This window comes from Arthrobacter sp. STN4 (assembly GCF_024539665.1).
In the GTDB taxonomy this organism is placed as follows: Bacteria; Actinomycetota; Actinomycetes; order Actinomycetales; family Micrococcaceae; genus Specibacter.
Genome location: NZ_JAKZGX010000033.1, coordinates 1 through 43720 on the forward strand (window position 1 = coordinate 1; position 43720 = coordinate 43720).

40 protein-coding genes and 1 pseudogene are annotated in these 43720 nt (G+C 67.9%); 30 read left to right on the top strand and 11 right to left on the bottom strand.

Annotation, left to right across the window (positions count from 1 at the left end; all coding sequences use genetic code 11):
- Window positions 1-127: 127 nt before the first annotated feature.
- Window positions 128-925 (top strand): annotated as a pseudogene (locus MMF96_RS17235) (acyl-CoA dehydrogenase family protein); the annotation flags it as partial.
- Here the strand turns inward: MMF96_RS17235 and MMF96_RS17240 are convergent.
- Window positions 926-1165: a DUF5703 family protein gene (locus MMF96_RS17240; protein ID WP_176615986.1), complete on the bottom strand. Its 240-nt coding sequence runs from the start codon at window positions 1163-1165 to the stop codon at window positions 926-928.
- A gap of 115 nt (window positions 1166-1280) precedes the next feature.
- On the opposite strand from MMF96_RS17240, the gene MMF96_RS17245 reads away from it, so the two are divergent.
- Window positions 1281-1553, top strand: coding sequence for a hypothetical protein (locus MMF96_RS17245; RefSeq protein WP_176615985.1), 273 nt, complete (start codon window positions 1281-1283; stop codon window positions 1551-1553).
- Between the two features lie 24 nt (window positions 1554-1577).
- On the opposite strand, the gene MMF96_RS17250 is transcribed toward MMF96_RS17245, so the two are convergent.
- On the bottom strand, window positions 1578-2507 hold the full coding sequence (locus MMF96_RS17250) for an aldo/keto reductase (RefSeq protein WP_256884255.1): 930 nt from the start codon (window positions 2505-2507) through the stop codon (window positions 1578-1580).
- 84 nt (window positions 2508-2591) lie between these two features.
- Here MMF96_RS17250 and MMF96_RS17255 point away from each other — a divergent pair, with 84 nt between their 5' ends.
- Both MMF96_RS17255 and mshC read left to right on the top strand, forming a co-directional pair.
- Window positions 2592-3428 carry an undecaprenyl-diphosphate phosphatase gene (locus MMF96_RS17255; protein WP_176615983.1) on the top strand — a complete coding sequence of 279 codons (837 nt, stop codon included), beginning with the start codon at window positions 2592-2594 and terminating at the stop codon, window positions 3426-3428.
- 190 nt (window positions 3429-3618) lie between these two features.
- Window positions 3619-4905, top strand: coding sequence for a cysteine--1-D-myo-inosityl 2-amino-2-deoxy-alpha-D-glucopyranoside ligase (gene mshC, locus MMF96_RS17260; protein ID WP_256884256.1), 1287 nt, complete (start codon window positions 3619-3621; stop codon window positions 4903-4905).
- 42 nt (window positions 4906-4947) lie between these two features.
- Here the strand turns inward: mshC and MMF96_RS17265 are convergent, their stop codons facing one another.
- A complete protein-coding gene (locus tag MMF96_RS17265) occupies window positions 4948-5838 on the bottom strand; it encodes a PAC2 family protein (RefSeq protein ID WP_176615981.1) in 891 nt (296 codons plus the stop codon).
- A 98-nt stretch (window positions 5839-5936) separates the two neighbouring features.
- On the opposite strand from MMF96_RS17265, the gene MMF96_RS17270 reads away from it, so the two are divergent.
- From MMF96_RS17270 to MMF96_RS17355, 18 genes are all read left to right on the top strand, one after another.
- Window positions 5937-6686, top strand: coding sequence for an HAD family phosphatase (locus MMF96_RS17270; RefSeq protein ID WP_256884257.1), 750 nt, complete (start codon window positions 5937-5939; stop codon window positions 6684-6686).
- A complete protein-coding gene (locus tag MMF96_RS17275) occupies window positions 6683-7834 on the top strand; it encodes a site-2 protease family protein (protein ID WP_256884258.1) in 1152 nt (383 codons plus the stop codon). The genes MMF96_RS17270 and MMF96_RS17275 overlap by 4 nt, the downstream gene beginning before the upstream one ends.
- A 107-nt stretch (window positions 7835-7941) precedes the next feature.
- On the top strand, window positions 7942-9009 hold the full coding sequence (locus MMF96_RS17280; protein WP_256884259.1) for a tRNA (adenine-N1)-methyltransferase: 1068 nt from the start codon (window positions 7942-7944) through the stop codon (window positions 9007-9009).
- A 153-nt stretch (window positions 9010-9162) separates the two neighbouring features.
- Complete coding sequence (arc, locus tag MMF96_RS17285) at window positions 9163-10956, top strand: proteasome ATPase (RefSeq protein ID WP_256884260.1); 1794 nt, start codon at window positions 9163-9165, stop codon at window positions 10954-10956.
- Between the two features lie 14 nt (window positions 10957-10970).
- Window positions 10971-12551, top strand: a complete 1581-nt coding sequence (dop, locus tag MMF96_RS17290; RefSeq protein ID WP_176615976.1) for a depupylase/deamidase Dop — start codon at window positions 10971-10973, stop codon at window positions 12549-12551.
- 98 nt (window positions 12552-12649) lie between these two features.
- Window positions 12650-12856, top strand: coding sequence for a ubiquitin-like protein Pup (locus MMF96_RS17295; protein WP_176615975.1), 207 nt, complete (start codon window positions 12650-12652; stop codon window positions 12854-12856).
- Between the two features lie 5 nt (window positions 12857-12861).
- Window positions 12862-13683: a proteasome subunit beta gene (gene prcB, locus MMF96_RS17300; RefSeq protein ID WP_256884261.1), complete on the top strand. Its 822-nt coding sequence runs from the start codon at window positions 12862-12864 to the stop codon at window positions 13681-13683.
- A gap of 2 nt (window positions 13684-13685) precedes the next feature.
- On the top strand, window positions 13686-14420 hold the full coding sequence (prcA, locus tag MMF96_RS17305) for a proteasome subunit alpha (protein ID WP_176615973.1): 735 nt from the start codon (window positions 13686-13688) through the stop codon (window positions 14418-14420).
- Between the two features lie 2 nt (window positions 14421-14422).
- Window positions 14423-15796 carry a Pup--protein ligase gene (gene pafA, locus MMF96_RS17310; protein WP_176615972.1) on the top strand — a complete coding sequence of 458 codons (1374 nt, stop codon included), beginning with the start codon at window positions 14423-14425 and terminating at the stop codon, window positions 15794-15796.
- Window positions 15797-15942: 146 nt separating this feature from the next.
- On the top strand, window positions 15943-16917 hold the full coding sequence (locus MMF96_RS17315) for an FKBP-type peptidyl-prolyl cis-trans isomerase (protein WP_256884262.1): 975 nt from the start codon (window positions 15943-15945) through the stop codon (window positions 16915-16917).
- Window positions 16918-16940: 23 nt separating this feature from the next.
- Entirely contained in the window at window positions 16941-17336 is a 396-nt protein-coding gene (locus tag MMF96_RS17320) for an FKBP-type peptidyl-prolyl cis-trans isomerase (protein ID WP_256884263.1), read from the top strand.
- Window positions 17337-17453: 117 nt separating this feature from the next.
- Window positions 17454-19550 (top strand): YafY family protein, encoded by a 2097-nt coding sequence (locus tag MMF96_RS17325; RefSeq protein ID WP_256884264.1) that lies wholly within the window; start codon window positions 17454-17456, stop codon window positions 19548-19550.
- A 48-nt stretch (window positions 19551-19598) separates the two neighbouring features.
- The gene (locus MMF96_RS17330; RefSeq protein WP_256884265.1) at window positions 19599-19931 is read left to right on the top strand and encodes a hypothetical protein; all 333 of its coding nucleotides are present in this window, start codon (window positions 19599-19601) and stop codon (window positions 19929-19931) included.
- A 22-nt stretch (window positions 19932-19953) separates the two neighbouring features.
- Window positions 19954-20238 (top strand): Sec-independent protein translocase subunit TatA, encoded by a 285-nt coding sequence (gene tatA, locus MMF96_RS17335; protein WP_176615967.1) that lies wholly within the window; start codon window positions 19954-19956, stop codon window positions 20236-20238.
- Between the two features lie 59 nt (window positions 20239-20297).
- On the top strand, window positions 20298-21086 hold the full coding sequence (gene tatC, locus MMF96_RS17340) for a twin-arginine translocase subunit TatC (protein WP_176615966.1): 789 nt from the start codon (window positions 20298-20300) through the stop codon (window positions 21084-21086).
- Between the two features lie 96 nt (window positions 21087-21182).
- Window positions 21183-24047, top strand: coding sequence for an RNA helicase (locus MMF96_RS17345; RefSeq protein ID WP_256884266.1), 2865 nt, complete (start codon window positions 21183-21185; stop codon window positions 24045-24047).
- Between the two features lie 82 nt (window positions 24048-24129).
- Complete coding sequence (locus MMF96_RS17350) at window positions 24130-25767, top strand: amidohydrolase (protein ID WP_256884267.1); 1638 nt, start codon at window positions 24130-24132, stop codon at window positions 25765-25767.
- A 563-nt stretch (window positions 25768-26330) separates the two neighbouring features.
- On the top strand, window positions 26331-27059 hold the full coding sequence (locus tag MMF96_RS17355; RefSeq protein WP_176615963.1) for a polyprenol monophosphomannose synthase: 729 nt from the start codon (window positions 26331-26333) through the stop codon (window positions 27057-27059).
- Window positions 27060-27165: 106 nt separating this feature from the next.
- Here MMF96_RS17355 and MMF96_RS17360 read toward each other — a convergent pair whose 3' ends face one another.
- The 4 genes from MMF96_RS17360 to MMF96_RS17375 all read right to left on the bottom strand — a co-directional run bounded on the left by MMF96_RS17360 (window position 27166) and on the right by MMF96_RS17375 (window position 30730).
- Window positions 27166-27507 carry an RNA polymerase-binding protein RbpA gene (locus MMF96_RS17360; RefSeq protein ID WP_176615962.1) on the bottom strand — a complete coding sequence of 114 codons (342 nt, stop codon included), beginning with the start codon at window positions 27505-27507 and terminating at the stop codon, window positions 27166-27168.
- Between the two features lie 237 nt (window positions 27508-27744).
- Window positions 27745-28680, bottom strand: coding sequence for an SPFH domain-containing protein (locus tag MMF96_RS17365; RefSeq protein ID WP_176615961.1), 936 nt, complete (start codon window positions 28678-28680; stop codon window positions 27745-27747).
- 91 nt (window positions 28681-28771) lie between these two features.
- Entirely contained in the window at window positions 28772-29257 is a 486-nt protein-coding gene (locus MMF96_RS17370) for an NfeD family protein (protein WP_256884268.1), read from the bottom strand.
- A 63-nt stretch (window positions 29258-29320) separates the two neighbouring features.
- A complete protein-coding gene (locus MMF96_RS17375) occupies window positions 29321-30730 on the bottom strand; it encodes a PLP-dependent aminotransferase family protein (protein ID WP_176615959.1) in 1410 nt (469 codons plus the stop codon).
- Between the two features lie 59 nt (window positions 30731-30789).
- Here MMF96_RS17375 and MMF96_RS17380 point away from each other — a divergent pair, with 59 nt between their 5' ends.
- Entirely contained in the window at window positions 30790-31497 is a 708-nt protein-coding gene (locus MMF96_RS17380; RefSeq protein ID WP_218062958.1) for a YitT family protein, read from the top strand.
- Between the two features lie 26 nt (window positions 31498-31523).
- Here MMF96_RS17380 and MMF96_RS17385 read toward each other — a convergent pair whose 3' ends face one another.
- Window positions 31524-32402, bottom strand: coding sequence for a methyltransferase domain-containing protein (locus MMF96_RS17385; RefSeq protein ID WP_256884269.1), 879 nt, complete (start codon window positions 32400-32402; stop codon window positions 31524-31526).
- A 70-nt stretch (window positions 32403-32472) separates the two neighbouring features.
- Window positions 32473-33129 (bottom strand): peptide deformylase, encoded by a 657-nt coding sequence (locus tag MMF96_RS17390; protein WP_371130848.1) that lies wholly within the window; start codon window positions 33127-33129, stop codon window positions 32473-32475.
- A gap of 252 nt (window positions 33130-33381) precedes the next feature.
- On the opposite strand from MMF96_RS17390, the gene MMF96_RS17395 reads away from it, so the two are divergent.
- From MMF96_RS17395 to MMF96_RS17425, 7 genes are all read left to right on the top strand, one after another.
- Window positions 33382-36177 (top strand): aconitate hydratase, encoded by a 2796-nt coding sequence (locus MMF96_RS17395; protein ID WP_256884270.1) that lies wholly within the window; start codon window positions 33382-33384, stop codon window positions 36175-36177.
- A gap of 105 nt (window positions 36178-36282) precedes the next feature.
- Window positions 36283-36825, top strand: a complete 543-nt coding sequence (locus MMF96_RS17400) for a GNAT family N-acetyltransferase (RefSeq protein ID WP_176615956.1) — start codon at window positions 36283-36285, stop codon at window positions 36823-36825.
- A 135-nt stretch (window positions 36826-36960) separates the two neighbouring features.
- Entirely contained in the window at window positions 36961-37710 is a 750-nt protein-coding gene (locus MMF96_RS17405) for an aminoglycoside phosphotransferase family protein (RefSeq protein WP_256884271.1), read from the top strand.
- A gap of 138 nt (window positions 37711-37848) precedes the next feature.
- Window positions 37849-38145, top strand: coding sequence for a hypothetical protein (locus MMF96_RS17410; protein ID WP_256884272.1), 297 nt, complete (start codon window positions 37849-37851; stop codon window positions 38143-38145).
- On the top strand, window positions 38138-38665 hold the full coding sequence (locus tag MMF96_RS17415; RefSeq protein ID WP_256884273.1) for a GNAT family N-acetyltransferase: 528 nt from the start codon (window positions 38138-38140) through the stop codon (window positions 38663-38665). The genes MMF96_RS17410 and MMF96_RS17415 overlap by 8 nt, the downstream gene beginning before the upstream one ends.
- Before the next feature lie 99 nt (window positions 38666-38764).
- A complete protein-coding gene (locus MMF96_RS17420; RefSeq protein WP_176615952.1) occupies window positions 38765-39121 on the top strand; it encodes a VOC family protein in 357 nt (118 codons plus the stop codon).
- A gap of 68 nt (window positions 39122-39189) precedes the next feature.
- Window positions 39190-41580, top strand: coding sequence for an excinuclease ABC subunit UvrA (locus MMF96_RS17425; RefSeq protein ID WP_256884274.1), 2391 nt, complete (start codon window positions 39190-39192; stop codon window positions 41578-41580).
- A 37-nt stretch (window positions 41581-41617) separates the two neighbouring features.
- On the opposite strand, the gene MMF96_RS17430 is transcribed toward MMF96_RS17425, so the two are convergent.
- Together MMF96_RS17430 and MMF96_RS17435 are read right to left on the bottom strand one after the other, a co-directional pair.
- On the bottom strand, window positions 41618-42658 hold the full coding sequence (locus tag MMF96_RS17430) for a DUF6596 domain-containing protein (RefSeq protein WP_309145239.1): 1041 nt from the start codon (window positions 42656-42658) through the stop codon (window positions 41618-41620).
- A 112-nt stretch (window positions 42659-42770) separates the two neighbouring features.
- Window positions 42771-43175, bottom strand: a complete 405-nt coding sequence (locus tag MMF96_RS17435; protein WP_176615950.1) for a YciI family protein — start codon at window positions 43173-43175, stop codon at window positions 42771-42773.
- Window positions 43176-43720 lie beyond the last annotated feature (545 nt).

The following is a 43720-nucleotide window of genomic DNA, read 5'->3' on the forward strand; positions in this document are numbered from 1 at the left end:
GTGGGACAAGGAGGCGGAACGTTCCATACGGAATGGCCAACAAAATTGAGACAGTTCCTACCCCATCCGTCTCAATTTATCTGGCCTCTTCCCACGTCAACATGGCCAACTAAATTGAGACAGGACAGCGGGCAACGACTCGGTGCTGTTCGACTCCAACACGCTGGCGGCGCCCCTGGCTGATGGCGGCTATGCGTTCACCGGCACCAAGATCTTCACCTCCCTGTCACCGGCGTGGACCCGCCTGGGCATCTTTGGCAAGGACACCACGGGCGAGGAGCCGGTGCTGGTGCACGCCTTCATCACGCGGGACGCGCCCGGCTACACCATCAAGGATGACTGGGACACGCTGGGCATGCGGGCCAGCCAGTCCAACACCACGGTGCTTGACGGCGTGGTGGCGCCGGCGGAGCGCGTGTTCCGCAAGCTGCCTGTGGGGCCCAACGCCGACCCGCTGATTTTCGCCATTTTTGCGTGCTTCGAAACGCTTCTGGCGGCCGTGTACACGGGGGTGGGGGAGCGGGCCCTGCAGATCGGCGTGGCAGCAGTGCAGCGGCGGATGTCCAAGAAGACCGGAAAGCCCTATTCGCAGGATCCGGACATCCGCTGGCGCCTGGCCAGTGCCGCCATGGCCATGGACGGGCTGTACCCCCAGGTGGATTCCGTGGCGGGCGATGTCGATGCACTGGTCAACCACGGGGCCATGTGGTTCCCGAAACTGGTGGGCCTGAAGGTGCGTGCCACCGAAACGGCCCGCGATGTGGTGGACAGTGCGGTGCGGGTCAGCGGCGGCGGAACATACTTTTCCGGCAACGAACTGGGCCGCCTGTACCGGGACGTGCTGGCCGGGATCTTCCACCCCTCCGACGATGAGTCGGCCCACGGCACCATCGCCAACGCGTGGCTGGGGCCGCTTGAGGGGTAGTCAGTAGACGTCCAGCGTCCGCTCCACCCGCATGACCTTCCGGCGCAGCCAGTACCTGCGGCTGCCGCCAAAATACAGGCGGCTGCGCTCCAGTTCCCACTTGCCGTACTCGGCATGTTCGCGCAGCCGCTGGTAGGCCAGGGGCGCCGGCTCGTCGGGCCGCAGCGATATGATCAAGTACTCATACTGCCGGTTCGGCGCACCCTTTCCGGTACGCACCGGCTGCAACATTTCCTTCATGGCCATCCATCCGTCATCCGCTGCGGCTGCTTAGCCTGCTCTTGCTTAAAGCTACCTGTTCCCGGCCCCCAACGGGGTCTTTCAAGTTGGCAGACACACTGGTAGCGTCGAGCGCATGAGCATAGATCCGCGGGCGGCCCTGAACGCCTTGACCACCGCCCTGGAAGAACACCTGGTTGCCGCTTCCGCGCGCCGCGGGGAAGAGGACCCGGTCGTGGAAGCAACGTTCCTGGCCATCATTGATGCGTTTGAAGTCTACGAAGAGGCCTTGTTTGACGCCTTTGACGAGGTGACCCCGCTGGTCATCTACGGCGAGGACGATTCCGAGCTGGATGACGGCGATTCAGACGAACCGATCGACGACGACCTCGAGCCCATCGACGACTGAGCGCAGGCGCGCCGAAAGTCCCGCTTAGCCGGACACCTCATTCAGGACCGTGGCGATCTGGTCCGGCAGGGGTGCCAGGGACGAACCAAGGATTTGTTCCAGCTGGTCCGTCGTGCGCGGCCCCACCACGGCCCCGGCCACGGTGTGCTGGTCCAGCACCCAGCTCAGGGCCACGTCAAGCGGTGAGCGCCCCAACCCCTTCGCGGCGGTGAGCAGGGCTTCGGTCACCCTGGTGGGGCGCCCTTTAAGGTACGGCTCCACATAGGCGCCCATCGCTTCGCTGGCGCCGCGGGAATCGGCCGGGATCTGGCCGCGGTACTTGCCCGTCAGCACGCCACGGCCCAGTGGCGCCCAGCACAGGACGCCGGTGCCGACATGGTCGGCGGCAGGCTGCACCTCCCGTTCCATGCCGCGGGCCAGCAGGGAATACTCCACCTGGTTCGCCACCAGCGCCGTGTCGGAAAGTGTGGCGGCGCGCGCCAGCTGCCACCCGCTGTAGTTGGACACACCGGCGTACCGGGCGCGGCCCGTGGACACCGCCAGTTCCAAGGCGCTCAGCGTCTCCTCCAGTGGCACGTTTTCATCCCAGGTGTGCACCAGCCACAGGTCCAGGTGGTCGGTGCCAAGCCGCGCCAGGGTGGCGTCGAGGCTGGCCAGCATGGCCCGCCGCGAGGTATCCACCATGCGCTTGCCGCCGCGGTGGCTGATGCCGGCCTTGGACACGAGCACCACGTCGCTTCGCGGAACCACGTCGCCGATCAGCTCGCCCAGGATCGCCTCGCTGCGGCCCTCGCCATAGCTCATGGCCGTGTCAACGGTGGTGCCGCCGGCATCCATGAACGTGCGCAGCAGCTCTCGGGCGCAGTCGGCGTCGGTTTCGCTGCCCCAAGCCATGGTGCCCAGTGCCAGTGCCGACACGCGCAGTCCGCTGGTGCCCACGAATCGTTGTTCCATGGGGTCTAGCTTACGGGGAACACGGGGGTGCTTCGACGGCGCGGCCCGCCCGGGGCGCCGGCCGGCATGCCCTATGCTGAACGCGTGAACTGGTTTGAAGCGGCCTTCCTCGGCCTGGTCCAAGGCCTGACGGAATTCCTGCCGATTTCCTCCAGCGCCCATCTATTTGTCGTCGGAAAGTTCCTGCCCTCGGGCGAGGACCCCGGCGCTGCCTTTACCGCAGTCAGCCAGCTCGGCACGGAAGCTGCCGTGCTGGTTTTTTTCTGGCGCGACATAGTGCGCATCATCAAGGCCTGGCTTGGCTCCCTCCGCGGCTCCGTGCCGCGCGATGCCCCCGACGCCCGCATGGGCTGGCTCGTCATCATCGGCACCGTTCCGATTGCCGTCCTCGGCGTGGTGTTCCAGCACTATATTGAATCCACCCTGCGGAACCTGTGGATTGTGGCGGTGACCCTCATCGTGTTCGGCCTGATACTGGCCGTTGCCGACACCTACGCCAGCCAGCAGCGCGAACTCAAGGACCTCACGTACAGGCACGGCATCATCTATGGATTCGCACAGGCACTGGCCCTCATCCCCGGGGTGTCACGCTCGGGCGGCACCATCACGGCGGGGCTGTTCATGGGCTACACCCGCGAGGCAGCGGCCCGGTATTCCTTCCTCCTGGCCATCCCCGCCGTCTTCGGCAGCGGATTCTACGAACTGTACAAGGTGCTGGCCAAGCACGAAGGGGCCCAAGGACCCTTCAACATCGGCCAGATCGCGCTGGCCACGGTCATTGCGTTCGTTGTGGGATATCTCATCATCGGCTGGTTCCTCAAATTCATCTCCACCAAGAGTTTCCGCCCGTTCGTCTGGTACCGCATAGCGCTGGGACTCTTGCTGTTCATCCTGCTGGGCCTGGGCGTCATCACCGCCTGAGCTACCAGGCGGTAGCGCCTCCCGCCCTCCCCAAACACGCTTCGCGCGTTCGGGGGCAAGCGGGCAGTAGCGCCTCCCGCCCTCCCCAAACACGCTTCGCGCGTTCGGGGGCAAGCGGGCAGTAGCGCCTCCCGCCCTCCCCAAACACGCTTCGCGCGTTCGGGGCCCCTCGGGCAGTAGGCTGGAGCATGTGAAAACTTGGAAATCCCGTCCTGTTCCTGAACTTCCCGGCACCATGCCCGAGCTTTTTCTCCACGAAACAAGCGCCAACCGGGTCACTGCGCTGCCTTCCGGGGACCAGGCCAGCCTCTACGTCTGCGGCATCACCCCGTACGACGCAACCCACATGGGCCACGCAGCAACCTATGTGGCCTTCGACCTCCTCAACAGGGCCTGGCTCGACGCGGGCCGCTCCGTCAGCTACGTCCAAAACGTCACCGACGTGGACGACCCCCTGTTGGAACGGGCCACCCGCGACGGCGTTGACTGGCGCGACCTCGCGCTGGAACAGACCGCCCTGTTCCACGCGGACATGGAAGCGCTGAACGTGGTGGCCCCCAACCAGTACATCGGGGCCGTGGAGGCCATCGAGTGGATTGTGCCGCAGATCGAGGAACTCGTCGAAGACGGGCTGGCGTACCGGGTCGCCGGATCGGGCGGCGAGCCGGACGGGGACGTGTACTTCGACGTTGCTGCCGCCTCCGCCGCCACGGACCGTGGCGGGATTGACGGGCCCTGGTGGCTGGGCCAGGTGTCCGGGCTGACGGAGGAGGAAATGCTTCCCGTCTTTGCCGAACGCGGCGGCGACCCTCAACGGCCCGGCAAGAAGCATGCCCTTGACGCACTGCTGTGGCGCGTGGCCCGCGACGGCGAGCCCCAGTGGGACGGGGCAACCTTGGGCCCTGGCCGGCCGGGCTGGCACATCGAATGCACCGTCATTGCCCAACGCTTCCTGCCCGAGCCGTTCACGGTCCAGGGCGGCGGCTCCGACCTCGTCTTCCCGCACCATGAAATGGGCGCCGGCCACGCCTTCGCCCTCAGCCATGTGCCCATGGCCCGCCACTACGCCCACACCGGCATGGTGGGCCTGGACGGGGAAAAGATGAGCAAGTCCAAGGGCAACCTGGTGCTCGTCTCCAAGCTGCGGGAGCAGGGGGTCGAACCGGCAGCCATCCGCCTGGCGATCCTGGCCAACCACTACCGCTCGGACTGGTGCTGGACGGACGCATTGCTGGCCAACGCACAGCGGCAGCTCGCCACCTGGCGCAAGGCCCTGGAGGCCGCCCCGGAAGGCACGGCCACCGCACTGCTCGGCGAAATCAGGGCCGCCCTGGCAGCCGACCTCGACGCACCCCGGGCGCTGGCCGCCGTCGACCATTGGGCGGGCCAGGCACTCGCCGGGGAACAGCAGTGCTGCGAACGGGACGCGGCCCTGGTCTCCGACGCCGTGGAGGCCCTCCTCGGCGTGGAGCTCTAGAACGGTCGGGCCCCGCCCCGGCCCCACTGCGGGGCGGGGAAATCAGCCCTGGTCGCGCCCGCGCCGGCGCAGGTAGCGCTCAAACTCCTTGGCGATCGATTCACCGGTCGCCTCGGGCAGGTCCTCGGTATCCTTGGCGTCCTCAAGCTGGCGGACGTAGGCGGCGATTTCCGGGTCGCCGGCGGCCAGGTCGTTGACGCCGCGTTCCCAGGCCTGGGCGTCGTCCGCCAGTTCGGAGGTGGGCAGCGAGACCTGGAGGAAATCCTCAATTTTGTTCAGCAGGGCCAGTTCCGCCTTGGGGGAGGGCGCCTGGGCCACGTAGTGCGGCACGGCCGCCCACAGCGAAACCGTGGGGAGCCCGGCCAGCAGCGACACCTCGTTGAGCACCCCCACAATGCCCACGGGCCCCTCATACTGGCTCGCCTCCAGGCCCAGCCGCTCGCGCAGCTCGTCGTCGTCGCAGGTGGCCGTGACGGGAATGGGGCGCGAATGGGGGACATCGGCCAGGAGCGCCCCGACCAGGACCACATAGTCCACGCCCAGCTCCGAGGCCTTGGCCAGCAGCTCGGCCGTGTAGGCCCGCCAGCGGTAGGAGGGTTCCACGCCGTGCACGAAGATGACGTCGACATCCGTGCCGGGGATGGAGGCTTTGGCGATCTTGGTGACGGGCCACTTGATCCTGCGCGCCCCCGTTGAGGTGTGCCGCACCTCGGGCCGGGTGAACTGGAAATCGTAGTATTCATCCGGCTCGATGACAAAGACCCGCTTGGCGCCCCACAGCCGGTGCAGGTACTTGAGCGCGTCGCTGGCCGCCTCACCGGCGTCGTTCCAGCCCTCGAACGCGGCCAGGAGCACGGTGACCCGCCCGCCGTCGGCCGCGGGGCCAAGCAGGCGGTGGTTGTCTGCGGCTGGGGTGCTGTTCTCGCTACTCACGTCTCCAGCCTACGTCCCGCTGCGATTTCCGCCACCGGACACCGCGTGGCGGTGCGGACGCAAATATTAACCTTCGGCAACCCACGTAGACTGGAAGCATGTATTTACCCGTCGACTCCGCCCTGCAAGAACGCACCGTCCCGGCTCCCTCCGCGGCCCCTGCGCTGAAGGCCGTCCTCTGGGACATGGACGGCACGCTCGTTGACACCGAGCCCTATTGGATCGCGGCGGAGATCGAACTGGTGACCGCGCACGGCGGACATTGGGATGAAAAGCTTGCCACTTCCATGGTGGGCAACGCACTGGAAACCTCGGCCGCGATCTTCCAGGACATGGGCGTTGACCTGACCATCCGCGAGATCGTCGACCAGCTCTCCGGCAGCGTCTCGGCCGGCATCCGGAAGCAGGTGCCGTGGCGTCCCGGGGCCCGCCAATTGCTGGCCGGGCTGCATGGGCGCGGCGTGCGGTGCGTGCTCGTGACCATGAGCGAGCGCCCGCTCGCGCAGGAAATCGTCGACGCCCTCGACGCGCCCTACTTTGAATTCCTCGTCACGGGGGACCAGGTGACACACGGCAAGCCGCACCCCGAACCGTACCTGACCGCCGTCGAGCGGCTGCGTGCCGGCGATCCGGGGCTGACGGTGGAGAACTGTGTTGCGCTGGAAGACTCCATCCCCGGCACCGCCTCCGCCATGGCAGCGAACGTGCCCACCATTGCGATCCCGCACGTTGTCCCGCTGCCTGAGGACCCCCGGCGCACCACCTGGCAGACATTGGCCGGGAAGACCTGCGATGACGTCGCAGCAGTCCTGGCTGCCCATGCCGGCATGGCAGGGAGCGACGCATGAGCTCCCACGCCACGGCCAAAAAGCCCCGCCGCGAAGGCATAGTCCTGGGCTCAGTGGGCGGCACCCCCGTGATCCTTGCCAATTCCTGGTTCCTGATCGCCGCCTTCACGGTCATTGTCTTCGGCCCGCAGCTCTCGCACGGGTTTCCCACCCTCGGCGCCGGCGTCTACCTGGTGGCCTTTGCCTATGCCCTGTTGCTGCTGTTCTCGGTGTTCATCCACGAACTCAGCCACGCCCTCGCCGCCAAACTGTACGGCTGGCCCACCCACAAGATCGTGTTGAACCTGTGGGGCGGACACACCGAGTTCGACTTCACCAAGGCCACGCCCGGGCGTGCCCTTGTCGTGGCCTTCGCCGGCCCCGCCTCCAACTTTGTCCTGGCCGCCCTGGCATGGCCCCTGCAACTGGCTGCGTCCCACCCGACGTCCCTCACGGGAGCGGTGGTGCTGCTGCTGGCCAACATCTTCATCTGGGCGAACCTGCTGATCGGCATTTTCAACGTGCTGCCGGGCCTGCCGCTGGACGGCGGCCGGCTGGTGGAATCCATCGTCTGGAAGGCCACGGGCATCCAGGAAAAGGGCACCGTGGCCGCCGGCTGGGCCGGACGCATCATTGTGGTGCTCATCGTGGCCGGCGTCCTGGTGGTGCCGTACCTGCAGGGTTCGGCACCGGACCTGACCACCTCCTTCATCGTGGTCCTGCTGGCCGGGTTCCTGTGGATGGGGGCCTCCGCCGCCATCAAGGGCGCCGCCATCCGGCTCCGGCTGCCCGCCATCACCGCCGGAGCCCTTGCGGCCCCGGCCGTCAGCGCCGCCGAAAACTGCACCGTGGCCCAGCTGTGGACCCTGCGCGCGCGGTATCCGCAGGCACCGATCGTCCTGTGCGCCGCGGACGGCCGACCCTCCGGCGTCGTTGACGAACACGCCCTGGCCGCAGTGCCGCCCCATGCGGCAGTCCAGACACCCGCCCATGCGGTGGCCCGGACCATGACCCCAGGCGCCTACGTCCCCGAAACCGCTTCGGGAGCCGAGCTGGTCCAGTACCTTTCCCAGCTTCCGGACACCGAATACGCCGTCATTGACAGCCACGGCCGGGTGACAGGCCTGCTCAGCCAGACGAAGGTGGTTGCCGCCATCACCGGCAAATAGCCCGGCGGCCATATGAGGCTGCGCCGCCGCGGCCCGGCCGCCCCTGTCCCTCCCTGTTTGACACGACACCCACTGCCGCACGCAGACCCCGTTAGGAAACCCCACGCATGAGCCAGAGCGACACCTCGTACAGCCCCGCAGCCCCCGCCGCCACGGCACTGTCCCACCAGCCCCACGGTGCGTCCTCACGCCGGGGCCCGTTCCGGGCCGGTGAGCGGGTGCAGCTGACCGACGAGCGCGGCCGCATGAACACCATCACCCTGACCCCCGGCACGGCGTACCACACGCACAAGGGCTTCCTGAACCACGACTCCCTCATCGGCCAGGTGGAAGGCTCCGTGGTGGAAAACAACGTGGGGCAGCAGTACCAGGCCCTGCGCCCGCTGCTCTCCGACTTTGTCCTGTCCATGCCGCGGGGGGCCGCCGTGGTCTACCCCAAGGACGCCGGCCAGATCATCACCATGGGCGACATCTTCCCCGGAGCACGGGTGGTCGAGGCGGGCGTCGGTTCCGGCGCGCTGTCCATTTCGCTGCTGCGCGCCGTGGGCGATGCCGGCTACCTGCACTCCTTTGAACGCCGCGAGGAATTTGCCGACATTGCCCGCGGAAACGTGGAAACCATCTTCGACGGGCCGCACCCGGCGTGGAAAATCTCCCTCGGCGACTTCCAGGACCAGGTGGTGGCCCAGGAAGCCCCCGGCAGCATCGACCGCGTGGTCCTGGACATGCTGGCACCCTGGGAGTGCCTGGACGCCGTGGCCACGGTGTTGGCACCGGGCGGCGTCTGGGTGAACTACGTCGCCACCGTCACGCAGCTCTCCCGCACCGCCGAGGCCATCCGCGCCGACGGCCGGTTCACCGAACCCGACGCATGGGAATCCATGGTCCGCGGCTGGCACCTGGAAGGCCTGGCGGTGCGCCCGGACCACCGCATGGTGGCACACACCGGCTTCCTGATGGTCACCCGTAGGCTCGCCGACGGCGTCACCGGGCTGAACCTGAAGAAGAAGACCAAGGCCGAATTCAGCGAGGAGGACCTCAGCCACTGGACGCCCGAGGCCGTGGGGGAACGGGCCGTCTCCGACCGCAAGCTCCGCCGCGCCGCCCGCGATGCCGCCTCCACCGTGCAGACCAAGCGCACCAAGAGCAGGACCGGTACGGGCGAAACTGACTGAAACCGGCACAAACACCGGTGCCGACGCTGCAGCCGGCGCCCGGTGCCACTAAGGTCGGTAGTAGAAGTATTGGGCGAACTGCAGTACGTAGCGGCGGTGCGCCGGCCCTTCGGCCGCACCGCCACCAGTTCCTTGCGGAAGGACCAGACCACCATGAGCGACGCAACAAACTCCCCGGCCGGCCCCGGCGGGACGGAACAGCCGGCACCTTCGACGTTCCCGGCGTCGTACACGGCGGGCCCAGGCCAGCTGGCAGTGCTGGAACGCCAGCTCAACGTGCTCCGGGACAAGGCCCGCAACCTTGACCGGCAGCTCTCCGCCGCCACGCAAAACAACACCAAGCTGGTCGCCATGCTTGAGACCGCCAAGACCGAGATCCAGAAACTTCGCAGTGCCCTCGAGAACGACGGCCAGCCCCCCTACGGTTTTGGCACCATCATGGCCCTGCACCCCCGCAGCGGCAGGGGCCTCGCCGACACGGCGGCCGGCGTGGCGGTCACCGAGGAAAGCGTTGACGTGTACGCGTCCGGGCGCAAGATGCGCGTCGGGATCAGCCCCCTGGTCCGCCTGGCGCAACTGCGCGTCGGCCAGGAAGTGCTGCTCAACGAAGCTTTCACGGTCATCGCCGGCCTGGGGTTTGAGCGCGTGGGCGAGGTGGTCACGGTCAAGGAACTGCTCGGCAGCGACCGGGTCCTGGTCACCGGCCGTTCGGACGAGGAACGCGTGGTGCGGCTTTCCGGAGCGCTTCAGGAGGAGAAGCTGCGGGTGGGCGACGCGCTGACGGTGGAGGGCAAGACCGGCTACGCGCTGGAGAAGATCCCGCGCTCCGAGGTGGAAAACCTGATCCTGGAGGAAGTCCCGGACATCTCGTATGCGGACATCGGCGGGCTGGCGTCCCAGATTGAACAGATCCGCGACGCCGTGGAACTGCCGTTCCTGCACCCGGACCTGTACCGCGAACACGGGCTCAAGGCGCCCAAGGGCATCCTGCTCTACGGCCCTCCCGGCTGTGGCAAGACCCTCATCGCCAAGGCCGTGGCCAACTCGCTGGCCCAGCGGGCTGCCGAACGCTCCGGCGTCAAGGACCAGAAGAGCTACTTCCTGAACATCAAGGGCCCGGAGCTGCTGGACAAGTACGTGGGGGAGACGGAGCGCCAAATCCGGCTCATCTTCAGCCGCGCCCGCGAAAAGGCTTCCGACGGCAGTGCCGTGGTGGTGTTCTTCGATGAAATGGACTCGCTGTTCCGCACCCGCGGCACCGGCGTGTCATCCGACGTCGAAACCACCATCGTGCCGCAGCTGCTCAGTGAGATTGACGGCGTGGAGCGCCTGGACAACGTCATCGTCATCGGCGCCTCCAACCGGGAGGACATGATCGACCCGGCCATCCTGCGCCCGGGCCGGCTGGACGTGAAGGTCAAGATCAACCGGCCCGACGCCGAGGCCGCCGCGGACATTTTCGCCAAGTACGTCACGACCGGCCTGCCGTTCCACCACTTTGACGTGGAAGCCAACAACGGCAGCCTGCAGCAAACCGTCGACGCGATGATCCAGCGCACCGTGGAGGCCATGTACGCCACGGACAAGTCCAACGAATACCTGGAAGTCACCTATGCCAACGGCGACACCGAGATGCTGTACTTCAAGGACTTCAACTCCGGCGCCGTCATCCAAAACGTGGTGGACCGGGCCAAGAAGTACGCCATCAAGGACCTGCTCATGAACGGGGAAAAGGGCATCCGGATCGAGCACATGCTCCGCGCCGTGGTGGACGAGTTCCGCGAACACGAGGACATGCCCAACACGACCAACCCGGACGACTGGGCCCGGATCTCCGGCAAGAAGGGCGAGCGGATCACCTACATCCGCACCATCGTCCAAAGCAAGGACGGGCAGGAGCCGGGCCGGACCCTGGAAACGGTGCGCAACACCGGCCAGTACCTGTGAGCGCGGTGCGGGTCATGGGGGCGGAAACCGAATACGGCATCCACACCCCCGGGACCAACACGTTCAACGCCACCTGGCTCTCCACCCAGGTGGTCCATGCCTATTCGCAGGAGACGGGGCACCGGGCCGCGGCGGGCGGGGAGACCCGGTGGGACTACACCGACGAGGACCCCCTGGCGGATGCGCGCGGCTGGGTGGTGCCCCGGGACGAGGCGCACCCCAGCCAGCTGACCGACGTCGAACCTGAACTGACGGCGGCCCAGATTGCCCTCGAAGGCGGGGAGACTGGCGGCCGCGACCCGGGCCCGCTGATGATGAACATGGTGCTGGGCAACGGGGCCAGGCTGTACGTGGACCACGCCCACCCGGAGTATTCCTCCCCGGAGGTGACCAACCCGCTCGACGCCGTCCGCTGGGACGCCGCCGGGGACGCCGTGGCGTTGGCCGCCGTGCGGCGCATCGCCGCCACGCCCGGGCTGCCGGCCGTCAACCTGTACAAAAACAACACGGACAACAAGTCAGTCTCCTACGGCAGCCACGAAAACTACCTCATGCCGCGCCAGGTGCCTTTCCGGGACATCGTCACCGGGCTGACCCCGTTCTTCGCCACCCGCCAGCTCATCTGCGGCGCCGGCAGGGTGGGGCGCGGCCAGGACGGCTCCGGCAGCGGCTTCCAGATCAGCCAGCGGGCCGACTTCTTCGAGGCGGAGGTGGGGCTGGAGACCACCATCCGCCGGCCCATCATCAACACCCGCGACGAACCGCACGCCACCTCGGAAAAGTACCGGCGCCTGCACGTGATCATCGGCGACGCCAACCTGAGCCAGGTCTCCAACTACCTCAAGTTCGGCACCACGGCGCTGGTGCTGGACATGATTGAACATGGCACGGCCCCCGAACTGCAGCTGGCGGACCCGGTCGCGACGCTGCGGGCCGTCAGCCACGACTGGCGCCTGGCCAAGACCCACCCGCTCTCCAACGGTCGCAGCCTTACGGCCCTGCAGATCCAGTGGCGGTACCTGGAAGCGGCCAAGGCCCACGCCGCCGCCAACGGTTCCTCCCACCCGGAGACGGGCGACGGGCACACGGCGGACGTGCTGGCCCGGTGGGAACAGGTGCTGACCGGGCTGGGCACCGACCCGATGTCCCTGGCCGCCCAGGTTGAATGGGTCGCGAAGCTCAAGCTGCTCCAGCAGTACCGGGCCCGGGACAACATGGACTGGAAGGATCCGCGGCTGGCACTCATCGACCTGCAATGGTCGGACATCCGGCCGGAAAAGGGCCTGTACTACAAGCTGCTGCAGCGCGGAGCCATGGAGCGGCTGCTCAGTGACGCGGACATTGCCCGTGCCGTGGAGCAGCCGCCGCAGGACACCCGCGCCTACTTCCGCGGCATGTGCATCCAGCGCTACGGGGCGAACGTGGCCGGGGCCAGCTGGGATTCGGTCATCTTTGAACTGCCCTCCCAGCGCCGCCTCCAGCGGGTTCCCACGAAGGAACCGCTGCGTGGCACCAGGGAGCTGACGGGTGCGCTTTTTGAATCCAGTCCGGACGCGCAGACATTTCTGGGCAGGCTGCTCGCCGGGGCCGGCTAGCAGAGCGGCCAAACACGGCCGGTGCCACACGGCGCAATCTCCAGGCGGCCGTGGCAGGATGGAAGGGAAGGACCGGCTACGAGTCAGAAGGGCACATCATGGCTTCCCAGGAACAAAAGAACACCTCTTCCCGCACCGAGGAAGAACAGCTCGAGGATTCCCCGCTGCCCACTCCCGCCCCTGATTCCGGCGCAGCGCAGGCAGCCACCTCCGGCGTTGACGACCTGCTCGATGAAATCGACGGCGTACTGGAGACGAACGCGGAGGAATTTGTGCGCGGCTTCGTCCAAAAGGGCGGACAGTAGAGCCCATGGACTCCCACCACAGGGGTTCCGTCCCCTTCCTGGAAGCCGCCGGGGCGTCGTCGTCGTTCCTTGATTTTGTGACCGCGAGCAATCCGGCCTTGCTGCCCTTTGGCCGCAGCCTGCCTGCCGGGCAGATGCCCGAGACCCCGCACGGGACCACCATCGTGGCGCTGACCTTCGCCGGCGGCGTGCTGATGGCGGGGGACCGGCGTGCCACCATGGGCAGCATGATCGCCAACCGGCACATTGAAAAGGTGTTCCCGGCGGACCGTTATTCGGTGCTCGGCATTGCCGGGACGGCCGGGATCGCCATTGACATTGTGCGCCTGTTCCAGGTGGAGCTGGAGCACTACGAAAAGATCGAGGGCACGCAGCTGAGCCTGGAGGGCAAGGCCAACCGGCTCGGCGCCATGATCCGGGCCAACCTGCCCATGGCGCTGCAGGGCCTGTCAGTGGTGCCGCTCTTTGCCGGCGTCGAAGCGGGAGGATCATCCGGAAGGCTGTTCTCCTACGACGTCACCGGCGGCCGCTACGCCGAACTTGAGCACCACAGCGTGGGCTCGGGCTCCGTCTTCGCCCGCGGCGCGCTGAAGAAGCTCTGGCGCCCGGACATGGACCGGGACACCGCCGTGGCCGTGGCCGTCGAAGCCCTCGTGGACGCCTCCGACGACGACTCCGCCACGGGCGGCCCGGACCTGGTCCGCAAGCTGTGGCCCAGTGTGTATGTGGTGACGGACGACGGCGCCACCCGGGTTTCCGCCGAGGCGCTGGCTCCCGTGGTGCAGGCCATCATGGACCGGCGCACCGCCGAGGGAAGGGAAGCCTGAGCATGGCACAGCAGTTCTATGTTTCGCCGGAGCAGATCATGAAGGACCGTGCCGACTTTGCCCGCAAGGGCATTGCACGCGGCCGTTCCGTGGTGGTGCTCAGCTACGCCGAAGGCATCGCCCTGGTGGCCGAGAACCCCTCACCGACGCTGCACAAAATCGGTGAGATCTATGACCGGATCGGTTTTGCCGCCGTGGGCAAGTACAACGAGTTCGAAAGCCTGCGCCAGGCCGGGGTGCGCTACGCGGACGTGCGCGGCTACTCGTACGACCGCGCCGACGTGACGGCCCGCGGCCTGGCCAGCGTCTACGCCCAAAGCCTCGGCGCCGTCTTCACCGCCGAGCAAAAGCCCTTCGAAGTGGAACTTGCCGTGGCCGAAGTGGGCCCCACCCAGGCGCAGGACCACATCTTCCGGCTCACCTTTGACGGCTCGATTGCCGACGAACCCGGCTTCCTGGGGATGGGCGGCGAGGCGGAAGTGGTTCAGCAGCGGCTTGCCGATTCATGGCGGCCCGGCGCCGGGCTGGCCCTCGCCCTGTCCTGGGCGGTCGACGCCCTCCGGGCGCCACGGGCCAACTCCGCACAGGGTGAGGAGGCCGAGCCCCTTGGCCCGGCCAACCTTGAAGTGGCGGTCCTTGAACGCACCGTGCGCGAGGTGCGCGGGCTTCACCGGGCGTTCCGCCGCCTGCCCGGCTCCGACGTCGGGCAGATCCTCAACTCCAGCGGAAAGGCGTAATCGTGGACCGGCGCATCTTCGGCATTGAAACGGAATTTGGCATCGCCTACTCGGCGCAGGGCTCGCGGCCGCTCTCACCGGAAGAGGTGGCCCGCTACCTCTTCCGCAAAGTGGTCAGCTGGGGGCGCTCGTCCAATGTGTTCCTGCCCAACGGCTCACGCCTGTACCTGGATGTGGGCTCGCACCCTGAATACGCGACCGCCGAGTGTGACAGCCTGGCCCAGCTGATCACCCACGACCGCGCCGGTGAGCTGATCCTGCACGACCTCGTCACTGAGGCGCAGTCACGCCTTGCGCTGGAGGGCTATTCGGGCAAGATCTTCTTGTTCAAGAACAATGTCGATTCCGCCGGGAACTCCTACGGCAGCCACGAAAACTACCTGATCACGCGCCGGGGCGAGTTCAACCGAGTGGCGGACATCCTCATTCCGTTCCTGGTGACCCGCCAGCTGATCGCCGGCGCCGGCAAGGTGCTGGGCCCCCAACAGGGCGGGCACTTTGCGTTCTCGCAGCGTGCGGACCACATCTGGGAAGGCGTTTCCTCGGCCACCACCAGGTCCCGGCCCATCATCAACACCCGCGACGAGCCCCACGCCGACGCGGAACTTTACCGTCGCCTGCACGTCATCGTGGGCGACTCCAACATGTCCGAGACCACCACCATGCTCAAGGTGGGGACAGTGGACTTGATCCTGCGCATGATCGAGGCAGGCACCATCATGACGGACATGCGCATGGAAAACCCCATCCGCAGCATCCGTGAAATCTCCCACGACCTCACCGGCAAGCACGCGGTCAAAATGGCCGACGGACGCACCATGAACGCCATTGAGATCCAACGCCACTACCTGGAGAAGGCCGCAGGCTTTGTCCGCTCGCACGGGGCCCACAACGAACTGGTGCCGCGCATCCTGGAATTGTGGGAACGCACCCTGGACGCGATCGAAACGCAGGACTACGCCACCATCGACACCGAAATCGACTGGGCCATCAAGCTCAAGCTGCTGGGCGCCTACGCCGCCCGGCACGACGTTGACCTCGGCTCCGCCAGCGTGGCCCAGCTGGACCTGCGCTACCACGACATTTCCCCGGAGCGGGGCCTGTTCAACGTGCTGGAGCGCCGCGGTGCGGCCGCCCGGGTCACCACCAACGAGGCCATTGCCCGCGCCGTCGACGAGGCACCCGCCACCACGCGGGCCCAGTTGCGCGGCCGCTTTGTCCAGGCCGCCCGCGATTCCGGCCGCGACTACACGGTGGACTGGGTCCACCTGAAACTCAACGACCGCTCCCACCAGACCATCCTGTGCAAGGACCCGTTCCAAAACACCGACGAACGCGTGGACGAACTCATCGCCTCCCTCAAGCCGGGCTACTGACGGCTCCGAGTCCGGCCGGCAACGGTCCGGACAGCTTTTCCCCAGCTTCGACGGTTAGGCTTGTTGCGCGTTCCGCCCCAGGCACGCAGCATGTGCCGGGGCTGCACCGTTTGCCCTTCCGCCCCTGCCACAAGAAAGTATCTTCCTTGCGCCGACTTCTTGCCTTGCTGCTTCCCGTCCTGCTTCTGCTGACCGCCTGCGGTGCCGGATCCCAGGCTGCATCGACATCGCCCACCGCGAGCGCCTCCGCCACGGTGCCGCCGTCCCATGCCGAGGCATTGGCCTCGGTCACGGTATCCGACCAGGGCAAGGCCAAGGCGCCGAAGGTCAGCTTCACCAAGCCGCTGAAAATCACCGCAGAGTCCATGAGGCTGCTCAAGGACGGCACGGGTGCCGCCGTCAAGGACGGGCAGACCGTGGTGTTCCATGAAATCGACCTTGACGCGTCCACGGGCAAGACGGTCGTTGAAAACTTCAGCAAGCCGACCGGCAGCACCCTCACGCTCAGCGACTCCTTCAAGAGCCAGTTCCCGCTGGTCTACGCCACCTTCACCTCCGCCAAGGTCGGCGCGTACATCGCCTACGGCACACCCGCCACGCCCGCCGTCCCCGCGTCGTCCACCTCGGCCGCCCAACCGGCCCGCGCGGCCGGCCTGAGCGTCTTCCAGATCAGCAGTGCCAAGGATCCGGCCAAGCTCATGAGCTCCGGCGATGTGGCCAAGCTGGCCAAGGCCGGCGGCCTGCCCACGGCCAAGTTTGACGCCAAGGGCGTCCCGAGCATCACCATCCCGAAGAAGGCCGCACCGGCCGACCTTGCGGTCCAGGTCCTCACCGAAGGCAAGGGCGACGTGATCAAGGGTACCGACACCATCTCCGCCTGGTACACCGGCTGGAGCTGGTCCGACGCCAAGAAGTTCGACTCCGCCTACGACCGCGGGGCGGCCGCCTCCTTCAGCCTGGCGCAGGTCATCCCGGGTTGGACCATGGGCCTGACGGGCCAGCGGGTCGGCTCCACCGTCCTGCTGACCATTCCCGCGTCCCTCGCCTACGGCGACTCACCCCAGGCCGGCCAGCCCGGCGGCCCCCTGGTGTTTGTTGTTAAGATTGACTCGAAGAAGTAATCCACCCAACCCCAAGGAGCACCATGTCTTTTGGTACCCGCGACTACGACCGCACCAAGCCCGAAATCGACTTCCCCGACCACGAGGTACCCACCGAACTGGTCATTGAGGACCTCATCGAGGGCACCGGCACCGAAGTGGTCCCCGGCAGCACCGTCTCCACGCACTACGTGGGCGTCGCCTTTTCCACCGGCGAGGAGTTCGACTCCTCCTGGGGCCGCGGCACCCCGCTGGACTTCCGCGCCGGCGTCGGCCAGGTAATCCAGGGCTGGGACCAGGGCCTGATTGGCATGAAGGTGGGCGGACGCCGCCGCCTGGAGATCCCCTCCGAGCTGGCCTACGGCTCACGCGGGGCCGGCGCGGCCATCGGCCCCAACGAAGCCTTGATCTTCGTCGTGGACCTCGTGGGCGTGCGCTGACCCCAGCGTGCCACGCACGACGCCGGCCCCCAAGCTTGCCGCTTGGGGGCCGGCGTCGTTGAGGGCAGGGCACGGCCACGGGCGGGGAAGCGGCGCGCCAGCCAGTAGTCTGGTGGGGTGCCAAAGAAAATCGATTCGGTGGAACGCCTGCTCAACCTGGTCATCGCCCTGCTGGGCAGCCGCCGCGGGCGCAGCCGCAAATTCATCCGTGACCGCGTGAACGGCTACGCACCCGCCGCCGGGGGCAGCGCCGGTGGGGCGAAACAACAGGTGGCCTTCGAGCGCATGTTTGAGCGGGACAAGGACACGCTGCGGCAGGTCGGCATCCCCATCCGGACCGCCACCAGCTTCGACGGCGACGACGAGGAGCAGACCCTGTACCGGATCGACCCGGCCGACTACCGGGTGCCCGAGATCCGCCTCGACGAGCCGGCCATGACCATGCTGGCAGTGGCCGCCAACCTGTGGACCGGGGCCGCCTTCAGCGGCGCCGCGCAGTCCGCGCTGCGCAAGGTGGCCACCCGTGCGGGGCTGGGCTGGTATGACGACGACACGACCGTCCAGGCCCGCGTCCGCACCCTCGAGCCCGCCTTCGAACCGCTCTGGACTGCGCTGCGCGAAAGCCGCCCGGCCACCTTTGACTACCGCGCCGCGGGTGCCGCGGAAACCACCACCCGCACCGTCCAGCCCTGGGGGCTGGGCAGCAAATATGGCCAGTGGTACCTGTTCGGCTATGACGAGGGCCGTGCGGGGGCACGCAATTTCCGGCTGTCCCGCATCCAATCCGAGGTGGCGGTCGACGCCGGACGCACCTTTGAGCGCCCGGCCGGGTTTTCCATTGCCGAGGTGCTCAAGGGCCTGGGGACCGGCGAACCGGCCACGGCCCGCATTGAAGTGCCCGTGGGCGGCACCCATTCCCTGCGCAACCGGAACGGAACCACTGTTTCCGGTCCGGGGACGCGCCCGGGCACCGAAATCCTCTCCGTCCCGTACCGGGAACCGGAGCTGATGGCCGACGACCTGGCCTCGCTTGGTCCGGTTGCCGTGGTCCAGGACCCCCCTTCGCTGCGCCAGGCCGTCCTCGGCCGCCTTCAGGCCGCGGCCGCCGCGGCGGAAACCCCGCCGGGCCCCGAGGGCACCGCTGCCCTGCCGCCGGTCCTTGGCGCGAGGATTCGACAGCTGCCCGGCGGGAAGGCCGATTCACGCGAACGCCTGCTGCGGCTGCTGTCCATGGCCCCCTTCCTCGTCGCCAACCCCGGCATTCCCGAGTCGGAGCTGGCCGCCGAATTCAACCTCGGCACGGACCAGCTTAAAAGGGACCTGGACACCCTCAGCGTCACGGGGCTTCCCGGCTACCTGCACGGGGACCTCATGGATGTCTTCACGGAACAGGGGCACGTCTACATCCGCGACGCCGAGACGCTGTCCGCCCCGCTGCGGCTGACACAGGAGGAGGCGTGCGCGCTGCTGGTCGGCCTGGACGCGCTCACCGCCCTGGCGGGCAGCGCCGAGGCCGCGTCCCTGGCCACCGCCATCGAGGCTGTGCGCGAAGTCGCCGGCCCGGACGCCTGGCTGGCCGGCGCCGTCGCACTGGCCCTGGTGGGCGGCAGCGAGCTGGAGACCATCGCGGCGCTGCAGGCCATGATCCAGGAACGGACGGCGGCCCGCATCACCTACCTGGTGCGCAGCCGGGACGAGCTGACGGAACGGACCATAGAGCCGCACCGGCTCTTCTCGATTGACTCCGCCTGGTACGTGCGCGCCTGGTGCCGCAACGCGGGGGAGCTGCGCAACTTCCGGGTGGACCACATCCAGTCCCTGGCAGCCGCCGGCCCGCAGGAACATGACCTGCCCGGTCATGAGGCACTCGACCCGGCGGCGGTGCCGCAGAGCGCCTACATGCCCCGTGAATCCGATGCCCTGGTTTCCCTGCTGGCGGACCCCGCCACGGCTCGGCGCCTGGCCCCGGCCTACGACGGGCTGCTCCACGAGCCCGGCAACGGCCGGGAGGACCTGCTCGGACTGCAAATCCTGGTGGCGGATTCCGCCACCATTCCTCCGCTCATGGCCCGGCTGGGCGGCCATGCCCGCGTGCTGGCCCCCGAAGCGGTGTGCCGGCAGGTGGGGTCCTGGCTCGCGGCAGCCCTGGCCGCCTATGAACCGGATCACGCTGTGGGCGAAAACGCGCCGGGTACATCCAGCAAATATCGCTAGACTTAATACATGCCTTGGTGGTCATGGATCTTGATTTGGGTTGCGCTCGTGGCGCTGGCCCTGCTTTTCGTTGTCCTCATGGGCCTGAAGGTGTGGCGGGACGGGCTGAAGACGCTGCATGCCGTCAACGAAGTGGGTGAGCAGCTGGGCACGCATTGGGCCGAATGCTCGGAGGCGGCCGCACAGGCGCAAAAGGGCGAAGCCCGCAGCACCGTCCCGGGTGCGGCAGTCTTTGCAACGCCTGAAAAAATGAAGGATGATTATCTGGCGGCCAAGGAAGCCCGACAATTTTCCCGGCTTCAACAGCGCGTCGCCCGCAGGAAAGAACGCGGACAGCTCCAATCCTTGCGCGACATCAAAGCACTTCAAGACGTAGGATGAACCAAAAGGAAAGGCGTTAACCGTGGGAAGAATATTTGAGAACCCGGCTGTAGTTATTGTCCTGATCATTGTGGTGGTGCTGCTCTTTGCCGCCCCGAAACTTCCCGGCATGGCACGGAGCCTGGGACAGTCCATGCGGATCATCAAGTCCGAGGTCAAGGAAATGAAGAACGACGGCAAGGAAGAAAAGCCGGCCCCGGCCCCGGCCCCTGAAGCCCCCGTTGAGGGCAAGATCGTGAACAACCCGACCCAGCCGGGCAGCACGTCAGGCACGGGTACCGGCACCGGTACCGGCGCCCAGTCATAGAAACCATTGCAGAGCCGGTGAACGCCCCGAAAGGCCGCAAAGCGAATCCTGAAGGCCGCATGCCGCTTAAGGAGCACCTGGTTGAGGCGCGGAACCGGCTGTTCAAGAGTGCCCTTGCCATGCTCCCCGGCGTTGTCATCGGGTGGATCATCTACGATCCCCTGATGGCAGCACTGACACAGCCCCTGCGCGACATCAGCCGCGAACGGGGCATCGTCGCCTCACTCAACTTCTCCGGTGTCACCACCTCCTTTGACCTGAAGCTGCAGATTGCCCTCATCCTGGGTCTTGTCATTGCCTCCCCGGTGTGGATCTACCAGCTGTGGGCCTTCATCACCCCGGGGCTGACCAAAAAGGAACGGCGGTACACGCTTTCCTACATGGCCGCCTCCGTGCCGCTCTTCCTGGCCGGCATCTACGCCGGCTGGCTGATCTGGCCCAACATCGTCCGCGCCATGACGTCCTTCACGCCGCAAGGCGGGTCAAACATCCTGGACTCCCTGGACTACCTGCGCTTTGCCCTGCAGCTGATGCTGTTCATGGGCGTGGCGTTCCTGGTTCCCGTGCTCCTGTTTGCACTCAACGCCATTGGCCTGGTCCGTGGCGCCACCTACCTGAAGGCCTGGCGCTTCACCATCCTGGGCGTCACGATCGTCTCCGCCATGGCCGCCCCCGGCTCGGACGTCATGTCCATGTTCTTTTTGGCGATCCCGCTATTGGTGCTGTATTTCGGCGCCATCGGCCTGTGCATGCTCAACGACAAGCGCCGCGACCGGCGGAACGCCAAGATTGCGGCCGAAACCGAGGCCACGGCGGACACGGCCAAGCCGCTCGCGGAACTCGACTGACCCCGCCAACACTGCCGGACCTACCGTTGCGGCAGCCCCGCCCCGGGCGGGGCCGCCGCGGCATGGACAGGGCCCGGGCTGGCATAGGCTGGATCCATGCCGATGAACGAACCCGCAACGCCCGCCGAACGCTATGCGGCCGCAAAGCTGATCTCCGCAGATGCCGGCACCGAGTTTGGTGCGTTCAAGCAGGGCTTTGACTTTGGGCTTGACCCCTTCCAAATCGAGGCGTGCCGTGCCCTGGCTGCGGGCCGCGGCGTCCTGGTGGCGGCCCCCACGGGCGCCGGGAAGACCATTGTGGGCGAGTTTGCCGTCCACCTGGCACTGGCCCAGGGCAACAAGGCGTTTTACACCACCCCCATCAAGGCCCTCAGCAACCAGAAGTACCAGGAGCTGGCCCACAAGTACGGGGCCAAAAACGTGGGGCTGCTGACGGGGGACACCAGCATCAACTCCGAAGCCCCGGTGGTGGTCATGACCACCGAGGTGCTGCGCAACATGCTCTACGCGGACTCGGATACGCTGTCCGGGCTGGCGTTCGTCATCATGGACGAGGTCCACTACCTGGCCGACAGGTTCCGCGGTGCCGTGTGGGAGGAAGTGATCATCCACCTCCCCGCCGAGGTGGCCGTCGTCTCGCTGAGCGCCACCGTTTCCAATGCCGAGGAATTTGGTGCCTGGCTGGGCACTGTCCGCGGTGACACCGCGGTGGTGGTCTCCGAACACCGCCCCGTGCCCCTGTGGCAGCACGTCATGGTCCAGCGGGACATTGTGGACCTGTTTGCCACGAACAAGTCCTTTGACGAGATTGCCGCCGAGCTTGGGCCGGGCACCGACGCCACCGGCCGCTTCAAGGTCAACCCGGAACTGCTCAAGTTGGCCCGCAGCGAATCGGGCCGGCCGCACCGCGGCAGCTACGGTTCCCGGCCGGGCCGCCGCGACCGCCGCGACGGACGGTACGGCGGGCAGGGCGCCTCGGCGTTCGCGTCCGACGGCGGCATGGTCAAGCGTGCCTCGCGGCCGCAGGTGATCCGGGCCCTGGACAGCCGCGAGCTGCTGCCGGCCATCACCTTCATCTTTTCCCGCGCCGCCTGCGACGCCGCCGTCCAGCAGTGCGCAGCCGCCGGCTTGTGGCTCACCACCCCGGCGGAGCGCGCGGAAATTGCGGACCGTGTCGACTCCGCGTGCGCGGAACTGCCGGATTCGGACCGGGAGGTACTGGGGTACTGGGCCTGGCGTGACGGGCTGCTCCGCGGCCTGGCCGCCCACCATGCCGGCATGCTCCCCAGCTTCAAGGAGGTGGTGGAGTCGCTGTTCGCCGACGGGCTGGTCCGGGCGGTGTTCGCCACCGAAACCCTGGCCCTGGGCATCAACATGCCGGCCCGCACCGTGGTGCTGGAAAAGCTGGAAAAGTTCAACGGCGAGGCCCACGTCGGGATCACCGCGGGGGAGTACACCCAGCTGACCGGGCGCGCCGGACGGCGCGGGATCGACGTGGAGGGCCACGCGGTGGTCCTGTGGCAGCCGGGCACCGACCCCACGGCCGTCGCCGGGCTGGCCTCACGCCGCAGCTACCCGCTCAATTCCAGCTTCCGCCCCACCTACAACATGAGCATCAACCTGGTGGCCCAATTCGGCCGCCGCCGCACACGGGAGATCCTCGAGTCCTCGTTCGCCCAGTTCCAGGCGGACCGCTCCGTCGTGGACCTGGCCCGGCAGGTCAGGCGCCGCGAGGAATCCCTGGCCGGCTACGAAAAGGCCATGGCCTGCCACCTCGGCGACTTCAACGAATACGCCAAGCTGCGCCGCGAACTCTCCGACCACGAGTCCGGCGCTTCCCGGGCCAAGGCCAAACAGCGCCGCGCCCGGGTTGCGGAGTCCCTGGCCACGCTGCGTCCCGGGGACGTGATCATGGTGCCGGCAGGGCCCAACCCGGGTCCCGCCGTCGTGCTTGAGGCCGATCCGCAGGCCCGCGAACCGCGCCCCGGCATCCTCACGGCCAACAAGGAACTGCGGCGCCTGGGCATCCACGAGCTGGAGGGGCCCGCCCTGCCGCTGGCGCGCGTGCGCATCGGCAAGGGCTTCAACCCCAAGCTGCCCAAGGACCGCCGGAACCTGGCCCAGCAGCTGCTCGACGCCGTGGCCGGCGGCGGCACCCTGCCCCCGGACCGGACCGCCTCCTTCAGCCGGCAGCCGTCGGCCCACGCCGACGACGAAGCCATCGACACCCTGCGCCGCGCCCTGCGTGCGCACCCCTGCCACGGCTGCCCGGACCGGGAGGAGCACGCCCGGTGGGCCGAACGTTGGTGGAAGCTGCGCCGCGAGACCGACGGGCTGGTCCGTGCCATTAACCAGCGCACCAACACCATCGCCAAGACCTTTGACCGGGTCACCGAGCTGCTGGCCGCCTACGGCTTCGTGGAGCGGGACGACGCCGGGGAGCTGCGTCCCAGCGCCGACGGCCAACGGCTGCGGCGCGTGTACGGCGAGAAGGACCTGCTGATCGCACTGGCGCTGCGTGACGGCGCCTTTGCCGACCTCGACGCAGCCGAACTGGCGGCCTTCGCCACCACCGTGGTGTTCACGGCCAAGCGCGACGACGGCGGGGCCCGGCCCAGGATGCCCAGCATCAGCCTGGAGACCTCGGTGGAGTCCGTGGTGCGCCTCTGGTCGGTGCTGGAGGACGCCGAGGAAACGCACCGCCTGCCCCTGACGGCGGAACCGGAGCTGGGATTGGTGTGGCCCATGTACAAGTGGGCCCGGGCGCGCAGCCTTCAGGACGCCCTCAAGGGCACCGACATGGCCGCCGGCGACTTTGTGCGCTGGACCAAGCAGGTGGTGGACCTGCTCGACCAGCTGGCCAAGGTGCCGGGAATGGAACGGGGCTTCTCCCGGTTGTGCATTGAGGCCATCCAACGGATCCGCCGCGGCGTGGTGGCGTACACCACCGTGGTCGACTAGCGCGCGTCCCCCTTCCCCTGCCGTGCCGTACTGGCCCTCCCGGTCCAGATTTGCCCCGTCCTACGAAAGGAACACTTTCCCCATGTCTCTGACCATGTACCGCAACGGTTCCGTCTACAGCGCAGCCGACCCGTTCGCGACGGCCATGCTGGTGGACGGCGACACCGTCGCCTGGGTCGGCTCCGAACACGCTGCGTCGTCGCTGCTCGACGACCGGATGCGGCTCGTGGACCTCGACGGCACGCTCATCACCCCGGGGTTCGTGGACTCCCATGTCCATGTCACGGAGACCGGCCTGGCCCTCGACTCCGTGGACCTGTCCGGGGCACGGTCCGTGGAGCAGGCCCTGGACCTGGTGGCGGCAGCGTCGGCAGGCAGCACCGGCCCGGTGCTCGGGCACGGCTGGGATGACTCCGACTGGGCCGTGCAGCGGCCGCTGACGGCCGCGGAGCTGGACCGGGCCACGGGAGGCCGCGAGGTGTACCTGGCACGCGTGGACGTCCACTCAGCCGTCGTCTCCGGCGCCCTGGCCCAACGGTGCGGCCTGGCGCAGCTGCCGGGCTGGGACGGCACCGGGCTGGTCACCGGCGGGGCCCATGCCGCCGCCCGGTCCGCCACCCGGGCGCTGGACGGCGCGGGCCTGCAGGCGGTCCAGGAGCGTGCACTGCGCCACGCCGCCGCCAACGGCTACGTGGCCCTGGCGGAAATGGCCGCCCCCCACGTGGGGTCCCCGGCCGACCTCGCCTCGCTGGCGGCCCTGACTGCCGACGGCGCAGCGTCGGCCCTGCCTGAGGTCCTGCCGTATTGGGGCCAGGCCGTCTCCAGCGTCGAGCAGGGCCGCGAGCTGCTCGCGTCCCTGGGCACCCCTGTCCTGGGCCTCGCCGGTGACCTGAACATCGACGGCTCACTGGGCTCTCATTCCGCCTTTTTGCGCGAACCCTATGCCGACCTTTCCGCCGGTGCCCCTGGCAGCTGCGGGCAGGCCTACTTGGACGCAACGCAGGTGGCCGACCATCTGGCCGCCACCTCCGTGCTGGGCATCTCCGGCGGGTTCCACATCATTGGCGACGGTGCCATGGAGATCGCCTGTGAGGGTCTCATCAAGGCAGCCGAACGCGTCGGCCTGGACAAGGTCCGTGCGGCCGGCCACCGCTTTGAACACGCCGAAATGGTCGATTCCGACGCCATGGAGGTGCTCGCCCGGCACGCTGTCACCGTCTCGGTGCAGCCCGTTTTTGACGCCTTCTGGGGCGGGGGCGAGGGCATGTACGCCCGGCGCCTGGGCGCGGAACGGGCAGCCGGCCTGAACCCGGTGGCGGCGTTCTATGCCGCGGGCGTGCCGGTCTGCTTTGGGTCCGACGCCCCCGTCACCCCGCTCAACCCCTGGGCCAGCGTCAAGGCGGCCCTGAACCACCACCAGCCGGGCGAACGCATCTCGGCCCGGGCCGCGTTCATTGGGCACACGCGGGCCGGATGGCGTGCCGCCCGCGGCTCCAACCCCATGCTGGGCCAGCTGGCGCCCGGTGCGCCCGCCAGTTTCGCGGTCTGGGAAATTGACCAGCTCATGGTCCAGGTGGCCGATGAACGGGTGCAGTCCTGGTCCACGGACCCTCGCGCCGGCACTCCCCTGTTGCCGGCTCTCGACACGGAAAACGCCCCCCGCTGCCTGCAGACGGTGCACCGCGGCCGCGAACTCTTCGCGGCACCGGACTTCAGCTGACGGCCGCCACGCCCGGCCGCAGGCGACACGCCGTGGTGGGGCAACTTTCCGCCCCGCGGCGCAGGCCGCTGACCTGCAGCGACGCGGATCGCCGCAGGTCAGGGCCGTGTTGACAGCGGACGTGGCGGGAATTAGCTTTTATTGAAGCGGACGACCCCGGATGGGGGATCCCGGCCGGACCCGGCTTGGGCCAGCTTGCTGGCCATGCCCTGTTTCCGGCATTTGGGAGATAAGTTCACGCGTCAGTAGAAAACAAGCCGATTGAACCCACCTGGGGTGCTTCCCACAGGCACGGCCCGGCTTGGCCCGAAGGCGCGTGGGCTTATCTCTTTTCCGTCCCCCCTCCAGCCCGGAACACCGCACGGGCCTGGCCCGAGGGCACCGCAGCCGGACGCCGGGCTGCAGGAGCGCCCGGCCCGTCGCCTATACTGGGGACTTGGCACCCCGCCCGCTGCGGCAGCGTCAATTTCGGACAGCCGTTGCCCGCGGACCCTGCCGGCAGCCCGCTCCGGTGGGCGCCGACGCCGTCCAACCCCACTGTTTCCCACGGAAAGGCACCTGTGTTGCGTGTCCTGACAATCATCCCCACGTACAACGAGCTTGAGTCACTGCCCAAGACCCTGGCGCGGCTGCGCTCTGCCGTGCCACACGTTGACGTGTTGATTGCCGACGACAACAGCCCGGACGGCACCGGACGCCTGGCCGACGACTTCGCGGCATCGGACGCACAGGTCCACGTCCTCCACCGGGCCGGCAAGGAAGGACTCGGCGCCGCCTACCTGGCGGGCTTTGCCTGGGGCCTGGATGCCGGCTACGACGTCCTCGTCGAAATGGATGCCGACGGCTCCCACCAGCCGGAGGAACTGCCCTTGCTGCTGGACGCCCTGGAGCAGGGGGCCGATCTGGTGCTGGGCTCGCGCTGGGTGCCCGGCGGCAAGGTGGTCAACTGGCCGCTGCACCGCAAGTTGATCTCCACCTGCGGCAGCCTGTATTCGCGCATCCTGCTCGGCATCCCCGTCCGGGACATCACCGGCGGCTACCGGGCCTTCCGCCGCACCACCCTGGAGGCCCTGGACCTCTCGGCGGTCGACTCGGTGGGCTACGGCTTCCAGGTCGACATGCTCTGGCGCGTGTGCCAAAAGGGCATGAGGGTCGTGGAGGTTCCCATCACCTTCGTGGAGCGCGAGTTTGGCGCGTCAAAGATGAGCGGGAACATTGTACAGGAAGCCATGCTCAATGTGACCAAGTGGGGCCTGGGCGCCCGGTGGCACAAGCTCACCGGGCGGTCCTAGGCCGGACCGCGACCCACGCAGGAGGGGCGGGCAGTTTCGATGACTCGAAATTGCCCGCCCCTCGTGCGTTTTACGGCCCCCCGCGGTGCAGGGCGCCGCCGGATGCCTAGACCTTCTCGCCGCGCTTTTCGCGCAGGATCGTGAGGCGGTCGGCCAGGATCGTCTCCAGCTCAGGAATGGAGCGGCGCTCCAACAGCATGTCCCAGTGCGTGCGGACGGGCTTGTCGTTGGATGTGTCGGGCGCTTCGCCGTTGACGAGCAGCGCCTCCTTGCCCGTCTTGGACACCCAGGTGGCGGGAATCTCCGCCTCCGAAGAGAACGTCACGAATACCTGCTCGCCGTCGGCGCAACGGTACTCCACGCGCTGCCGCGGGGCCGGCTCCACGCCGGACTCGGTCTCCATGCTCTGCGCGCCCAGACGCATGCCGCGCAAGCTACGATCGCTCATGACTTCTCCCTCATGTTGATGCCGGCGGACAAACCCGACCGGAGCCTTGGCTTCCGCCGTCCGCCTCCGGGCGGAAACAGCGAAAAAACCATCTTTCTGATTGCTTCAACGCTTTGCCGGGCGCAGATGTTCCGCAGGTACCCGGGCAGCGAGAAAAATAAGGCCGGGCAAAACGCCGCACGGCCAAGCATCCATTATACGTGCTTGGCCGTGCGGCCGGCGCCGGATGGTGTCTTCCTACGGCAGGGCATCCCGGGCAACGTCGGCGGCGTCGTCCGTGCCGGCCGCGGCGCCGCCAAGGACGTTGCCGATGCCCTTCAGGGCCTCGCCCACCTCGCTGGGGACGATCCACAGCTTGTTCGAGCTGCCTTCGGCAATCTTGGGCAGTGTCTGCAGGTACTGGTAGGCCAGCAGCTTCTGCGTCGGGTTTCCCTTGTGGATGGCGTCAAAGACCTTCTGGATGGCCTGGGACTCACCGTCGGCGCGCAGGATGGCCGCCTTCGCGTCGCCTTCGGCCTTCAGGATGGAGGACTGGCGTTCACCCTCCGCGGTCAGGATGGCTGACTGCTTGGTGCCTTCCGCCGTCAGGATGGCGGCACGGCGGTCACGTTCTGCACGCATCTGCTTTTCCATGGAGTCCTGGATGGACAGTGGCGGATCGATGGCCTTGAGCTCAACACGGCTGACGCGGATGCCCCAGCGGCCGGTGGCTTCGTCCAGGACGCCGCGCAGCTGGCCGTTGATCTGGTCACGGGAGGTCAGGGCCTCCTCAAGGTTCAGCCCGCCCACCACGTTACGCAAGGTGGTGGTGGTCAGCTGTTCCACAGCCTGGATGTAGTTGGCAATCTCATAGGTGGCCGCCCGGGGATCGGTGACCTGGAAGTACACCACGGTGTCGATGGAGACCACCAGGTTGTCCTCGGTGATCACCGGTTGCGGCGGGAAGGAAACCACCTGTTCGCGCAGGTCCAGCAGCGGCAGCAACCGGTCCACAAACGGAATGAGGACCGTCAGGCCCGGATTGAGCGTGCGCTGGTACTTGCCCAGCCGTTCGACGACGCCGGCCCGGGCCTGCGGAATGATCCGCACCGATCGGACCAGGACAATGACGACGAATATCAGCAGGACAACTACTACGAACAGCCAAACTATTGCTCCGGCTCCGTCTCCCATGAAATCCCCTCTTTTTCTGTGTGAAGAATGCGTGTTCCGGTGCCTTGTGGCACAGGCAGGTGGTGGGCCCGTCTGCCGGGACAGAAAGGCGCTAGGCGATGGTGGTGGCGGTTCCCGTCGACTTGTGCACGGTGGGGGAGCTGACGATGGCCGTGGCCCCGTCGATGGCGGCCACCTCCACCGACGCGCCCGCCGGGACGTCGGCCCCGCCCCGCGTCCGGGCCGTCCAGACGTCCCCGCCGATCTTCACCAGTCCGCTGTTTGCCGACACGGCCTCCAGGACCACGGCGTGGTGCCCGATCAGGCGGTCAATGTTGGAGAGGGAATCGGCCGGCCCGCGGCGCAGGTGCGCCAGCGCGAGCGGCCGGATGAGCACGGTGGTGGCCAGCGCCACGACGCAGAAGATGACGATCTGGAGCCAAAGCTCGGCGTGGAACAGGAAGGCCACGAGTGCCGCCAGTGCGCCGACGGACATCAGGATGAAATACAGGTTCAATGTCAGCATTTCAGCGACCGCAAGCAGCAGGAAAACAGTCAGCCAGATAATCCAGCCGAAGTCATTAATCCATTCAAGCATTGAGTCCCCCTTTGTGACTTTACCTACAGTCAAGCCTACTACGTATATGGTGGAATATCCTGTTCAGATCACTGCCTGCTGGGGCATGCGCAGGGGGTCCGGACCCACCCGGGAGCTGATGCGCGCAAGGATCTCCACGGCGTCCCGGAGCTGTTCCACTTCGTGGCCAAAGGGCAGGCGGAGGAACCGTTCAAAGGCGCCGTCCAGCCCAAACCGCGGGCCGGCGACCAGGCCCAGGCCCTCCGCGCGGGCAGCCAGCGCCAGCGCCGAGGTGGAGACGGTGCCCGTGTTGATCCACAGGGACAGCCCGCCGTCGGGCACCCGGACGTCCCACTCCGGCAGGTGCCGGCGGACCAGACCGACCAGGGCGTCCCGGCGCACCAGCAGCTCCCGGCTCCGGCTCGCGGCCAGCACGGGCAGCTCACGGACCAGTGCGGTGGCCACAAGCTGTTCCAGCAGGGGTGTGCCCAGGTCCTGTGCGGCCCGGTTGCGCAGGATCCTGGCCAGCACGTCCCGCGGGGCGCGGATCCAGCCGATCCGCAGGCCGCCCCAGGCAATCTTTCCCAGCGATCCCAGCGTTACCACGCCGGGGGAGAAGCACGCCAGGGGCGGCATTTCACCCCGGTTGATGTCCAGCAGCGCCGTGGTTTCGTCGGCGATGAGCACCGTCCCCTCCCGGGCCGCGGCGGCCGTGAGGTGCTCGCGCTCGGCAATGGTCATGCTCATGCCGGTGGGGTTGTGGAAGTCGGGCATGAGGAACGCCAGGCTCGGGGCGGCCCGCCGGATCTGCAGCACGGCCTCCGCGAGGTCCCAGCCGCCGTCCGCGCTGACCGGGAAGGAAAGCATGCGGGCCCCGACGGAGGCGAAGGTGTCCAGGGCGTGCGGATAGGTGGGCTGTTCCACCAGGACCCTCTCGCCCGCGGAGTGGAGGCTGACGGTCACCAGGTTCAGCGCATGCTGGGCGCCGGTGGTCACCATGATCTCCCCGGCCGAGGTTGGCAGGCCCCGGTCGCGGTAATGCTGGGCAATGGCCTCCCGCAGGTCCGGCAGGCCCACCATGTCAAACCCGTCGTGGCCGAGGTAGCCGGGAAGCACTTCGACGGCGTCGGAGTACGCGGCGGCCAACCCCGGGTAGGCGGAGGTGATGGCCTTCGTAAAGTCCAGGGGCAGCCCGTTGCCGCCCGTGTGCTCACCGCGTTCGCGTCCGGGCAGGATGACGATGCTGCCCGAGCCGCGCACGCTGGCGAGATAGCCGTCGTCGCGCAGCTTTGAATAGGCCGCCGCCACGGTGGTGCGGCTGAGCTCCAGCGCGCCGCTGAGTTCACGCTCGGCGGGGAGCCGGGTGCCGCTGGAGAGCCGGCCGTCCAGCAGCAGCACCCTGATCCGGTCCGCCAAGGCCCGGTAGGCGGGCCCGGAGGACCGCCATTCACCCAGCTCGCGGGCCAGTCGCCGTCCGGTGACAAGGGAGTTCATGAATCCACCTTAGTTCAATTGGCTCTATTGAAGCAGTCCAGTTTAGCTAAACTAGCCATATGCAGCGTGCCTTTACAACCCAGAACCTTCCCGTCCGGCTTGTACGCCTCCTCGCGGGCCTGTTCCTGTACGGTATTGCCATTTCCCTCATGATCCGGGGCAACATCGGCGCCTCGCCGTGGGATGTCTTTGCGCAGGGGTCCGCACGGACCACCGGGCTCTCGTTTGGGCTGTGCACCATCATCATCAGCGGCATCGTCCTGTTGTTTTGGATCCCGTTGAAGCAAAAGCCAGGCCTGGGGACCATCGCCAATGCCGTGCTCATCGGCGTTTTCGCCGACTGGGGCCTCGCCATCATCCCGCAGGCCGGCCAGCTGGTCCTGCAGTGCATGCTCTTTGCCGCCGGCTTGTTCACCCTGGCCTTTGCCACGGCCCTCTACATAGGCGCCGGAATGGGTCCCGGGCCGCGCGACGGCTTGATGACCGGGCTGGTGCGGGTGACCGGCCGGCCGGTCTGGATGATCCGCACCAGCCTCGAATTGACCGTGGTGGTGGTCGGGTTCTTCATGGGGGGCGTGGTGGGCGCCGGGACGGCCGCCTTTGCCCTGGGCGTCGGCCCGCTCACCCAGCTGACGCTCAAGTGGCTGCAGGTGGACCTGCACGGCAGGCGGCCGCAGGCCCACCTCGTGGACATCGCCATCCATCAACCGGCGGGGCCGGACACCGCCGCCCTGTGTGCAGGCGAAGGCACCAACCCCCTGCCCTGACGTCCGGGCCGGGTGCGGTCCCGGGGTCAGCGGGGGCGGAAGGCGGAGAGCATGAATTCTGCCGTCACGTCCGTCCGCTCCGGCAGCGCCGCGGCGGCCCGTTCCAGCTCCTGCACCTCGATGTGGTGCCCGGCCGGACCCATGAGGGCCACATTGGCCACGTCGGCGGGCGAAAGGTGCAGGGGAATGGACACGGGCAGTGCGCTCTCCAGCACAAAATGCGATGCCAGGGACGCGGCCAGGGACGCCTCCTTGTCGGGCTGGATCCCCAACAGGCCCGCGTGCTGCGCAATCTCGGCAAGGTGCCCCGGCCGGGGCGTCACCACCACCAGCAGCCCTCCGGGCCTGAGCACGCGGGCAAACTCCGCCGCGTTCCTCGGCGCAAAGACCACCAGCACGACGTCGGCCCTGCCGGCTTCCACCGGCAGCGGCTGCCACAGGTCCCAGGCGAGGTTGGCGGCGCCCGGGTTGCGCCGGGCCGCCCGGCGCAGTGCGAACTTGGAGATGTCCAGCGCGACGGCGTCCACGCCGCCGCCCAGCCGGTCCAGGAGCTGGTGCAGGTACCATCCCGTTCCGGTACCGGCGTCAAGGACCATGGGGCGTGGGGCAGCACCGCCGCCCGCAGCGCCCGTCGCCGCGAGGACGGGCCGGACCATGCCTGCGAGCGCGTCAGCCAGCGGCGCATAGTGCCCGGCCTCCAGGAACGCGTCACGGGCGGCCACCATGGCGGCAGTGTCGTGGGTGAACTTGGTGCCGTGTCCGGTCAGCAGGTTTACGTACCCCTGCCGGGCGATGTCGAAACTGTGGCCGTCAATGCACGCCAGCGTGTTCTCCCCGGGAAGCACGTCCATGAATTCGAGCCCGCAGACCGGGCAGATGAGGGCGTCGAGCGCGCTGTTGTCCATGAAATCATCCTAGGTTGGTTCACCCGGCCCAAGTTCATCCTGGCCCGGGCCCACGCCGGTCCGGGCCGCCTCAGAAGTGCAACACGGCCCGTGCGGCGGTGATGTCCGGGGCGGCCCAGCGGGCGGCGTACTCGCCGTTGGAGGACAGAGAGCGGGTGTGCGCCCGGTCCAGGTAGAGGATCCCGGAGAGATGGTCGGTCTCGTGCTGGGCGATCCTGGCCTGCCACCCGGAGAGGCGGCGGAGCACGGGGTGCCCCTGGACGTCGTCGTACGCCAGGTCAACCGTGGCGGCACGTCCAACCACGGCCTGCCAGCCGGACACGGACAGGCAGCCTTCGTAGTGCGACGCCGTTTCCGTCCCGACGGGCGTGTAGTGCGGGTTGAGGACGGCCAGGAATTCCAGCGGCCGGCGGTCCCGGGCCTCGGCATTCCCCGCGGGGACGTCGTAGAGGTCCTCGAGCACGGCGAGCTGCAGCGGGATGCCGATCTGGGGTGCGGCCAGCCCGACGCCGGGGGCCGCGTGCATTACCTGGCGCATCAGCCCGACGAGGCGGGCCAGCTGTCCGGCGGGAATCTGGCCGGTGAACGGCACGGCCCGGGCGCGCAGCACGGGGTGGCCCGCCTGGACGATGGCGGGCAGCCCGTCCCCGGCCAGGACCGCGTCGACGGCGGCCCGGACGTCGTCGTCCGTGAACAGGGGGAGGCCGCCGGATGCGGGCCCGTTCACTGTCCGTCCTGGATGCGCCGGGCTACGACGGCGGGGCAGGCGCCGGTCCTGCCGGTTGTCCTGCCCGGCCCTTCACCGACGGTGTCCAGCTCGTCTTCCGGGACGGACTTCATGGCGGGCTCCTTGGGTGCAGTAGGTGGTTGAATCCATTGTGCCAAAGCCCGCCCGGCCAAGGGCGTCCTGTGCACCCTTGATATCTGCCGGGTTCTGGCTAGTGTGGGCTAAAACGGGTAGCTGAGAAAAAGGATTGCCATGTCTTCCAACAGTTTCGATGCACGCAGCGGCCTCACCGTCGACGGCCAGGACTACGAAATTTACCGCCTGGACAAGGTTCCCGGCTCGGCCCGGCTGCCCTACAGCCTGAAGGTCCTGCTGGAAAACCTGCTCCGCAACGAGGACGGCCGGCTCGTCACCGCGGACCAGGTCAGGGCAGTGGGGGACTGGGACCCCGCCGCCGGGGCCAACGCCGAAATCCAGTACACCCCGGCCCGGGTGCTGATGCAGGACTTCACCGGCGTGCCCTGCGTGGTGGACCTGGTGGCCATGCGCGATGCCATGTCGGACCTGGGCGGGGACCCGAAAAAGATCAACCCGCTCATCCCGGGCGAGCTGGTCATTGACCACTCCGTCATCGCCGACGTGTTCAACGTCCCCCACGCCTTCGCCATCAACTCCGAGTATGAATTCAAGCGCAACCAGGAACGGTACCAGCTCCTGCGCTGGGCCCAGCAGTCCTTCAACGACTTCCTCGTGGTGCCCCCGGACACGGGCATATGCCACCAGGTCAACCTGGAGTACCTCTCGCGCGTTGTGTTCACCAGGGAGCACGACGGCGTACGGCAGGCCTACCCAGACACCCTGGTCGGCACCGACTCGCACACGCCCATGGTCAACGGGCTCGGCGTGCTCGGCTGGGGTGTGGGCGGGATCGAGGCGGAGGCGGCCATGCTGGGCCAGCCCATGAGCATGCTGGTCCCGCAGGTGGTGGGCTTCAAGCTCACCGGTGAGCTGCCGGAGGGAACCACGGCCACCGACCTGGTGCTGACGGTGGCCGAGCTGCTGCGCAAGACCCACGTGGTGGGCAAGTTCGTCGAGTTCTTCGGGCCCGGGGTGGCGAACGTGCCGCTGGCCAACCGGGCCACGCTGGGCAACATGAGCCCCGAGTACGGTTCCACGTGCGCCATCTTCCCCATTGACCAGGAAACGCTCGACTACCTGCACCTGACCGGCCGCAGCGACCACCAGATCAAGCTCGTGGAAGCCTACGCCAAGGAACAGGGCATGTGGCACGATCCCAACCACACCCCGGACTACAGCCAGGTGGTGGAGCTGGACCTTTCCACCGTGGAGACGTCCATTGCCGGCCCCAAGCGCCCCCAGGACCGGATCCCGCTGGCCAGCGCGAAGCGTGCCGTGCGCGGGCTCCTGGCAGGGGAGTCGCAGGAAGTGGCTGTCATGGCCGGCCTCGACGAGGCCGGCGACGAGTCCTTCCCCGCCAGCGACCCCGTGTCCATCACCGGCCGCAACGAGAAGGATGAACCCCCGCGCACCTTCGAGGACGACGGCGGCGAGGAACTCGAGTGGCCCAGCGACCCGGCCGCGCTGGTCCTGGACGGGCAGGACCTCACCCTGGACCATGGCGACGTGGTCATCGCCGCCATCACCTCCTGCACCAACACCTCCAACCCCTCCGTCATGGTCGGCGCTGGGCTCGTGGCCAAGAAGGCCGTCGAACTGGGCCTCTCCAGCAGGCCCTGGGTCAAGACCACCCTGGCGCCCGGCTCGCGCGTGGTGACCGACTACCTGGACCGTGCAGGCCTCACGCCCTACCTGGAAAAGCTTGGCTTTGAGCTGGTCGGGTACGGCTGCACCACCTGCATCGGCAACTCCGGGCCCCTCATCCCGGCCGTCAGCGAGGCAGTCAACGGCAAGGACCTCTCGGTCGCGGCAGTGCTGTCGGGCAACCGCAACTTTGAGGGGCGCATCCACCCCGAGGTGAAAATGAACTTCCTCGCCTCCCCGCCCCTCGTCATCGCCTACGCGCTCGCAGGCAGCATGCACGTCGACCTGCTCAACGAGCCGCTGGGCGAGGGCAGCGGCGGCAAGCCGGTATTCCTCAAGGACATCTGGCCGACGGCGGCGGAGATCAAGTCCGCCGTGGACGCCAGCCTGGAGGCCCAAATGTTTACCGACGGCTACGCCGACGTCTACCACGGCGACGACAACTGGCGCGGCATGGACGTTCCCCGGGGGGACATGTTTGCCTGGTCCGACACGTCCAGCTATGTACGCAAGCCGCCCTATTTCGACGGCATGGCCCGCGAGCCCGAACCGGTCCAGGACATCACCGGCGCCCGGGTGCTGGCCCTGCTGGGGGACTCGGTCACGACGGACCACATCTCCCCGGCCGGGAACATCAAGAAGTCCTCGCCGGCCGGGCAATACCTCCTCGAGCAGGGTGTGGCGCAGGCCGACTTCAACTCCTATGGTTCCCGCCGCGGCAACCACAACGTCATGATCCGCGGCACCTTTGCCAACATCCGACTGCGCAACCTGCTGGTGCCCGGCGTCGAGGGCGGCTTCACCAAGCGCTCAGCCGACGGAGAGGTGGAGACCATCTTTGACGCCGCCAACGCCTACCGTGCCGGCGGGACGCCGCTGGTGGTGATTGCCGGCGCCGACTACGGTTCGGGGTCCTCGCGCGACTGGGCCGCCAAGGGGACCATGCTCCTGGGCGTCAAGGCGGTCATTGCGGCCTCCTTCGAACGCATCCACCGCTCGAACCTGATCGGCATGGGCGTGCTGCCGCTGCAGTTCAAGGACGGGGACACGGCGGAATCGCTGGGCCTGACGGGGCTGGAAACGTACTCGGTGCTCGGGCTGGCCGGGGCGGATCCGCTGCCGCGCGAGGTCACGGTCCGCGTCGAGTCCGACGGCGCTTCGCGCGACATCGCCACCACGCTGCGCATCGACACGCCTGCCGAGGAGGCCTACTACGTCCACGGCGGCATCCTGCAATACGTGCTGCGCCAGCTGCTGGAGGCATAGGCGCGGCGCCGGCTGGTCTTGACAAGGCTGCCGGGGAGGACTTTGTTACGCAAACGGTAGCTGCGGGCGGGCCCGAACCCGGACCAAACCATGCATGATGGAGGGATGGAGACCATAACTACGGAACGACTTTTACTGCGGCCATGGCAAGACTCCGATGTTGATTTTGTGTATGACCTGTACTCCCGGTGGGTGGTGCAGCGCTTCATCGGCAATGAGCCGCGCGTCATGGAGAGCCTTTCGGAAGCAGCCGAACGTGTGGCCCGGTTCCAGGCCATTGACCACCCGGTGCACGGCGTCTGGGCCGTTACCCGGAAGGAGGACGGGGCACTGGTCGGGACCCTGCTGCTCAAGCCCATTCCCGCCTCCGGCGAGGAGCCGCTGCAGCCCTCCGGGGACGTCGAAATTGGCTGGCACCTGCACCCGGACTACTGGGGCAGCGGCTTTGCCTCGGAGGCCGCCGAGGCGGTCCTGGCGCATGCCTTTGCCCACGGGCTGGAGCGCGTCGTGGCCGTCACCAACCCGGCCAACGAGGCATCCCAGAGCGTTTGCCTGCGGATCGGCATGAAGGCCAAGGGCTTGTCCAAAAAGTACTACAACGCCAGCTGCGAGCTGTTCGTTGCCAAGAAACCGCCGGCGGACGCATAGCCCGCATTCCCGGCCCTGCCGGTGCCGCGGATGCCGCACCGGACCCTTGAGGTCGGTGTATCGGCATGCTGTGTCCGTTCCGAAACCCGAAACCCGAAACCCGAAACCCGAAACCACCCTGAACCAAAGGCCACCATGACTGAACTTCTGCCGGGCGGCAACATGAACGTGGTGGAGCGCGACGGCGACACCGTCACCCGCCACGCCGGGCCGTGGACACCCACGGTGCACCGCTACCTGAGGTACCTGGCCCGCGCCGGGGTGGACTGGATTCCACAGCCACTCGGCGTTGAGGGCCCCCGCGAGCGGCTGAGCTTCGTTGGGGGAGAGGTGCCCCTGTACCCGCTGCCAGCGTGGGTGTGGGCCGAGTCCGTGCTTGCCGACGGTGCGCGCAGGCTGCGGCAGTTGCACGACGCGAGCATTGGTTTCGGCCTGGACGGCGCCCTCTGGCAGTCCCCGGCCAAGGTGCCGGCAGAGGTCATCTGCCACAACGACTTTGCCCCCCACAACCTGGCCTTTGACGGCGGCCGGCTGGTGGGCGCGATTGACTTTGACATGTGTTCGCCCGGCCCGCGGCTCTGGGACCTGGCCTACTTCGCCACGCGGGCCGTCCCGCTGACGCACGAGCCGCCGTCGAACGCCCCGGGCATGGACCAGGCCCGGCGGCGGGTCCAGGTGATCCTGGATGCCTACGGATCCGAGGCCACGTGGGACGACGTGCTCCGGGTGGCCATGATCAGGCTGTGGGACCTGGCCGACATGTCCCGGGGCAAGGCAATTGAGCTGGACAAGCCGGACCTGAACGTCGACGCCCTTATGTATGAGCGCGACGCCCGGTTCCTGGCTGCCTTGCCGAAAGGGCTGGAACCATCGCCCGGCAGCTGATCCTGGTCAATCGACTACCGGGCTCCGGAAAGACCACCCTGGCCAGTTCCCTGGGCGCAGCCCTGCCCGTGCCCGTCATATCCAAGGACGCCATCAAGGAGCTGCTGGCGGACATCTGCGGCACGACGGTGGGCAGCGGTGCACTGGGGGGCCCTGGCATCCGAAACCATGTGGCAGCTGGCCGGCCTTGTCCCCGGGAGTGCCATCGTCAAGTCGTGGTGGTTCGCTCCCCGCGAACGGCACACCATCCATCCGGCCGGCCAGTCGTCCTTCGGGCCTTGGGCCGAGTGGATGGACCACCCGCAGCCACTCGGGCTCGCCACGGTGGTCAGCGTGCCGACGGATTCAGGGGTGGACGTTTCCGCCCTGGCTGCGGTGCTCGGGGATCGGCTTGCGGACAAGGCCAAAGGGCGGGGCGGAAGGGACCATGAATAGCAGCGGCTTTGCCGGGTTTTCCCCGGGTGACCGGGGAGGGGAGCCCTTTCGCGTGGCTGTCCGGCCGGCGTCGGACCTGGACATCCCCGCCATTCTGGAGGTGAACGACCTGGCTGGGCGGCCCGCCAACACCATGGAGTCCCTGGCCGCCGCCATATCGGACCCCGGCCGGCTGGTGGTCGCCGCAACCGTCGACGGCCGCCTGGCCGGCTGGGCCAAGACGCATTATTGGGACCACGCGGACGGTGCCGCCCCCGCCGGGCACTACCTGGGAGGGGTGACAGTGCTGCAGGCCCTGCGGCGGCGCGGCGTGGCCACCTCGTTGACGAACGCACGGCTGGACTGGATCTGGGAGCGAAGCGGGACCGCCTGGTATGTGGTCAACGCCGGCAACCTGCCTTCCATCGAACTTCACCGCCAGTGGGGCTTTTCGGAGGCCGCGCGGGCATCCCGGTTCCACACGACGACCTTCACGGGCGGAACAGGCCTGCTGATGCGGGCCCGGCGCCCGGGACGCTAGGACCGGGCAGGATCCAAGAAGCGCCGCGGGCACCCTGCACCTAGAGTTGGACCCATCGGGAAAACCAGGGCTGCAAGGCCCCCAGACCAAGGAGCCGTCATGGCCGCTTCACCCACTGAAGGAATCAAGATCGTGCTGCACCCGGTCAAGGACCTCGAGGCCGCCAAGAAGGTTTACGCCGCCCTGCTCGGCACGGAACCGCAGGCCGATTCGCCCTACTATGTCGGCTTCGACGCCGCCGGCCAGCACATCGGGCTGGTGCCCAACGGCGGACCGCAGGCGATGGCCTCGCCAGTGGCCTACTGGCAGGTGGCGGACATCGACGCCAAGCTGGCCGAGCTGACCGCCGCCGGAGCCACGGTCACGGAGCCGGCCCACAACGTCGGGGGCACCCGCTGGGTGGCCAGCGTCACCGACCTGGACGGAAATGTCCTGGGCGTCGTGGAGGACCGGTGAGCACCGCCGTCGTCCGGCCACGCCGATAAAGTGGACCGCAAGCACCAGCCCCAAAGAAACGAGCCAGGATGAGCACGGACACGACCACCGCCCGGGAGCCGCAGGCACTGCGGATCGCCGACAGCCACGAGACCATCCGCGTGCAGGGCGCCCGGGTGAACAACCTCAAGGACGTCAGCGTTGGGATCCCCAAGCGCCGGCTGACGGTGTTCACCGGCGTGTCCGGCTCCGGCAAGAGTTCCCTGGTGTTTGGCACCATTGCCGCCGAATCCCAGCGCATGATCAACGAGACCTACAGCACCTTCGTCCAGGGTTTCATGCCGACGCTGGCACGCCCCGACGTGGACGTGCTGGAGGGGCTGACGACGGCGATCCTCGTCGACCAGGAGCGCATGGGCGCCAACCCCCGGTCCACCGTGGGCACGGCCACGGATGCGAACGCCATGCTGCGCATCGTCTTCAGCCGGCTCGGCCGGCCCCACATCGGTTCACCGCAGGCGTATTCGTTCAACGTGCCCTCGGTCAGCGGAGCCGGCGCCGTAACCATCGAAAAGGGCGGACAGACGGTCAAGGAGCGGCGCAGCTTCAGCATCACCGGCGGCATGTGCCCGCGCTGCGAGGGCCGCGGGGCCGTGAGCGACTTTGACCTGGACGCCCTGTTCGACGCCGGGAAGTCCCTTTCCGAGGGTGCCCTCACCATTCCCGGCTACAGCATGGACGGCTGGTACGGGCGCATCTTTTCCGGCTCCGGCTTCTTTGACATGGACAAGAAGCTGGGCAAGTTCACGAAGAAGGAACTGCACGACCTGCTCCACAAGGAGCCCACCAAGATCAAGGTCGAGGGCATCAACCTCACGTATGAGGGGCTGATCCCCAAGATCCAGAAGTCAATGCTGTCCAAGGACCGCGATGCCATGCAGCCGCACGTCCGTGCGTTCGTGGACCGTGCCGTCGTCTTCCGGACCTGTCCGGAATGCGACGGCACCCGGCTGGCCGCGCCGGCCCGGTCCTCAAAGATCAACGGGCTGAACATCGCCGAGGTGTGCGCCATGCAGATCAGCGACCTGGCCGCCTGGGTCCGCGGGCTGGACGAGCCGTCCGTGGCGCCGCTGCTGGGGTCGCTGGCGGACACGCTGGATTCGTTCGTGGACATCGGGCTCGGCTACCTTAGCCTGGACCGCCCCACCGGCACGCTCTCGGGCGGCGAGTCCCAGCGGACCAAGATGATCCGGCACCTGGGCTCCTCGCTCACGGACATCACGTACGTCTTTGACGAACCGACCATCGGCCTGCACCCGCATGACATCGCCCGGATGAACAAGCTCCTGCTGCAGCTGCGCGACAAGGGCAACACGGTGCTGGTGGTGGAGCACAAGCCGGAGGCGATCGCCATCGCCGACCACGTCATCGACCTGGGACCCCTTGCCGGTTCCCAGGGCGGGGAGGTCATGTTCGAGGGGACGGTGGACGGGCTGCGTGCCAGCGGCACCCTGACCGGGCGGCACCTTGACGACCGCGCGTCGCTGAAGGACAACCCGCGCAAGGCGTCGGGGGCGCTTGGGGTGCGCGGCGCCAACACCAACAACCTCAAGGACGTCGACGTCGACATTCCCCTGGGCGTGCTGACCGTCGTCACCGGCGTGGCCGGCTCGGGCAAGAGCTCGCTGATCCACGGCTCGGTTTCCGGCCGTGACGGGGTGGTGACCATCGACCAGGCCGGAATCAAGGGCTCCCGGCGCAGCAACCCGGCAACGTACACGGGCCTGCTCGACCCGATCCGCAAGGCCTTCGCCAAGGCCAACGGCGTCAAGCCGGCGCTGTTCAGCGCCAATTCCGAGGGCGCCTGCCCGGTCTGCAAGGGAGCAGGCGTCATCTACACCGAGCTCGGCTTCATGGACACCGTCTCCACCCCCTGCGAGGAGTGCGGCGGAAAACGCTTCCAGGCCGCCGTCCTCGACTACCGCCTGGGCGGGAAGGACATCAGCGAGGTGCTGGCCATGCCGGTCGCCGAAGCATTGGAGTTCTTTGGCGACGGCGGGTCCCGCATCCCCGCGGCCCACAAGATCCTGGGCCACCTGGCCGACGTCGGGCTTGGCTACCTCAGCCTCGGGCAGCCGCTCACCACGCTGTCCGGCGGCGAGCGGCAGCGCATCAAGCTCGCCACGCACCTGGGGGAGAAGGGCGGGGTCTACATCCTGGACGAACCCACCACCGGGCTGCACCTGGCCGACGTGGAGAACCTTCTGGGCCTGCTGGACCGGCTTGTGGACTCCGGCAAGTCGGTCGTCGTCATTGAGCACCACCAGGCGGTCATGGCCCACGCGGACTGGATCATCGACATCGGCCCCGGGGCCGGGCACGACGGCGGATCGATTGTTTTCGAGGGCACGCCGGCCGGTCTGGTGGCCTCGCGGGCGACGCTGACGGGGGAGCACCTGGCCGCCTACGTCGGCGCCTGACGCCGCACCGGGTACCGGCCGCGTCCCGGATGTTCGTTCACGGCCGGGGGCGGGCGTTGAACCGCGCGGCCTGCCGCAGCAGGTGTTCGCGTTCGGGCAGGTTGGGCGCCTTCCGGGCCGCCTCCGCGTAGAGTTCTGCCGCTGCAGCCGGCTCGCCGTTGCGCTCGTGCAGGTACGCGGCCACCGCGGCATGGCGGGGGAGCGAGGCCGCCAACGCGGACAGCGCCTCCAGCCCGGCAGGGGCACCGTAGGCCTCGCCCACGGCCACGGCCCGGTTGAGCCGGGCGATCGGGCTGCCCGTCAGCCGCACCAGTTCGTCAAACCACTCCGTGATCTGCGCCCAGTCGGTTTCCCCGGCGCTGCGAGCGTCGGCGTGGAGGGCGGCGATCGCAGCCTGGGCCTGGTATTCACCGAGCCTGTCGCGGGCCAGGGCCGCCTGCAGGATCCCGACGCCCTCGCCGATGAGGCCCCGGTCCCACAGGCCGCGGTCCTGTTCGGCGAGCGGCACCAGGAGGCCGTCGCGCGTTGTGCGGGCGGGGCGCCGGGCATGGTGGAGCAGCATCAGGGCGAGCAGCCCCGCCACCTCTTCATGGTCGATCATGCCGGCGAGCTGGCGGGTCAGCCGGATGGCTTCGGCGGCGAGATCGACGTCGCCGGAATACCCTTCGTTGAACACCAGGTAGAGGACGCGAAGCACCGTGGCCACGTCGCCGGGCTGGCCAAACCGGACGCCGGAGACGGTCCGCTTCGCTCGGCTGATGCGCTGCGCCATGGTCGCCTCCGGCACCAGGTACGCCGCAGCGATCTGCCGCGTGGTCAGCCCGCCGACGGCACGCAAGGTGAGGGCAACCGAGGAGGCAGGCGTCAATGCCGGGTGGGCGCACAGGAAGTAGAGCTGGAGGGTGTCATCAACCGCGTTGGCGGGCCCCGGCACCGGCTCGTCATCAACGCGTTCCTCGCGCTGCCGGCGCGAGGCGTCCGACCTGGTTGCGTCGAGGAATTTCCGCCAAGCGACGCTGACCAGCCAGCCTTTCGCATCCCGGGGCGGATCAGCGGGCCAGGTTCGCAGCGCTTCCACCAATGCGTCCTAGACTGCGTCCTCGGCCGCGGCGAAGTTTGCTCCGCGGCGGACGAGGACGCCGATTACTGCAGGTGGGAGAGTGCGAAGGAGTGCTTCGTCCACGTCGGTGTCACTCCGTGACCGTCGGTGGCGCCTCCAGGAACGGGCGCACCTCAATCCATTCCTGCAGCGGCCTGCCACCGGCGCCCGGGGCCGCCGAGAGCTCCCCGGCCAGTTCGAGGGCACGCTCATGGCTGTCGACATCGACGATCATCCAGCCTGCGATGAGCTCCTTGGTCTCGGCGAAGGGGCCGTCGGTGACTGGCGGCCGTCCCTCGCCGTCATAACGGACGAAGGTCCCCTCGGGGGCAAGTGCCTGGCCGTCCACGAACTCGCCGCTGCCCACCAGGCTGGCGGCCAGGTCACCCATGTACTTCATGTGCCCGGATATTTCTTCGGGCGCCCACTGGTCCATGGGGACGTCGTTGACGGGCGCCGGTGCTCCGCGGTAGTGCTTGAGCAGCAGGTACTTCATCGTATTCTCCTTATATTGCGGTATGGCCCATTGTGGCCGCGATCAATACTGGGACGGAACTGATCGTACGTTCTCGACATCGAATTGCCGCGCAGGGAGTGCTGTTCCTCACAACGTTGGTTTTTCCACGTCTTGGTGGTTACGTCCCCGGTTGGTCAGTTCTCGACGCCCTGTCACTGCAGCCCACGTACCTTGTGGGTTTTGGTCGCGTACGCACGCTCGGCGTGCCGCGGACCCATGGGTCTGCCCGGTCCAACCCGGGCAAGGACATACCGTCAGCCAGCCAGTCAACTCCCACGCGTCCGCGGTCCGGGGGCTGCCGTGGCATCCGCGCGACCCTTGACCCGCACGACGGCGACCCCCGTGATGGGCTTTGCGGGTTTCCGACACATTTTCTAGTGCCAAGGAGGCAAAGAAAGTACCGTGGTGCCTCATGTCAAGATGCTCGCGAAATGCTTCCCGCGTGCCTCAGCTAAAGTGCTCGTCAAATCATCATGCTGCGTGGTGGGTTTGGGAGTAGGTCTTGGCCGCGGCCATCCGGATGA

Excerpts from the sequence above, each read along its gene's own strand:
- MMF96_RS17240 (WP_176615986.1), bottom strand. The coding sequence starts at position 1,165 with ATGAAGGAAATGTTGCAGCCGGTGCGTACCGGAAAGGGTGCGCCGAAC.
- MMF96_RS17245 (WP_176615985.1), top strand. The coding sequence starts at position 1,281 with ATGAGCATAGATCCGCGGGCGGCCCTGAACGCCTTGACCACCGCCCTG.
- MMF96_RS17250 (WP_256884255.1), bottom strand. The coding sequence starts at position 2,507 with ATGGAACAACGATTCGTGGGCACCAGCGGACTGCGCGTGTCGGCACTG.
- MMF96_RS17270 (WP_256884257.1), top strand. The coding sequence starts at position 5,937 with ATGTATTTACCCGTCGACTCCGCCCTGCAAGAACGCACCGTCCCGGCT.
- MMF96_RS17275 (WP_256884258.1), top strand. The coding sequence starts at position 6,683 with ATGAGCTCCCACGCCACGGCCAAAAAGCCCCGCCGCGAAGGCATAGTC.
- MMF96_RS17280 (WP_256884259.1), top strand. The coding sequence starts at position 7,942 with ATGAGCCAGAGCGACACCTCGTACAGCCCCGCAGCCCCCGCCGCCACG.
- arc (WP_256884260.1), top strand. The coding sequence starts at position 9,163 with ATGAGCGACGCAACAAACTCCCCGGCCGGCCCCGGCGGGACGGAACAG.
- dop (WP_176615976.1), top strand. The coding sequence starts at position 10,971 with ATGGGGGCGGAAACCGAATACGGCATCCACACCCCCGGGACCAACACG.
- MMF96_RS17295 (WP_176615975.1), top strand. The coding sequence starts at position 12,650 with ATGGCTTCCCAGGAACAAAAGAACACCTCTTCCCGCACCGAGGAAGAA.
- prcB (WP_256884261.1), top strand. The coding sequence starts at position 12,862 with ATGGACTCCCACCACAGGGGTTCCGTCCCCTTCCTGGAAGCCGCCGGG.
- prcA (WP_176615973.1), top strand. The coding sequence starts at position 13,686 with ATGGCACAGCAGTTCTATGTTTCGCCGGAGCAGATCATGAAGGACCGT.
- MMF96_RS17320 (WP_256884263.1), top strand. The coding sequence starts at position 16,941 with ATGTCTTTTGGTACCCGCGACTACGACCGCACCAAGCCCGAAATCGAC.
- tatC (WP_176615966.1), top strand. The coding sequence starts at position 20,298 with ATGCCGCTTAAGGAGCACCTGGTTGAGGCGCGGAACCGGCTGTTCAAG.
- MMF96_RS17345 (WP_256884266.1), top strand. The coding sequence starts at position 21,183 with ATGCCGATGAACGAACCCGCAACGCCCGCCGAACGCTATGCGGCCGCA.
- MMF96_RS17350 (WP_256884267.1), top strand. The coding sequence starts at position 24,130 with ATGTCTCTGACCATGTACCGCAACGGTTCCGTCTACAGCGCAGCCGAC.
- MMF96_RS17360 (WP_176615962.1), bottom strand. The coding sequence starts at position 27,507 with ATGAGCGATCGTAGCTTGCGCGGCATGCGTCTGGGCGCGCAGAGCATG.
- MMF96_RS17365 (WP_176615961.1), bottom strand. The coding sequence starts at position 28,680 with ATGGGAGACGGAGCCGGAGCAATAGTTTGGCTGTTCGTAGTAGTTGTC.
- MMF96_RS17370 (WP_256884268.1), bottom strand. The coding sequence starts at position 29,257 with ATGCTTGAATGGATTAATGACTTCGGCTGGATTATCTGGCTGACTGTT.
- MMF96_RS17375 (WP_176615959.1), bottom strand. The coding sequence starts at position 30,730 with ATGAACTCCCTTGTCACCGGACGGCGACTGGCCCGCGAGCTGGGTGAA.
- MMF96_RS17380 (WP_218062958.1), top strand. The coding sequence starts at position 30,790 with ATGCAGCGTGCCTTTACAACCCAGAACCTTCCCGTCCGGCTTGTACGC.
- MMF96_RS17385 (WP_256884269.1), bottom strand. The coding sequence starts at position 32,402 with ATGGACAACAGCGCGCTCGACGCCCTCATCTGCCCGGTCTGCGGGCTC.
- MMF96_RS17395 (WP_256884270.1), top strand. The coding sequence starts at position 33,382 with ATGTCTTCCAACAGTTTCGATGCACGCAGCGGCCTCACCGTCGACGGC.
- MMF96_RS17400 (WP_176615956.1), top strand. The coding sequence starts at position 36,283 with ATGGAGACCATAACTACGGAACGACTTTTACTGCGGCCATGGCAAGAC.
- MMF96_RS17405 (WP_256884271.1), top strand. The coding sequence starts at position 36,961 with ATGACTGAACTTCTGCCGGGCGGCAACATGAACGTGGTGGAGCGCGAC.
- MMF96_RS17415 (WP_256884273.1), top strand. The coding sequence starts at position 38,138 with ATGAATAGCAGCGGCTTTGCCGGGTTTTCCCCGGGTGACCGGGGAGGG.
- MMF96_RS17420 (WP_176615952.1), top strand. The coding sequence starts at position 38,765 with ATGGCCGCTTCACCCACTGAAGGAATCAAGATCGTGCTGCACCCGGTC.
- MMF96_RS17425 (WP_256884274.1), top strand. The coding sequence starts at position 39,190 with ATGAGCACGGACACGACCACCGCCCGGGAGCCGCAGGCACTGCGGATC.
- MMF96_RS17435 (WP_176615950.1), bottom strand. The coding sequence starts at position 43,175 with ATGAAGTACCTGCTGCTCAAGCACTACCGCGGAGCACCGGCGCCCGTC.